The sequence below is a fragment of the Mucilaginibacter achroorhodeus genome (genome assembly GCF_007846095.1).
Taxonomy (GTDB): Bacteria; Bacteroidota; Bacteroidia; order Sphingobacteriales; family Sphingobacteriaceae; genus Mucilaginibacter; species Mucilaginibacter achroorhodeus.
Window position 1 is genome coordinate 1 of record NZ_VOEI01000007.1, and the last position, 57,067, is coordinate 57,067.

A 57,067-nucleotide genomic window follows, 5' to 3' on the forward strand; every position below is an offset into this window, starting at 1 on the left:
CATGTATTAGGCCTGCCGCTAGCGTTCATCCTGAGCCAGGATCAAACTCTCCATTGTAAAATGTGTTGTTTGTATCCAGACCCTATTAACTCAATCAATAGAAATCTGTAAAAATATTATTCTATTACATTATCCCTATCTACTTTCATCTCAGCTTCCGAAACCTTGGGTTCGTTCTTCCGCTGTTACGCTGCATTCTTTATCTTTTCTATTACCTTTAAGAACTTCTCGCTTCACCTCACGGATCCGCTTTCTATATCTTCAGCCGTTGCGGCCTCAACATCTCAATCTTTTATTCTTAGAAAACCCTTGTGGCTTTCTCCTTTCTTAGTTTTCCTTCGTTTCCGAAGCGGCTGCAAAGGTACAACCTTTTTTCTCTTTCGCAAATATTATTTAAAAATAATTTTTGCTCCGTTTTTCAACCCTACTCAAGGTTCTTTTCCCTCTTTCGCGGGCTGCAAAGATGCGAACTTTTTACCATTCGTGTCAAGTACTATTTTCAACTTTTTTTAAAGCTTATCTTGTACCCTCTTTACATCCATTACCTTCAAAAAACAACCGCCTTCCCTCTCGTTATTGCGGGCTGCAAAGGTAGCAAATTAAGTTTATATGTCAAGTGAAATAATCACTTTATTTAAAATCTTTTTATTTGCCTTAGTCTTCAAAAAACAACCGTCCTTCGTTTTGGACGGGATACAAATGTACGCCGAAATAGTTCTTGCCTCCAAAGAAAATTTCAAATAATTTCGATTGCAACATAACTCGTTAAAATACAATAAGTAACAAGCCTGCTTAACAGTACCTTTATACCATATTTACAATAAAAGTACATTCACCATTGATCAAAAATCCACTCAAAAATGCGTGAAAGCGGCTTTTTTATTCCTCGGCATGAGATAAACAGACCATAAAGCCCTTTGAATTTTCTGTACTTTTGGTCATATATATGGCAAATCACACTTTTCCGGATAGGTTTTTAGATAGTCTGACATCAGAACCGGGCTTCAATAAAGAGAATTTCATCAATGCACACGCATCAGAAAGCTCACCAACATCCATCCGGCTTAATCCTTTCAAAGCATCGAACATAAAAACAGATACACAAGTGCCATGGTGTGCTGAGGGTTTTTATCTGAATGAGCGACCTTCTTTCACGTTCGACCCATTGTTTCATGCAGGTGCGTACTATGTTCAGGAAGCATCATCAATGTTCATCAGCCATATATTATATAGTATAAGGGATAGCGATACCGACCCGCTGCGTGTTTTAGACCTTTGCGCAGCGCCGGGTGGCAAAAGCACCTTGCTTAATTCGGCCCTGCAAAATACCGATCTGCTGGTTGCGAACGAGATCATCAAAACGCGTGTCCCTATATTGATGGATAACCTTAACCGCTGGGGAACATCAAACACCATTGTCACCAATAACGATCCACGCGACTTTGCCCCACTGAAGGATTTTTTTGATGTTGTGCTGGTTGATGCGCCATGTTCGGGATCGGGCATGTTTCGTAAAGACCCTGATGCCATGAACGAGTGGAGCGAAGCCAACGTTAAACTTTGCCACCATCGCCAGGAGCGGATACTGGCTGATATTTACCCGGCACTTGCCGAAGATGGTTACCTTATATATAGTACCTGCTCTTACTCGCACCAGGAAAACGAGGATATTTTGGATTGGCTGTGCAGTGCTTTTGATATGGAAAGCATAAGGATACCTTTACAAGATGATTGGGGTGTGGTTGAAAGTCAGTCGGCCGGGGCTAAGGCCTGGGGTTACCGTTTTTACCCCGGTAAGGTAAAAGGCGAAGGTTTGTTTGCGGCCTGCCTGCGCAAGCGCGAGAACAGCGGACAAAGCAACTACAAAAGCAACGCGCAACAGAAACTGCCGGCTAAAGAGCTGGACATTGTGAAAACGTATATTTGCAACGCTGATGATTTTTACCTTTTTAAGGTGAATGATGACTGGCTGGCCATTAACCGCGAGCATAAGGAAAGCCTGAACGCATTGCACAGGCACCTGTATATCAAAAAATCGGGCGTGCGTATTGGCAAACTTGCCGGCAATGATCTGATACCCGACCATGAACTGGCGCTAAGTAATGTTATTAATAAAGATGCGGTTTTGGTTACCGACTTAACCAAAGACCAGGCCATACAATACCTGCGCCGCGACAACATAGATATTACCCCAAACGGCAAAGGCTGGAGCCTGATGAGTTATGAAGGTCTCGCGCTGGGATGGGCCAAATTACTACCTAATCGTGTAAATAATTATTATCCGAAGGAGATAAGAATATTTTCGCAAAAACCGGAGTAAGGATTAAAGAAAAAAGACACTCTTTACTATTTATTCTTCTTGTAGAAATCCTCCAACGCATCCTTGTACTCCTCACGCGAAAAAATATCGCAAATACGCAGGAACGATTTATAGTTAGTTGTATAAGGAAAAGCAAACTTTGCAGCCTCAATCTTTGAATCGTCCGTATTGAACTGGTTAAGCAGTGTAAGCAATTGATCGATGGTGATACCTTTATCCTTAACACCGGCTTAAAGTACATTCATTTTATCCGCATCTGTACTTTGCTGCTGCATCTCGCGCAGTATAGCTTTAGCTTCTGATGCCTCCATGGCTTTTTCAGGATGTTTTGTTTTCTGGATGAAAGAAGTCGGGGCGGGTTTAACAGCAGATGCGTTTAAGGTTGCAGTGGCTAAAGCTAAAAGGATAAGGGTGAAAAGTTTTTTCATGCGGGGTGATTAAATGGTTGAAGATAGCAAGAAATTCGAAACGGTGAATCAATCAATCGACCTTCTTTCTACCTGCCTCTCTTCCCCTTAAAAAAATCTTTGATCAGTTGCGAGCATTCATTCTCGTGGATGCCGGAGGTGATGAGGGTTTTGGGGTGGGTAATGCTTTGGTTTAGTCGGCCGAAGCCCATGCGGGTGTCGTAGGCACCAAATACAATGCGCCCGATCTGGAACCAATAACTGGCTCCAGCGCACATTACGCAAGGCTCGAGAGTTACATAAAGTGTACACTCGGGCAGGTATTTGCCGCCCATGTAGTTGGCGGCAGCGGTTAGGGCCTGCATTTCGGCATGGGCAGATACGTCGTTCAATCGCTCTGTGAGGTTATGGCCCCTGCCAATGATCTTGCCTTTGCATACCACCACTGCGCCGATAGGTATCTCATCCTCGGCCAATGCCTGGCGGGCCTCTTTAAGGGCCTCGTTCATAAAAAACTCATCGGGAGATATGGCAGGCTGTTCGTCGTCGCCGAAATTAAAGTATCGCATTACGCTTTTGTATCTGTTGTTTTTTCTAAATGTCGTTCGGTAGAGGTTAATAATATCACAACCGAGCCCATGGCACCGGCTACTATTAAACCTGTTTTGATGAGCATCTGCGCATCTAAACCCATCGGAATTAATGAGATCAGTGGTGTTAATATCAATCCCACAACGAGCAGGAAAAATCCCAGCTTTAACATTAGCTTGGCTGAGTACCTGTTACCTTCGTCCCAGTTTTGTTGGTTCTTCATGGATAGCGGTGTGCGGTAGCCATACAAGCTATTGATTTTTTTTGGAGGAAATTGCTTTTGAATTAAAGCCGCTAAAATAAAAATAGCACCTACCAATTGCGGACCTATCAACCAGTTGGCTAATGCTGTATCAGATAAGTTTGCTGCCATTGGGTACAGGTTTATCTACCGCAGCCAGCACAATATCGCCATTTTCATCAGCAAGGCCGGTCACCAAAAACTCCGACATAAAGTTGGCGATCTGTTTTTTAGGAAAGTTGACCACGCCAAGTATCTGCCGACCTACCAACTCATCCTTAGTATAGTGTTTGGTTATCTGTGCGCTGCTTTGCTTAGTGCCCAACTCGCCGAAATCAACTTTTACTTTGTAAGCGGGCTTGCGTGCTTCGGGGAAGTCTGCAACTTCCACTATTGTCCCTACGCGTAGCTCTACCTTTTCAAAATCGTTCCAGTTGATTATGTCCATGTAAGCAAAGGTAAAACCTTGCGCTTAATTTCAAACCTTTAAACGTTACTCCAGATCGGCAGCGGCAAAAGTATTTCCTTGTTTAGGGTCGCCGGTTTCAAAGCCTTTTTTAAACCAATACATCCGCTGGGCACTGGTACCATGGGTAAAGCTATCCGGATGCACCTCGCCCTGAAATTCCTTTTGTAATCGGTCGTCGCCGATCTGGTGTGCGGCATTAAGGGCTTCTTCAATGTCGCCTGGGTCAAGCACGTTCTTTACGTTCTTCTCATAATATGCCCATACACCTGCGTAAAAATCGGCCTGTAGCTCAAGCTTTACAGAAAGTTTGTTGTATTCTTCTTTACTTAAGCGCTGCCTTGCCTCATCCATTTTTTGCGATACACCTAACAGATACTGCACATGATGACCAACCTCATGCGCTATTACGTAAGCCTGGGCAAAATCACCCGCAGCACCAAACTTATCTGACAGTTCTTTGAAAAACGAAAGATCGAGGTAAATCTTCTGGTCGCCCGGGCAATAGAACGGACCGACTTCGGCACCGGCAGTACCACATGCGGTGCTCACCGCTTCCTGGTAAAAATGCAATACGGGCTCCTGGTAGATACGGCCATTCTGCTGAAAAAGTTTGTTCCAAACGTCTTCTGTATCTGCAAATACCACCTTGGCAAATTTTTTCTCTTTAGTATCGGCAACAACTTCTTTGTTGTTACCCTGCTGGCCACCTTGCTGATTTACGCCGTTAAGCACAGCCGATGGATCAATACCTGTAAAGTAATATATTGCTGCGGCAATAATGCCTATTACACCACCGCCAAGGGCAAAGCCCCTGCCGCCGCTTGCGCTGCCATCTTCGGTGTTACTGCTTTCGCGCCTGCCAAACCATTGCATAGTTTATCGTTTTTATTTGCTGATAAACGCCGAAGCCCAAACGTTTGTTTGGGCTTCGGTAACAGTATGTTTGCTGATGATCAATTTTCAAGTTTAGGGATACGCGTTGGTGTATCTTTACCCGATACGATACTGCGCGAGCTTAACGCAATTGCACGTATAGTTGCCGTGATGTTAGTCACATCAAGTGAACCAAATTCATCTTTCACAGTATGATACAACTTATCCGTTGGGATCTGATCTGTTGAGATGGTATGCGCAGGCACACCTACTGCTGCAAGTGAAGCATTATCGCTGCGATAGAACAGGTTTTGTTCAGGATATGGATCGGGATAGAATTTAAATGCCGTACCCTCAAGGTTACGCTGCAGGATAGGGCCAAAATCAGACCTCTCAAAACCGGTAATAAAAGCAGAATTCTCACCAAATTTAGATGCTTTGCCTATCATTTCGATATTGAACAAAGCAATCACCTGATCCGGATTAACCTTGGTGGCAAAATACCTTGATCCAAAACCACCGATCTCCTCTGCTGTAAATGTCACAAAGATGAGCGTACGTTGATTGTTATTAAGCTTCTTATAGTACTTCGCCAGTTCAATTACCGCTGTTGTGCCAGATGCATCATCATCGGCGCCATTGGCAATGCTATCCCCTTGCATAGGTTTGATTATACCCAGGTGATCATAATGTCCGCCAAAGACCACATATTCGTTAGGTTTGGTTTTGCCCGGTATTACACCCACGATATTGCTCAGAGATAAGTTTTCTTTACTTACCTCACAGCTTGCGTCAAAAGATTTGGGCTCGCTCGCGCCTAAAACGTAAACTATCTGCTGTGATGACGTACCATCACTTATCATGCCTTTAACAGCCCTGTCTCGCACCCTTTTAAAAACATCTGCCAGTGATGCGTCAAATATGATCAAAAGCTTTTTGCCGCTACGCATTGCAGTACCCAGCTGCTTCCTAAAGTTAGCTTCATCAGTAAGTTTAGTAACCTTTACAGTGGTATCACTTTTCCAGTTAAATGCCATGTTGGTGTTCACCGCTACCTTTTCATCAGGGATAGCTACACCATCAAATATCACTTTTGGATTTACCGGCTTAATGCGTGTTTGATAAAAAGTTTGCCTATAGCCCTGGTTACCTTCCATAGGCTTTAAACCTGCAGCTTTAAATTCACCCTCAACAAAATTGGCAGCCTTTTCAATACCCGGCGTAAATGTACCGCGGCCCTGCATGTCATCGGCGCTAAGCGTTTTTATAACACGCTCAACATCGGTTTGTACGATCATCTTATTAACGTCCTGGCAAAAGCCGGCAACGGGGGCTACAAGCAAAGCTGCCGCAGCTATAAATAGTTTACTCTTCATTTATTTCACTTTTGATGATAGCCATGCCGCACGAAAATCTTTCTGCTGCTGGCTAAGTTCTTTACCTGCTTTTTCAAATGTTATTACTTGGTAGGCAGGGCTTTCTTCTAAAACAACGTTAGCTTCATGGTCGCCAAGGCGGTTATGGTAATTGATCACTACTTTATCTCCCGGCTTTTTATCCTTAACCGCATCTGCCAGTGCCGATGTTTCTTTAGCCTCTTTGCCATCTATCTTCATGATAACATCGTCGCCATCTAACCCGGCTTTGTATAACGGAGAGTTAGATGCCGTTGAGCCAATAATTAACAAACCACCATTTGCCGGCCTTGCAGATACGCGGCCCATCCAGCCTTTGTCCGGCATAGCCTTTTGCATTATAAAGCCCGCTTTAGCTAACAGTTCTGTGTAATCATTCTTTTTAACGCCGTATATGTAATCGTCAAAAAATGATTTGGCAAACTTGGCATTAGTTAGTTTGGCTAAGGTATTCTGCAGATCAGGAATAGTGTACGGCTTGCCGGTTTTGCCGTAAGCTAACCAAACCTGGCGCATGTAATCATCAAGTGTGAGCTTAAACTCGCTGCGCAAACGCAGATCGAGTGCAAGGGCAGTTGCACCGCCATACACGTAATAGCTGGTGAACATATTAGTGTAATTGGTAGCATCAACAGCCACGCCCGCATCAACAAACACCGCATCGCGGCTCATTTGCGTTGGCGGATATTTAGCAGGAGCCGGATTAGCCAATACTGAATTGATGAGCCCAGCCATGGTAAAAGTATAGTCGTCTACAGAGTTGAAACCCGCCCTTACCAATAACATTTCGCCGTAGTATTGCGTAAAGCCTTCGGCAAACCAAAGCTCGCTGCTCATGTTGGCATGCTCAAAATTAAATGGCTCTAATGATTTTGGGCGAATACGCTCAACATTCCAGCTATGGAAAAACTCGTGTGAGAAAGTGCCTAACAGATCACCTTCGTTACCGGCAATTTTTGGAGCCCTGTCAACAATGCATGTTGAGTTACGGTGCTCCATACCATCGCCAAAGTTATTTGGATGCACATCATCCAAAAAGGTATAGCTGCCGTAATCATAATCGGGCTGCTCGCCAAAAACGGCCTTTTCTTCGAGTACCACCTTTTGTACCATCTTGGTAAAATTATCAACGGTTGCCTGGTCATCATCAGAGTGAACCGCAACAGCCATTTTCTGCTTTTTGCCGTTGGTGTTAACCACGTCCCATGTACTCACTTTTACGTTGGCCAGTTCTGTAGGGCTATCCATCATGTATTGCAGATCAGGGGCGCTATATACATTGTCACCTTCGTGTTTTAACTGCGTAGCAACCTTCCAGCCATATTTATCCAGGTCGTTAAATTCAAATTTAACAGGGCGCTTGTCCATCCCCAATACCCACATAAATGCGGCAGGCATATTAAGGTGAGCATGACTGGCATCAATACCCACATACGTTCCATCAGCGTGGTTACCAAATAAGGTATAGCTTACCTTCACTGCATCTGGGTGTTCTGCAATCTCATAAACATCACCCTCTATCTGTGTAATGATTAACGGCTTGCCGCTAACATCAGTAGCTTTAACGTTATAGATATTCTTACCAAATTCATGCGTTGCGTAACGGCCCGGTGATGAGCGGCTCATTCTTACTTTGAGCTTGCCAGCAGGTGCATCAGGAATGGTCATGGTAACTTCTGCCTCGTGGTGGATGGCATTGGGGAACGACATGCTGTAAAAGATAGGCTTGGTATTGCCTGATTGTGCAAACGCGCCAAAACTGCACAACGCCGCCGCCGTTAGGGTAATTATTTTCTTCATGTGAGGTCGGTAATAAGGCGATGAAGTTAGCATATTATCAGCTAACTTTTCATATCATTATTATTACGAAAGGCTATTTAAAACATCATTTATTTTCTGCTTAAGCTCGGGCAGGTCTTGTATGATCACTTGCCATATTAAATGAAAATCAACCCCGAAATACTCATGTACAAGAATGTGGCGCATACCAGTTATCTGTCGCCACTCTATATCTGAAAAAAGAGCCTTTGTTTCAGCTGAAATATAGTTTGCGGCCTCACCAATTATCTCTATCTGTTTTATACAAGCGAAACGCATCATTGAATTTTGAAGGAATAATTGCAGATCGATATTTGCGGTATAACTATCTATTTCGGTGATAGCATCAATAATATGCAATAATCTTTGACGATCTCCAATTTTACCTCTCATAGATGAGTTGCTTTTCTTTATCGATAAAAGGCATGATATGGGATGATACGCCATTAGATGATACGAGATCGATATTTTTCTTAAGAATAGACTTCAAATCTTCCTGCATTTGAAAGAAGCCCAATCCTATGTGATGCGAATAATCCAGATCGACTAATATATCTATGTCGCTATTTTCATCCGCCTCATTACGGGAATACGACCCGAACAGATAAGCCTTTACAACAGGTTTATCAGCAAAATACTTTTTAACGGTATTTATATCGCCAGGCGTTAACTGCATAATCAAATATAACAATTATTAATCTATCAATCGTAGCTATGCCTGCTTAGGTCAAATTCCGATTGGTTGCTAATGATCTGCTTTCGCCGGCCAATATCTACGTCCAGGTTGTGGTCGTAAGTTTTATCAGTAACATTAATATCACGTTCCTTATCACGTTCAGCGGCGTGGATATTTGCTTCAGCGATCTTAGCTATAGCCGTATCATAAGGCCCTTTGGGCGACATCAACTTTACAAACACGGGCAAACACTCGAACAAGATGAAAAGGTAGCCGATGAAAGACATCGCCATATAAGTATCCAGATCGCGAGAGCCGTCAACATTATAAGACAATTGTCCCAACGCCCAGTTACGGTCTGCAAAGCCGGCCACGTTTGCCAGGCTATCCAACTGTTTATCGGTAAACAATCGCGTTGACGTAACACCCTCAAAATCCTTGCGCCTACTCAGGTAATCCTCGTTTTGGCCCAGGTTGTCAGTAACAGATTTCAAGCGGTCCTGCTTTTCTTTAAGTACCTCTTCCTTTCGCTTGGCATAAGTGCCATACCCCATTATGCCTGAGGTTTGATTGGTTTTGTCACCAAACACCTCCTGGTTAAGTTCGTAACGTGAGCGGTTGATGTCGCGCTCCAGAGAATCTTTCTCCTTTTTAAGATCTTTCTCTTTACCAAGCTCCTGGGCATATTTTTGGTTGTAAGTACGTTGCAGGCTATCAATTTTTGTATGTTGTCCTTTCAAATAGGCTGTTTTCAGCTTTTCGCGGATTTCTTTGTCAAATATCTTTAGCTCTAAGGGGCGAGAGATCACCAAACCTATCATGATCGCTAAAAGTATACGCGGGGTAGCCTGTAAAATTTGTTGATTGGTACTACCCTCTTTATTGATGCTTGATACGATGTATCGGTCCATATTAAAGATGGCAGTGCCCCAAAGCACCCCGAACAATATGGCAAAGCCTACGGCGAAGGCACTTCCACTAAAAACAAAGTACATAGCGTACCCGCCGGATAGCGCAGCAAAAACTGCCGTGAAGAATATGGTAGCACCAATGCCAACATACTTATTATGTTCTATAGGGTATTTCCTCAGCGTGTCCACGTGTGCACCTGAACAGAACCAAAAAAACCTGGTTATTTTTTTCATTAAACTATAAGGGTAAAATAATGCGTTTACATTAAAACGCGCTTAGGTAGTGATTGTTACAAAACGCTTATAATTATTTGGTACAGAAAATCCTACCTTTGAAGCCATAATTCTATTTAAAATGAAAGAGATAACCGCACAAGAACTAAAGGAGAAATTAGATAAGGGTGAAGATTTTCAACTGATTGACGTACGCGAAGATTTTGAGTACGAAACCTCAAATATTGGTGGCCAACTGATACCCCTTGGCGGCATTTTAATTGAGACCGACAAAATATCGCATGATAAACCGGTTGTGGTAATGTGCCGTAGCGGTAAACGCAGCGCTGCAGCTATCATGCAATTAGAGCAACAGGGTTACACCAACCTTTACAACCTGCAAGGCGGCATTTTAGCCTGGAAAGCAGAGATAGACCCAGAACTTAACGTGTACTAATATGCGCTCCAAGTTATTCTTAAACATCTTTTACAACATTGTGATATTTGTTTGCGCGGCGGGTGCCTACACTTCGCTTCAAAACAGCAGGTGGATCTGGTTGACAAGCTTCCTGATGTTAGGCGCGTTGTTCATCATAGCCAAAATAAAGTTGATAAAAGAAGTAAGAGCATTACAAAACAATCAGAAGAAATAAAAAAGGAAGGGCCTCAAATTGAGGCCCTTCCTTTTTTATTTGGCCGGCACTTTTAAGCCCAGCGCTTGTATGTAACCTTTCTGGGGGATGCAGTTAGTAAACTTGCTGCTTTCTAAGAATGCCCAAAGCACTTTCCTGATCTTTTCCCTGTCTGCAGGTGCAGCTTTGCGGATCTCCTCAAAACTGCCGCGTGGCTTCTCAGTATATTCTATTATCTCGTCGTAACCCTCGGGTGCCTTAAAGCTCATAAAGCCTTTCTCATTATCGGCCTTTTTGTATGGCCAGTAATGCCAGCCAATGTTGTTCTTTTCGCAAAGTAACCTGAAATCATGAACCCATTGATCAGTGTTTTCGCCGGTTTCGCCAACGTAAATAGGCACATTATACTTATCCCTATAGTCGATATATTCTTGAATAACGTCCTGTTTCACATCCGTCCAGTATTTGTGGAAGGTGTAAACGCTTTTGCTATCGAATGGACGCCCGAACACTTTAAAATTGCTGTCCCATTGTGCACCACCAATAAAAACAATGTGGTTCTTATCTACAGAACGTACTGCTGCTGTTATCTGCTTATAAGTTGGCTCCAGATGCGGGTTTATCTTCGCCACATCAAAGTAGTGTGCGATAGGCTCATTTAGCAAGTCGTAACCCATAATGGTGGTTTCGTTCTTGTAATGATTCGCTATTTTTCGCCATATATCCGCAGTCAACTTTCTGCTTGCGGGGCTGGTAAACAAGAAGGGATAACCGTTTCCATCGTCGATATTGTCGCCTGTTTGGCCGCCAGGTGCACAGTGCATATCCAGTATCACATAAAGGTTAGCGTTTTTGCACCAGCCTACAACGCGGTCTAACAGCTCAAAACCCCGGTTTGGGTTGTTCTGGCCCATATAATCTTCGTAGGTAAACAGCTTATAGTTGAAGGGGATGCGTATTGAGTTGATGCCGGAAGCTTTCAGAAACTGGATATCGGCTTCGGTGATGTAATTATCCTGGAAGGCCTTCCAAAAAAGTTTCATTTCTTCGGGACCAACCAATTCCGTCAAAGCTTCATTGATCAGTCTTTGAGAATTTACCTTTTTAAACTTAAACATGTAACCCTCCGGCACCAGCCAGTTACCCAGGTTGGTTCCGCGGATCAAAAATGGCTTGCCATCAGGCCCAATGATATTTTTTCCTTTTGTACTGATAAATTTTTGCGCACCGGCGCTAATGCAAACCGCGACAAATAACAGCGTGATCAGTAACTTTTTCATAAGTGGTAAGGATAAGTCGAAGGTAAGCGGCTATTAATTGGTAAACCCAATAATACAAAATTTAACCTGATATTTTCGTTGCAACGGATATCTCTGCAAGCCATTTCTCCGCATCTTCGGTGCGCTCAAATGTTCGTATATTGATGTCAATATCTTGCAAGTTTGCCATAGTAGAATCCGTTGAGAGGCGACTGAAAGTACTTATGGAGTACACCCAGGCAACATGCGTTACGCCACTATCCCGCAGCATCGGGAAAAAGGTAGTTGACACCCACTCTACCGCATCGTTCCAGGTGCCGGCAACGCCAGAGCTATCATTAAGTATCAATTTTGACTTATTCTCAGTTAATTTTGAAAGTATCCGCAAGCAACCTGTCTTAGCAGTATGCGTGGTGTGGAAACCCTGCCAGTTAGCTACCACTATTTGCCCATCGTGCAGATCACTTATCTCTAAGCCCGGCGCTTCGTAATATGTAAAATCTGTAGTGCCTGCTTGTTTAAAAACAGCGATGTTTGACATTGGTAAGCGCATGTTGAAAGTAGACCCAACACCCGGCTGGCTTTCAACCCACACATCGCCGTTATGCTTATGGGCAACGTTTAAAACTTTAGATAGCCCGCTTCCCAATTCGCCGGCCACCTTTTTATCGTTAAAGCTGATGAAGATGCGGTTGAGAAACTGCTTATCCATGCCAATGCCAAAATCTCTTACAGATAAAATGGCATTATGCTGTACAACATCCAGGTAAACTTCAACTACGTTTACATCAGGAGAAAATTTTACAGCATTGTCAATAAGCCTGTGCAGTGCTGTATTTATACTGTTTTTGTTGCCGTAAAGCAGTACCTCGGTGTTATTTTTAAGTAGTACCTGGTGGCTTGGATGAAATGTAGATGCCTCAATAACTATTTCCTCTAAAAGCTTATCCAACGAGAAATTTTGTATCTCATCGCGGATACTTGTAGATATCTCATCGTTAACCTTATTATTAATGCGCTTGATAACGGCATCCAGTTCCTGGCTGCATTCTAATATTTGGGCAGCAACTGTTTTATACTCTTTACCTTTCACCAGGTTTTGATTGATAAGGCTGCTTAGACCAAGCAAGCTGGCAACCGGCTTGCGTATGTAGTGCGAATTAAGGTAAGATATCTCCTTTAGCTGTTCTATCTTATCGAGCAACTGCTCCTCATATATTTTGGTCTCGGTAATATCTCTAAAATGGATTACCAGTTCATCCTCCATTAAATAAATGATGATAGCAAACCATTTTTGGAGTGGCCAAAAATACGATTCAAACTCCGTATTCTCTCTGTTTGCAACAGCCTCCTGGTATTTAATATAAAAGTTGGTGTCAATTGCCTCAGGAAATACCTCCCACAAATTTTTTCCAAGCAGATACTTACGGTCGTACCCTATCATTTGCTCCGCAGCATTGTTCCAATAAGTAATTACAGACTGTTTATCTACCTGAAAAAAACCAATGCTGGTGGTCTCAAGCATGCGGTTAAGTTTGCTTTGAGTAATTTCCAGTCGGCCTGCTATCTCCTTTTTATCCTGTATGTTTTGAGTGACCACCAACCGCGCCTCTCTGCCTTCAAAATCTATTGGGTATGACATCACCTCCACGTGAAAAACATGGCCCGCCTTATTTTTGTGCCTAAATTCCCGCAGGTAAGTTTTGCAAGTCCGAATTTCAGCAACCAGAAGCTTAACCTTTTCAACATCCTCTGCCGGGCGAAGGTCTGATATGGTTTTCGACAGAAACTCCTGCTTGCTGTAACCGTAAGCTGCTACCGCCGCATAATTCACCTCCAGTATCTCCAGGGTTATGATATCAAAAACCCACATAGGGTTATGCGACTGATAAAAGAGAATGTCAAAATTTTGCATCTGATGTGATCGGGGAAATAATTATGGCTTACTTCGATTTACAGGGAACGGGGATCGGGATAAAATTTTTAGGTACCGGAAACGCTAAAATATAAATATAAGATTAACCATCTACAATTATCTGCCAATAATTTACTGGTCTGCATGGCTAAAAGGCGCTACGCTTACTCGTTACTTTTAGGTGGGATTTATTTAGCTTTACCCGCCATGAAAAGATTTAAGCAGATTGTAGCAGACCTCAAGGCTAATATAGACGATCCGGAACTCGAAGATCTGACTCCGTTGCTTTGGCAATTTATATGCTACCCGCCCAAGATACCGCTAAGATTACATCAGCAGCAACTTCTTGATAAGGCTCAAAAATTTGTTGTAACTGTTGATGACCCTTACTTTACCAACATAACGCTAAATATTAAAGGGTTTAAATGGGGCAGCGGTAAAAACAAAATACTACTAAGCCATGGCTGGGGATCAAAAGCAGCCGACTTTACTGAACTCATAAATGCATTGCTTGAATTGCCAAACACGGAAATAATAGCTTTTGACGCGCCGGCAAATGGTAGCTCTGACGGCGACTTATCTAATTTGCTGCTTTTTGTTGGAGCGGTTAAGTCTGTTATCTTAGAGACTGGCACCCCGGATGTGGTAATCGGTCATTCGTTTGGTGCTATGGCTAATGTTGTTGGGTTGCACGAACTTGCCATACAACCAAAATTATTGGTAAGCATTGCGCCATTTATTTTGTTACAGGAGAACTTTATCAAAAACATGACTGCGGTTGGCGTACCTACAGCTGACCAACAAGCTTTTCTTGATGATTTTAAAAAACAGTACGGCATTTATCCTTCGTACTATAACATGCCCGATCTTTACCGGTTCGATGCATCGCTAAACCATTGGCTGGCTTATGACGATGCTGACATGATGTTGCCGAACACCTATCTGCAAAATTTTCTAAGTGCCCATCCGTCTATCCGCACCAAAAATTTTAGCGGAGCAGGCCATGAGCGGATAATAAAGCTGCCAGCTGTGATCGAAGACGTTATAGTGGAGATCAAAGCCGCCCTCGATATCTCTTAAAATCTGAATATGATTAATAAACTGGTTTACGAAGACGAGATATTTGAAAAGCTTAACCTTGCAGGTAATAGTTATAACCGCATTGAGTTTCAAAGTTGCACGTTTAAAAATTGCGACCTGAGTGAGGCAAATTTGATGCGTTGTCGTTTTCTGGATTGCCGGTTTGAAGATTGCAATCTATCAATGGTCAAGCTGGAAGGTGCAACTCTAAATGATGTATCATTTAAAGGGTGTAAGCTAATGGGGGTTAATTTCAGCAAATGCGATGACTTTTTATTTAGCGTTGGCTTTGAGAATTGCACGCTGGATTATGCCTCATTTGCCGGAAAGAAGATGATTAAAACCTCGTTCAAAAAGTCATCTGTTAAAGAAGTAAGTTTCACCGACGCTATATTAACAGGTTCTGTTTTCAGCGGTTGCGATCTGGAGAATGCCGTTTTCAGCAAAACTGATCTGTCGTCTGTAAACTTTTCAACTGCTTACAATTTTATTATCGACCCGGAGCTGAACACCCTGAAAAAAGCGGTTTTTGCCATTACAGGATTAGAGAACCTGCTAACAAGGCACGGGATAAGGGTAATTTAAGCGCTGCTTATTTATCTACCATCAAACCCTGCACCTCAAAAGTTAACCTTTCTTTAGGATTTACCTTTACCTCGTGTTGCTTTTTACCTACTGCGGTATCGCCGGCAAGATGCTGCGAGTCGTCTGCTATTAGCTGGCGTTGGGCTACACCTTCAATAATAACTGTGCGGCCAGCAATTGCTTTAGGCAGCGTAACGTCATAATTTGCAAAGTGCGCCTCAATGATGCGGCCGTTGCCCGCGTCCATGTTAAACCAGCCGCCCTTCTCTTTGGTCACTTTAATTATCTTGCCTTCAATGGCTGTTGTTTGTCTTATTTTACCACCCATCAGGGTCTCCAACTTGTTGGCCGGCACAGGCGCTATATCTTTTGGTTTTGTACCAAACACCATCCCATGTGGCAGCGCATTACGCTTTTGCGCAAATACCTGTACGCTGCAAATCATCAATAACAACAAGGCAAGCTTTTTCATCGTTTAATTAACACCGGCGCAGCCTATTGGTTTAAACTCTTTTATTTTTTAACCCATACTTGCAGGCCAGCTAATGGTTTTTGATATTTGTATAATACATGAAAAAGGTACAGCAGACGAAGGTGAAGATTGTGCAGGAGCGCAGAACGTTATTAGCCAGATACCAGTACGAATTGTTAGAGGCCGGCTGTGACGAAGCCGGCAGGGGTTGCCTTGCAGGGCCGGTGTTTGCGGCGGCTGTTATCCTGCCTCACAACTTTGACCACCACCTGCTTAACGACTCCAAACAACTTACAGAGGAAGTACGCTATCAGCTTCGTTTAGAGATTGAAGAAAAAGCTATTGCCCATGCCGTTGCCTGGTGCGATAACCACGAGATAGACCAGATCAATATCCTTAATGCATCATTCCTGGCTATGCACCGCGCCGTTGACAAACTACATCTCAAACCTGAGTTTCTGATCATCGATGGCAACCGGTTCAACAAATATGCCGACCTTCCCCACCAATGTATTGTAGAAGGCGATGCTAAATATTTCAGCATAGCCGCAGCTTCTATTTTAGCCAAAACCTACCGAGATGATTACATGAAGCAGATTGCGGCAGAACATCCCGAGTATAATTGGCACTCCAACAAAGGCTACCCAACCATCAGTCACCGCAAAATGGTTTTAGAAATGGGGCACACGCCATATCATCGGAAAAGTTTTAAGGTAACCAATCCGCAATTGCTCATTTTTGAATAGTAATATTGGCATTAGGCTTAAGGTTTAATAACTTTACAGCATACCAGCTGACCTTTTATATTTTGAGGATACTTATTTTAACCCATCGCGCACCGTTTCCGCAAAACGGTGGATACCCTATTGTAGTAGGCAATACCATAAAAGGGCTGGTGGGCCTTGGCCACAAGGTTACTTTGTTATCACTCAACGTAAAAAAACATTCAACCCAATACGAGCGCGACATACTCCTGGATCAGATCACTTACACCGAGTATGATATTGATACCCGCGTAACTATGGTTGAGGCGGTGAGCAACCTGTTCACCAAAAACTCATATAATATTGAAAAGTATTACAACGCAGGTTTTGAACGGCTGCTGATCAAAAACCTGGTAGATCACCAGTACGACATTATTCAATTAGAAGGAATTTTTGTTGCCCCCTATCTAAGCGCTATCCGCAAAAATTCCAAGGCAAAGGTCATATTCCGGGCGCATAATATCGAGCACCAGGTTTGGGAGAAATTGGCCCAGCAAAAGAGTGACCCGTTTAAAAAATGGTATCTGCACCTGCTGGCTAAAAGAATAAAAAACTACGAACTGAGCCTGCTTAACTCTTTTGATGGCATAGTTGCCTTTACCGGGCAGGACAAACAATCTTTAATCTCATTTGGTGCACGTACGCCAATTACTGTATTGCCCATTGGTGTTGATCTGTCGCTTTACCAGCCCGACTTTAACAAAACAGATTTTTCGAGTGTTTTCTTCCTGGGTTCGTTAGACTGGCTGCCCAACCGCGAAGGTGTTGAGTGGTTTATGGACAATTTTCACAAGGAGATAACAGATGGTGACCTGAAGTGCAAACTCTACGTAGCCGGCCATAACATCCCGGAGGATTATGATGACTACGAAGTGTTAGGCAAAGTATTTATACACGGCGAGGTAGATGACGCGCTTGAGTTTGTAAACAGCAAGGCTATTATGATAGTCCCGCTACTATCCGGTGGTGGTATGCGAGTTAAAATTATTGAGGGTATGGCCATGCAGAAATGCATCATCTCCACATCATTGGGTGCCGAGGGAATAAACATCGAACATGGAACTAATATTATTATCGCTAATAACACTGATGAATTTCATGAAGCGCTAAAGAAATGCCTGTTAGATGAGCACAACTGCCGCCGTATTGGCGAAAACGCGCGTAAACTGATGGAAGAACAACACAATGTAAATTTGATAACACCTAAACTTATTGAATTTTACGAATCTGTTTTGAAATAGCCCGCCGCTGCTGCTATTTTTCCTATTTTTGGCGCAGTTAATTTTTGTTAATGAAAAATACAGCGCTAACACCCGTACACACACAATTGGGTGCCAAAATGGTACCGTTTGCAGGTTATTATATGCCCGTGCAATATGCAGGCGTAAATGTTGAACATGATACCGTACGCAAAGGCGTAGGCGTTTTTGATGTGAGCCACATGGGCGAATTTATCCTGAAGGGTGAGAACGCGCTTGACCTGATACAACGCGTAACCAGTAATGATGCTGCCAAGCTTTACGACGGTAAGGTGCAGTACTCTTGCCTGCCTAATGAAAACGGTGGTATTGTTGATGACCTTTTGGTGTACCGCATTGATGAGAAAACCTACATGCTGGTAGTTAACGCGTCAAATATTGAGAAAGACTGGAACTGGATATCTAAATACAATACCAAAGGTGTTGATATGAAAGATATATCAGACCGTACTTCGCTGCTTGCAGTGCAGGGTCCGAAAGCAGCAGATGCCCTGCAAAGCCTAACCGATATCGATCTGGGTTCGATGGAGTACTATACGTTTACCAAAGGCAAGTTTGCCGGCATTGATAATGTTGTAGTTTCTGCAACAGGTTATACCGGCGCAGGTGGCTTTGAGTTGTATTTTGACAACGAACATGCCAACCATATCTGGAAAGAAGTTTTTAAGGCAGGCGAACCTTTTAGGATTAAACCTATAGGACTGGCCGCGCGCGACACGCTGCGTTTAGAAATGGGTTTCTGCCTTTACGGTAACGATATTGATGATACTACTTCTCCGTTGGAAGCAGGCTTAGGCTGGGTAACCAAATTCAATAAAGAATTTACTAACTCAGAAAAATTGCAACAACAAAAACAAGCAGGTGTGAGCCGTAAACTGGTAGGCTTTGAAATGATTGATCGTGGTATTCCCCGCCATGACTACGCTATTGTTGATGCCGATGGCAATAACATTGGCAAAGTAACGTCTGGCACTCAATCGCCATCATTACAGAAAGCTATTGGCCTGGGTTATGTAGATGCATCCTTTGCTAAAGAAGGCACCGAGATATTCATCAGCATACGCGATAATAAAGTGAAAGCCAAGGTGGTAAAACCGCCGTTTTATAAATAGGCGGGTAGCGCCGTCATTATATCGTTGGGTCATTGAGTCATTATTTTGACTGGGTGACCCAATGCTTTTTCAATGACCTAATGACTCAAAGACCCAATGAGTAAATCCCTCGACGTTTGCCTTACTCCCGCGCTTATTCCTTTATATAATGTGCCGGATTACATAGTTGTAGTGATAGATATTTTCCGTGCTACCTCATCTATTTCTTATGGGATAGAGAACGGTGCCGAAGCCATCATTCCGGTTGCGGAGGTTGAAGAATGTGCCGCCTACCGCGAAAAAGGAGTTGATTACCTTTTAGCTGCAGAACGGAACGGCGAGGTGGTTGATGGTTTTGATTTTGGCAACTCACCTTTTTCTTACACTAAGGATAAAGTTGCCGGTAAAACCATTGTACTAACTACTACAAACGGCACGCATGCCCTGCATTTATCGCGCAGCGCAAAAAAAGTTGTTATAGGATCATTCTTTAACCTAAGAGCACTTTGCAATTGGCTTAAAACTCAGCAGCAGAACATATTACTGGTATGCTCCGGATGGAAAAATAATTTTAACCTGGAAGATTCGCTTTTTGCAGGTGCAGTGGTTGAACAATTAAAATCAGAAGGATTTAAACTTGATGACCCGGCTATTGCTGCAAATGATCTTTACCAATTAGGCAAAAATGATATAGGCCAATACCTCAGCAAAACTTCACACGGCGAGCGCCTAAAAAAACTGGGCATTGAAAAAGATATTGAATTTTGCCTGCAGATTGATCTAACTACTGCCATACCTGTATTGGAAGGCGAGCGACTGGTAAAGCTGGTGAAGTAAGCAGATCAAAACAGCATCAGCACCTGTCCTTTTTCAACTTTATCACCAGGCTGCATTTTTATCGTTTGAATAGTAACATCTGCCGGAGATTTGATGATGTTCTCCATCTTCATTGCCTCAAGGATAAACAAGCTTTCACCTTTTTTTACTTCGGCACCTTCTTCAACCAATACTTTTAAAACCAGGCCGGGCATCGGGGCTTTTATGTCGCTTACTTTGGCAGCCATCAGGTTGCTCAGGCCCATTTGGTCGAGCAGTTGATCAAACTCGTCTTTGGCACCAACGGTGTAAAGGTTGTTGTTAACCTTTATTTCTGCAGTTTTGGTTTGAGAGTCGAAACTCACCACCTCGGCGTTATAAGAGCCTCTGTTTTTAATGATATGGTAAAGATTATTGTTAAGTTGCCTTACATCGGCTGCAATATCATGTCCGTTCAACTGCAGTTGGTCGGCGTTACGTTGCAATTTAAAATCGTGCTGATTTACCTTTATTTTATACATCCCGATGCTCTTTGATAACGAATATAGCAAATACTATTTTGTAAAGATGTACTGGACAAGATTAGCGCCCATTTTAAGTGCCTTTAGGCGGCTCTCCTGCGTATCACCGGCGTAGGTGCCGTAATCTTCCCAACCATTTCCCAAGTCGCACTCGTAGGTGTAAAAACAAACCAACCGCCCCTTGTAGATCAATCCAAAGCCCTGCGCCCGCTTACCATCATGCTCATGTATTTTAGGTAGCCCAGCGGGGAAGTCATATTTTTGGTGATAGATCGCATAGTTCACCGGTAGCTCCACAAAATCAAGTTCGGGGAATACCTTCTTCATCTGTGGGCGGATGAACTGATCCAAGCCGTAATTATCGTCAATATGCAGAAAGCCACCGCCGGTAAGATATTTGCGCAGGTTACTCGCTTCCTGATCGCTGAAGATAACGTTGCCGTGGCCGGTCATGAAAACAAAGGGATAATTGAAAAGCTGTTCGCTGCCAACTTCAACTACATCCTCTTCGGGCTCAAAACTTGTCTTTAAATTTTGGTTACAGAATTTAATGAGGTTGATTAGTGCAGTGCGATCGCCGTACCAATCGCCGCCACCGTTGTATTTAAGCCGCGCCATTTTGTAAGATGGCGGCGCAAAGCTGCTTATGCCGATCACCACAATTAAAATCGCCGTTACATACGCAAGCTTCCTCATATCAGCGGTTTAAAAAATTCACTTCAAAACAGGCCTCCAAAGCCGCCGTTTCTGTACGCAGGCGGCTCTCGCCAAGCGTAAGCGCACGGTAGCCGTTTTTAGTCGCCATTTCTACCTCCGCAGGTGTAAAATCACCTTCCGGGCCTATCATGATCATATAACGCCCATGCTTTTTAAAAGATTGTGCCAGGTCGGATTTCTCGCCATGGGCACAATGGGCGATATATTTGTCACCTTCAAAACCTTGCTGAACAAACTGGTTGAAAGCAACCGGTGCGTTTAGTTTAGGGTGGTAGGCTTTTATAGATTGTTTGATAGCCGATGTTATGATCTTATCCAAACGCTCAACTTTGGCCTCTTTACGTTCAGACCGTTGGCATATCACCAGCGATATCTCGTCTATTCCAATTTCGGTAGCCTTCTCCAGGAACCACTCTATCCTATCCAGATTTTTGGTTGGGGCAATGGCTATATGCAAAAAATGATTGCGTTTTTGGTATTCCGTGGTAACGGAATTTATTTGCAGAATAGTGCGCTTAGGATGTGCATCATTAATTTCAGCTTTGTATAAGCCGCCCTTACCGTCAATAAGGGTAACTTCATCGCCAACATTCAAGCGCAGTACACGTACGGCATGTTTGCTTTCTTCCTCGCTCAAAAAGTATTGAGACAGTTTGGGGTCTATATCGGGCGTATAAAAAAGCTGCATTTGTAAAGTATCAAGTAGCTGGTATCATGTATCCATCAGTAGAACATAGCTTAATACTAACTACTTGATACTTGATACTAAGCGGCTAATGTAAATCTACCGCGTCTTCTTCGTTGATGAGGAGCTCCAGTTTCACCGATTCGATGTTCTGGTCAGATTTCTTTAGCACGGTGATGTTGTATCCGTTACTTTCTTTTTGTTCGCCCACATCAGGTATTTTACCGAAGATGTGGCCTAACCAACCAGATACGGTATCAAAGTCACCATCTTCCGGCAGGTCGTGCGGCAGGTGTTCATTAACATCGTAAATAGGCGCAAGAGCGTTCACCACAAACTCACGTTCATTCAGTTTCTCAACTATCGGTTTTTCCTCGTCGTACTCATCCTGTATCTCCCCAACCAGTTCCTCTACAATATCCTCCAGGGTAACCATACCGGCAGTACCACCAAACTCATCAGAAACAATGGCTATCTGGATGCGTTTTTGCTGCAACTCTGCCATCAGATCATTGATCTTTTTAGTCTCAGGCACAAAGTAAGGTTTGCGGATAATGTCTTTCAAAACTACTTCTTGTCCACGGGCCAGTAATGGAAGGATGTCTTTTGCATGTACAATACCGATGATCTTATCTATCACCTCATCATACACTGGCATACGGGAGTAACCCTCTTCTATCAGGGTATCTAACAGCTCTTCTTTGGTGGCATCAATTTCTATACCCTGTATTTTGGTACGCGGCACCATGATGTTTTTCACCACACGCTCGTTAAAATCAAACACGTTCTGTATCAGCTCGTGCTCGTTAGAATCGATAGCGCCGGTTTCTTTACCTTGCTCAAGCAAGTACTGTAACTCCTCTGATGAATGGTGGGTTTCGCCGCCTTCTATACTGGTAATGCCTATTGCTTTTAGGATAAAATTGGCAAAGCCATTTAATACCCAGATGAACGGTTTGAATACGATAAAGAAAAATCTTAGCGGCCAAGATACCGCCAGTACCGTACGTACAGATTTTTGAATAGCAAGGGATTTTGGAGCTAATTCACCAAAAACAATATGTAATACTGTAATAACAACAAACGACAAGATGTGAGCAGTAGTAATAAGGCCGGGAGCAATGGTAATGCCTACTGCCAAAAATCCTCTCACAACTACGTTGGTAACCACTTCTTCGCCCACAACACCAAGTGCCAGCGAAGCAATGGTGATACCCAGCTGTGTTGCAGCCAGGTAACCATCTAAATTGTGTAAAATACCGCGTGCTATTTTAGCAACCCCGCTGCCTGATTTGGCTTTAATCTCGATCTGAGAGCCTCTTACCCTTACCATGGCAAACTCTGCGGCTACAAAGAAACCGTTGAGCAAAACCAGGAAAATGGTTGCAAATATGTAAAAAGCGCTTATTTCGTATTGATGCCCGGGGTCCATTTATAGTTTATTGGTGATTGGGAAAGGTGGTTTTATAAAGCTCAAGGCTTTCTTCGATCACCTTGTGTGCGTAACGTACGCCTAACAGATGTTCAATGGTAACGTTTTTACCTTCAAGTATTTTGTAATCACTAAAGAAACGTACTATCTCTTTCATAAAATGCGGAGGTAGTTCGTTAAGGTCATTGATGTAGTTTACAGACATGTCGTTCTTGGCAACAGCGATGATCTTGTCATCTTGTTCGCCGTTATCAACCATGTGCATTACGCCTACAACCTTTGCCTCGATGATAGACATCGGGTAAACATCAGTAGAACAAAGTACCAGGATATCCAGAGGGTCTTTATCATCACAATAGGTTTGCGGTATAAAGCCGTAGTTGGCAGGGTACATAACTGAAGAAAATAAAACGCGGTCGAGCTTTAATAAGCCCGATTCTTTATCGATCTCGTATTTTCCTTTTGATCCTTTAGGGATCTCGATGATAGCATTTACTATAGCGGGTGTGTTATCGCCCGGTGAAACCTGGTGCCAGGGATGCTGTGTGCTCATTTATTCTAATATAATTTATTTTAACTTTCCTGTTGATCGTTTAAGCGCCTTCTCACATAAGCAACAATCAGCGGAATTGTTGTAATAATTATTAATCCGAGTACTACGTACTGCAAATAATCCTTTAATTGCGGAAAACGCCTTCCTAAAAAATAGCCTGCCAGGGTTAACGTTGTTACCCAGGCAATGCCGCCTACAAAGTTGTAAAGGCTAAACTTCTTTAAATCAACCTTTACAATGCCTGCAAATATAGGGGCAAATGTCCTAACTATCGGGAAAAATCTCCCTAAAATAAGCGCTGTGCCACCGTACTTGGCGTAAAACTCCTCGGCAACGGTAACATAGCGTTTCTTAAAAAACCATGAATCTTTTCGTTTAAACAGCATTGGGCCCGTTCGGTAACCAAACCAGTAACCGGTAAAGTTGCCCAGCACGGCTGCTAAAATTAAAGAGGGGACAAGTATGTAAATAGGCACATGTATGATACCTGCTGCCGTTAAAATGCCTGCTAAAAATAACAGATAATCGCCGGGCAAAAAGAAACCGAAGAATAACCCGGTTTCTGCATAAACTACCAGCAACAATAGCGCAAAGCCACCATTACTCAGTATTGATTTTGCATCCGTCAGATTTTGCAGGTATTCCCAAAAATTTTCCATCAACGATATCCGTAAAACTACAAATATAAAATCAATTTGTAGTGAGCGCCTCTATTTAATAAGGCCGGATATAACTGTAGGATAAACCCCTACCAAAATAGTTGCCAACGCCGAAAAACCTAATACAAATTTGTAGTAAGCCGGAACTTCTACCTGCTCGCGGTCGGCATTGCGGAAATACATTGCTACAATAACGCGGAAGTAGTAGAAAATGCTGATGATAGCATTAACAACAGCTACAATAACCAGCCATATGCGATATTGTGACAACGCACCCGAGAACATGTAAAACTTACCGATAAAGCCTGCAGTTAGCGGTATACCTGCCAATGATAACATGGCAACGGTAAGCACCAGTGCAAGGAATGGATTTTTATTTGCCAGCCCGTTAAAGCCCTCAAAGCCATCGGTACCGGTTTGCTGACGAACAAGTATTAACCCGCCAAATGCAATGATTGATGCTATTGAGTATGCCGTAGCGTACATAAATATCGCGTTTGCCGACGCAGCACCAATTGCTACAATAGCAAACATCAGATAACCTGCATGTGATATACTTGAAAAGGCCATCATCCTTTTAAAGCTTTGTTGGTAAAGCGCGGTAATGTTTCCCACAAACAGCGTAATGATGGTGATAACCAATAGCACCGGTGTCCAGAACTGTGCAATAGGCAGGAAACATGCTGAGAACAAACGCAGGAATGCTGCAAAGCCTGCCACTTTAACCACAGTTGACATAAACAGGGTTATCAATGAAGGCGCACCTTCGTAGACGTCTGGTGTCCAGAAATGGAACGGCGCGGCACCAACTTTAAAACAAAGGCCTACGATAATAAGCATAACACCAGTGTAGAACAACGGATCTATCTTACGGGGACTGTTCAACAACCAGTCACGAATGCCATCAATATCAAATGTACCGGTAGCGCCATAGATGAGGGCTATACCAAACAACAGGAAACCTGTTGAGAAAGCGCCCATCAGGAAGTACTTTAAAGCAGCCTCATTTGAAGCAAAATCATTTTTGCGGATACCTGCCAGAATATATAAACTTACTGACATGATCTCGATACCAATAAACATCATGGTAAGGTTATGGTACGAAACCATTACGATAATACCTGCGAGTGAGAACAATATGATAGCGTAGTACTCCGCAATGTGATTGCTTATCTTTTCAAAATATCCCTTTGATAACAGCAGGATGAGAATTGTTGATATAATGCTGATAACCGAGAAAGCCACAGAGAAGTTGTTGTACAACAACATGCCATTGTAAATTGGCTGTGCCTCGTCAAGAATTGTCCACTGCAGTACAGATGTTACCAATGCAGCTAACAAGCCAAGTACAGCAACAGGCAATAATGCTTTTTGTGCCTTATATAAACCCAGGTACAAAAGTACGATGGGTAAAATAGATATGATAATTATGGAGGTCATGTATCTATATTAAAACTTGGTGGCTGTAAATTTAGCCGAAACAGTTTGAATCAAATTAGTAACAGATGCTTCTGATAAATGCAGCAACGGCTGCGGATAAACACCGATGATGATGATGAGTGCGCAAATGATACCTAACACCAATCGTTCTGAACCTTTAATATCTGTAAAGGTTGCTGTAAGTTCGTTCAGTTCCCCTTGCATTACATTTTTATACATCCTTAGCATATAAACCGCGCCGAAAATGATGGTTAAACCTGCCACTGCCGCAAACACGATAGTGTAATTATAAACACCCTTCAAAAGCAGGAACTCTCCAACGAAACCGTTTGTAAGTGGTAATGCAACGGTTCCTAAAACGATGATCAAAAATGCAATTGAGAATTTAGGTGCCACCTTGGCAATACCACCCATCAGGCTGATATCGCGTGTACCTAAACGGCGACTTATGATATCCCAGATAAAGAACATACCAACCACGTTAATACCGTGACTGATCATCTGAATCATGGCTCCCTGTACACCTTGTACGCTCCAGGCAAATATGCCGGCAGCTATAAGGCCTACGTGTGCTATTGATGAATAAGCAACCAGGCGCTTGCCGTCTTTCTGTCTGAAAGCGATCACCGATCCGTAAACTATACCAATCACTGAAAGTATTAATGCGTAATAACCCCAATAAGCAAATGCATTAGGCGCGTTAGGTATTAACCAGCGGATAACACCATAAATACCCATTTTAAGCATGATACCTGATAACATCATGGTACCCGCTGTTGGTGCCTCGGTGTAAGTATCTGGTTGCCAGGTATGGAACGGGAATATTGGCATTTTTATAGCAAAGGCTATAAAGAAACCCCAGAAGATCCAGTTCTGCTGTTTAAGGCTCAGGCTTAATTCGTAAAACGAATGTATATCGTAAAGTTTACTTGGCGTTTGCAGATACAGGTAGATGATAGCTACCAACATAAACAATGATCCGGCAAAGGTGTAAATGAAGAACTTGATATTTACACGAATGCGGTTCTCACCTCCCCACAATGCACAAATGAAATAAATTGGTATCAGGGCTGCTTCCCAACCCACGTAGAATAAGAAACCATCCAATGCAGTGAACACAGTTAATAAACCGGCCTGCATAAACAAGATCAGCGCATACAATGCCTTGCCATTCTTGTATTGATGTTCGTAGGTGCTTAGAATAATAAGTGGTACCAAAACAGTAGTCAATAACACCATTACCATGCTAATACCATCAATACCGGCACTAAAGTATATACCAAATTGCGGGATCCATGGCAAATCAACTAAATACTGTATTGATGCATTTGGTACAAATCCCGTAACGAATGATATGGCAAGGCCAAGCTCAACAAGGGCAAAGAACAATGCAGCATGTTTGGCCACCTCATTCTTAAAAAATAGCGTTAAAACTGCTGCTACTACCGGTAAAAAAAGTAAAATGCTAACCGTCATTTTATATCGTAAACGCTAAGCGCTTAAATTTTAACTAAACTGTAAATCAAAATGCCGATGATACCAACTACCATCATAAAAATATAGAAACCAACGTTACCGGTTTGCAGTAACCTAAGGCCTTTACTTGTATCCATTGTGCCCTGGCCCAAGCCGTTAACAAAGCCATCAATACCCATTTTCTCAACCACGCGGTATAAGAAGGTTGATAGCGCATCAAGTGGTTTACGGATGATCTTATCATACAATTCATCTATGTAGAACTTGTTGTATGACAAGTTGACCAACGCAGGGCGTTCTTCTTCGTCTGAAACCGGAACACTTGAACCCGATACATACTTGCTGTAAGCATAACCCATCGCTGCCAAAGCTATTAATACCGATGTACCCATCAATATCCACTCTGTGCTGTGGCTTAGCTCATGCTCGCCTAATAATTTGGTAGAGCCCTCAAATACCGGGGCAAGGAAAGCACCTAATTCGTGATGGCCACCCAGTACTGCGGGCACGCCGATAGCTCCGGCGATAGCCGAAAGTACAGCCAATATGATCAAAGGGATGGTCATGTTGGCTGGCGACTCGTGCAAGTGGTGTTCCTGCTCATGCGTACCGCGGAATTTACCCCAGAAGGTTAAATACATCATCCTGAACATATAGAATGAAGTTAAACCTGCAGTAATAACCCCTACAACATAGAATATAGTACTGTGCGCAAATGCCGCAGCTAAAATTTCGTCTTTAGAGAAGAAGCCGGAAAATGGCGGGATACCTGCGATGGCAATTGTGCCAACCAGCATGGTGATAAAAGTAGTTTTGATCTTTCCTTTTAAGCCACCCATTTTGCGCATATCCTGCTCACCGCTCATGGCGTGGATAACAGAACCTGCACCAAGGAATAATAAGGCTTTAAAGAAAGCATGCGTTAACACGTGAAAGAAAGCACCGGTGTAAGCGCCAACGCCCAAACCAAGGAACATATAACCCAACTGAGATACGGTTGAGTAAGCCAGCACCTTTTTTATATCTGTTTGTGTTAGTGCTATTAAAGCTGCAAATGCCGCCGTAGCCAAACCTACAATGGCAATTACTTCCATGGTGGTTGGGGCTAAAGTAAACAAGATGTTTGAACGAGCGATCATGTAGATACCTGCTGTAACCATGGTTGCAGCGTGTATCAAAGCAGATACCGGTGTTGGGCCGGCCATCGCATCGGGCAGCCATGTAAACAATGGTAACTGTGCCGATTTACCAACTGCACCAACAAATAACAACATAGTTATTAGTACAATAGGAGCACCGTGAGATACTGCGCCTACAGCTTTAGGGAAGATATCGGCATAAGCAACACTGCCAAATTGATCCATTAATAAGAATATACCTAAAAGGAAACCTAAGTCGCCTATACGGTTCATGATAAAAGCTTTCTTGGCGGCATCGGCATAACTTGGGTTGGTATACCAGAAACCGATAAGCAGGTATGAACATAAACCAACGCCTTCCCAACCAATAAACATTACCACGTAGTTACTGCCCATTACCAGCAGCAGCATAAAGAACACGAACAGATTCAAATAAGCAAAAAACTTACCGAAACCGGCATCGTCATGCATATATCCTACCGAGTACAGGTGAATTAAGAAACCAACACCGGTGATGATCAGCAGCATAATGGAACTTAACTGATCTACCAGGAAAGCCATCTGAATATGGAAATCGCCAACGCTTATCCAATCAAATAGATTAACGTTTACAGGTACCCCTGTCGATTTAACCTGGAAAAATGTAGCAACGCTTATACCAAATGACGCCAAAACAAGCAAACTGCCGATCGCGCCAATAATACCTTTGGATAAGGTATTTCGCCCGAGGCCGTTAATAATAAAACCGGCTAAGGGTAGTACAGGAATAAGCCAGATAAGTTTGTCCATTTTATACTTTAGTTCTTACTTGTCATGCTGAACGTAGTGAAGCATCTGATCGGAGATAGATTCTTCGCGCTCGCTCAGAATGACATTTTATTAGTTTACCACTTCAACCTGTTCAATACGTTGATGTCTATTGAATTGGTGTTACGGTATATCATTACTATAATAGCCAGGCCTACTGCAACTTCTGCTGCGGCAAGTGCCATAATAAAAAATACAAAAACCTGCCCTGCTGCATCGCCACGGTAAACCGAAAATGCTGTAAGCAACAGGTTAACCGAGTTAAGCATCAGCTCAACCGACATAAATATCACGATGGCATTACGACGCAGTAGTACGCCCATAACACCTATCGAAAAAATGATAGCGCTTAAAAATATGTAGTGATTAAGCGGAACCGCTTGAATGGTACTGGTTAAACTTTCCATCAGATGGTTGCTTTTGTTTCTTTTTCTTTAGTTGCCAGCAATACTGCGCCTACCATTGCAGATAACAGCAGTACCGACGATATTTCAAAAGGCAATAAAAATTCGTTGAATAATACCTTACCAAGGTTTTTAACCAGGCCGAGATTGGGGTTCTTTAAAACCACAGGGTCTGATACGCCTAATGACTTTAACGATGATATCAGCGCCACCGCCAATATACCGCCGCCAAACACAGCAGATATCTTCACCATGAAAGGCTTAACCGGTTCAGCTTCTTTGTTGAGGTTAATGAGCATTAGCGTGTACAGGAACAGTACCAGTATTGCGCCCATGTAAACAATAAAGTTCACTACTGCTAAAAACTGCGCATTAAGCAAAATGTAGTGAACAGTAAAGGTAAAAAAGGTAATTACAAGGTACAGGATACTATGCACCGGGTTTTTTGCAGAAATAACCAGTATTGAGAAGAATATGGATAAAAACGCAATGAAGTAAAATGTACTCATGGTTGATATTTACAAATACCCGCGCCCGTTTAAAGCTGGGCAAAGGTATAAAACTTTGGTTATTGATTTAAAGGTGCCTCTACTAATTTGTCTTTACCGTATATAAAATCCTTACGCAGGTAATCAGATGGAACGATATCGCCGTCCAGATAGATCGCCTCTTTAGGGCAAGCTTCTTCGCATAATCCGCAGAAAATGCAACGCAGCATATTTATCTCGTACACTGCAGCGTATTTTTCTTCCCGATATAGGTTCTCTTCACCTTTCTGGCGCTCAGCAGCTTGCATAGTAATTGCTTCCGCCGGGCAAGATAATGCGCATAGCCCGCAAGCTGTGCAACGTTCGCGGCCCTGCTCATCACGTTTAAGTGAGTGCATACCGCGGAAGTTTTCAGAGAACTCACGTTTTTCTTCGGGATACTTAATGGTCACCGGCTTTTTAAAAAAGTGGCTCATAGTGATAGAAAGTCCCTTAGCTATAGCAGGTAGATAAGCACGCTCCCAAAAATTGAGCGGCTTTACTTCTAATTGCTTCTTTTTATTACTTAATGATTCCATTAAAGTCTTTCTCTATTTAAAAATAGTCATAAATATACCGGTTAACACAATGTTGGCAATTGCCAGCGGGATAAGTGTTTTCCAGCCAAGGTCCATCAACTGGTCGTAACGGAAACGCGGGATGGTCCAGCGTACCCACATAAAGAAGAAGATGAACAGGAATATTTTAGCAAACAAGGCCACTACACCTAATATGGCAACCAGGTTCGGTGAGTGGATGAGATCCATAAAAGGGAAGTTATAACCGCCAAAGTATAGGGTAGCCATAACTGCCGATGAGATGAACATGTTGATATACTCTGCAAACAGGTAAAAACCCAGTTTCATTGATGAGTACTCTGTATGATAACCACCTACCAGTTCGGTCTCACACTCAGGCAAGTCGAACGGTGAACGGTTGGTTTCCGCAAAGGCACAAACAATGAATAACAGGAAGCCCAAAGGCTGTTTAAATACGTTCCAGCTAAAATAGCCATCAGCCCAGAAACCGTGCTGTTGTTTAGCAATTTCGCCAAGGCTTAAAGTGCCTGTTACCATCAATAAAGCGATGATAGAAAGGCCCATTGAAATTTCGTAGCTGATGTTTTGAGATGCAGCGCGGATGGCACCTAAAAGCGAGTATTTATTGTTTGATGCCCAACCACCTATCATGATACCGTATACACCTAATGATACTACACCAAAGATATACAGGATGCCCACGTTAATGTCGGTAACCTGCAACGGAATAACACGGCCGCCAATTTCCAGGTTTTGTCCCCATGGAATAACTGCCGAACCGATACATGCCGTTAATATAGCCAGCGACGGGCCTACTATGAACAGGAAACCTGTTGCATTGGTTGGGATGATCTCTTCCTTCAAAAACATTTTACCACCATCCGCAAGGGGCTGTAAAATACCCCATGGGCCTGCGCGGTTAGGGCCTACCCTATCCTGGAAAAATGCCGCGATCTTACGCTCAGCATAGGTAGAGTACATGGCTACCACCAGGCTTATCGCGAATATTACAACGATGAGTGCGATCTTAATTAGCAGGTCTATCAGTTCCATTACAGGCGTGTCTCCCTTTCAAATTGTTCTTTATTAGCTTCCTGCAACAGCGGGTTGGTTTTAACAACCGGAAGCGGTTTAAGCGTTTCGTAGTGGTTAGAGCTGATAACCGATTTGTTTGAAACCTTGCGCGGGCCTTCAATAACCCAATCGGCAGTTTTCTTTTTGTCAAAGCGGCAGGTGTTGCAGATAAATTCTTCTACTTCACCGTACTCATCTTTACGACCGGTTACGCGGATCACATCTTCACCTTTATACCAAAGGGTAACTTTACCGCAGCAACCTTCTGTTTCGCAATCGCGGTGTGCTTCAACCGGTTTGGTGAACCAAACGCGATTTTTAAAGCGGAAGGTTTTATCAGTTAACGCGCCTACCGGGCAAACGTCAATTACGTTGCCGCTAAAGTCGTTGTCAACGGCTTTTTGTATGTAAGTTGAAATCTCTGAATGGTCACCACGGTTCAAGATACCATGTATCCGGTGATCTGTTATCTGATCGGCAGTGAAAACACAACGGTAGCACAAGATACAACGAGTCATATGCAATTGTATCTTATCGCCAATGTCTATCTTCTCAAATGTACGGCGGTCAAACTCGTAACGGGTTTTGGCAGCACCATGCTCGTAACCCAAATCTTGCAGGTGGCATTCGCCGGCCTGGTCGCACACAGGGCAGTCAAGCGGGTGGTTGATCAAAAGCATCTCCACTACGCCTTTACGCGCCTCAATTACTTCGGGAGAGGTGATGTTTTGCACCACCATGCCATCCATAACGGTAGTACGGCAGCTTGCAACCAGTTTAGGCATAGGGCGAGGGTCTTTCTCAGAACCCTGACTAACCTTTACCAAACAAGTACGGCATTTACCGCCACTACCCTGTAGTTTAGAGTAATAGCACATAGCAGGCGGAACGATGTCACCACCTATCATCCTTGCGGCATTAAGGATGGTGGTCCCGGCTTCTACTTCTATTGATATGTTATCAATTGTAACCTTCATTGACTTGCGTCCTCTATTTTCTTTTCGTCTTTCGACGATTTAATTCTTTTGTCGTTGCGATCCGCCAATTGGCGGAGGCAATTTTAGCATATCCGATTGTCCTATGAGATTGCTTCGTTTCTCGCAATGACATAGTTTATCAGGATTATTATGCTTCAGCAGCTTCCAGCTTCGGAAGCGGATCTGCATAGTTGGCTAAACCATAATTGCTTGTTAAAGCAATCGATGGGTTAGTTACATGCCACTCAAACTCATCCCTGAAATGACGGATGGCACTGGCTACCGGCCAAGCCGCCGCATCACCCAGCGGACAAATCGTATTACCTTCTATTTTCTTGCTTACATCAACCAGCAGGTCCATGTCGCTCATTTTACCGTGACCGTACTCAAGGCGGTGAAGCACTTTCTCCATCCATCCTGTACCTTCACGGCATGGCGAACACTGTCCACAGCTTTCGTGGTGATAGAAGCGGGCAAAGTTCCAGGTGTTGCGAACAATACACTGGTCTTCGTCATAAGCGATGAAACCTCCCGAACCTAACATGGTACCGGTTGCAAAGCCACCATCAGCTAATGATTCATAGCTCATTAAACGGTTCTCATTGTTGATGGTCTTCAGGATCAGGTTAGCAGGCAGAATAGGTACTGATGAACCACCTGCAACTACCGCCTTTAGGCGCTTGCCATTGGCTATACCCTGGCAATAATCATCGCCATAAATAAAGTCTTCAACACTAACCCCCAATTCTATCTCGTAAACACCAGGGCGTTTTAAGTTACCACCTGCTGATATCAGCTTGGTACCTGTACTGCGGCCAATGCCTATTTTAGCATATTCTTCGCCACCTTCGTTAATGATCGGTACTACTGCAGCTATCGATTCGACATTATTAACTACAGTTGGGCAACCATACAAACCCGCAATAGCCGGGAATGGTGGTTTAATACGCGGGTTACCACGTTTACCTTCCAATGACTCTAACAAGGCGGTCTCTTCACCACAGATGTAAGCACCACCACCAGGCTGTACATACAGCTCAAGATCGTAACCGGTACCTAATATATTTTTACCCAAAAAGCCTGCATTCTTCGCTTCAGAGATAGCCTTTTCCAGGATGCGGATCTGTGGCATCATCTCACCACGCAGGTAGATGTATGACGTTTTTGCACCTAAAGCGTAGCTGGCTACTATCATACCCTCAATAAGTAAGTGAGGGATGTGGGTCATTAAATAACGGTCTTTGAAAGTACCAGGTTCAGATTCGTCACCGTTACAAACCAGGTAACGCGGTACGCCTTCTGGCTTAGCCAAAAAGCTCCACTTCATCCCGGTAGGGAAACCTGCACCACCACGGCCACGCAAGCCAGATTTTTTAACCTCTTCCACCACATCATCGGGCGAAAGGGTTTTCAGGGCTTTCTCTACCGAGGCATAGCCGCCTTTAGAGCGGTACACATCAAAGGTATTGATGCCGGGTACGTTTATATGTTCAAGTAAAAGTTTGCGTCCCATTTTAATTGTTCGCCTTTCCTTTTAAATCACTAATGAGCTTATCAACCGACTCATTGGTCAGGTTTTCATAGAAAGTATATTCAGGGCCAATTTGCAATACCGGGCCGTAACCGCAAGCAGCAAGGCATTCAACACCTCTCCAGCTAAATAAGCCATCAGGGGTAACATCACCTTCTTTTACACCAAGTGTTTTCTCAATGTGCTCCATTATTGGTGTGGCGCCAACAATTTCGCAAGGGCCTGTGCGGCAAACCTCTAACATGTATTTGCCTTGCGGTTTTAAAAAATACATGGTGTAAAACGTTGCCACCTCGTAAACCTCGATCGGCTCAATTTTTAAATACTCGGCAACCTTATCCATTGCCGGTGCGCTAACCCAGCCCAATTCGGCTTGCACCAAGTGCAAGATCGGCAACAGCGCCGACTTTTGCTTTCCTTCCGGATAGCGGCTAACTACATCCGCAAATTTGCCAAGCAGTTCCGGCGAAAAAGTTACCGGTGCGTCGGTATTTTGTACACTAAGCATCTAATTCTCCTGCTATAATGTTTAAACTACTCATGTTAATAATCGCATCAGACAGCAGCATGCCGCGGCTCATTGGCGCATACATCTGGTAATTGATGAAGCTCGGTCTACGGAAATGCAAACGGTACGGTGAGCGGCCGCCATCATTCACTAAATAAAATCCAAGCTCACCATTTGCACCTTCTACAGCGTGGTAAACTTCGGCAGTTGGTGTTTCCACCTCGCCCATCACTATTTTAAAGTGATAAATCAACGCTTCCATGTTGTTATACACTTCCTCTTTAGGAGGCAGGTAAAACGCCGGTACATCGGCATGGAAAATATCTGATGGTTCTTTCTCTATCTTGGTCAAAGCTTGCTCAATTAAGCGAAGGCTCTGCCACATTTCTTCGTTACGTACCAGGAAACGGTTATAAACATCGCCATTTTCACCTACCGGTACTTCAAAGTCAAACTCATCATAAGATGAATACGGCTCCATCGCGCGCACATCATAATCAATACCGGCAGCGCGTAAAAGCGGGCCGCTCCAGCTGTAGCTTAAAGCATCCTCTGCAGATACAGGCGCCACGCCGCGGGTACGATCAACAAATATGCGGTTACGGTTAAATAACGCTTCAAACTCTTTTAATACAGGCGGGAATTTCTTGATGAATTTCCTGATCTTATCAAAAGCTATCTGGTTAAAGTTACGCTCAAAACCACCTATACGGCCAATGTTGGTTGTTAAACGCGAACCGCAGATCTCCTCATAGATTTCGTAGATCTCTTCGCGGTGCTCCATCATGTACAGGAAGCCTGTGAAAGCACCTGTATCTACACCTAATACGCCATTACAAATAATATGGTCGGCAATGCGTGCCAGCTCCATGATAATGATGCGCATGTAATCAACACGCTTAGGGGTAGTAATATTTAAAAGCTTCTCAACCGTCATGTGCCAGCCCATGTTGTTAATGGGTGATGAGCAGTAGTTCAGACGGTCTGTAAGTGGTGTTATCTGGTAAAATGGGCGGTGCTCTGCAATTTTTTCAAATGCACGATGTATGTAACCAATAGTAGATACGCCGCTAACAATACGCTCGCCATCCAGTTGCAAAACATTCTGGAACACACCGTGAGTTGCAGGGTGGGTTGGGCCCAGGTTTAGCGTAGAGTATTCACTCTGCGGATCGGTATCAATATATACGGGATGGTTCTGCATATGTTATCTTCCGAAAAAATAATCTTTTTTATCAACGCGGTTAGGGTCTTCTAAAGGATACTCGCGGCGCATCGGGAACACGGTCATGTCATCAACATTCAGTATCCGGCGCAGATCCGGGTGTCCGTCAAAGATCACCCCAAAGAAATCGTATGTTTCACGCTCCATCCAGTTTGCACCGTCCCATATGGTTGATGCCGTAGGGATGTGCAGGTTATCTAATGATAAGAAAACCTTGAGCCTGATGCGTGTATTTGTAGTAAGGCTGTGCAGGTGATAGATAACACCTATCTGCTTCTCCTGTTCAGGATAGTGAATGGCGGTGATATCCGTAAGAAAAATAAACTTTAGCGCTGAATCAGTTTTCAGAAATGTTAATACCTCTGTGATAACATCAGCATCAACTTCTACGGTAAGCAGCCCAAAATCAGCACCGGTTTCTTTTACTTTACCGGCGAAGTTTTCATCAAGTCTTCTTAAAAGCTCTTCGTTAGCTATCTTACCCATTATTATTGTATTCCGTATTTAGCAAGTAATTCCTGGTATTTAGGTTCGTTACGGCGGCGCAGCGTTTCTGTTTTAACCAGGTGCTGTATACCCATAAAGCCATCGATAATAGCTTCGGGGCGCGGTGGGCAGCCGGGTACGTAAACATCTACCGGTATCACCTCATCAATACCTTGTAAAACAGAGTAAGTGTCAAATATACCACCGCTTGATGCACAGGCACCCACTGCCATTACCCAACGCGGTTCGGCCATTTGCAGGTAAACCTGGCGGAGCACAGGACCCATCTTTTTAGAAATAGTTCCCATTACCATCAGCAGATCGGCCTGGCGTGGTGAAAAGCTTAACCGCTCGGCACCAAAACGCGACAGATCATAGTGAGAGCCCATGGTAGCCATAAACTCAATACCGCAGCAAGATGTAGCAAATGGAAGAGGCCATAAAGAGTTGGCACGCGCCAAGCCTATCGCCTTATCAAGTGAAGTAGCGAAAAACCCCGATCCTTCAACTCCCGCAGGGGCTTCAACTATTTGTATATCGCTCATTATTTTTTGTAATGAAATTATTATCAGCTAACACTGACAGGCAAATTTACAACAAAGTGCTGTAAGAAATACACAATGAGCGTTGACGTGATATATTTAGAATCAGTCTAAACTAATCCCAGTCTAATGCTTTCTTCTTGATCACGTAAATGAAACCGGCAAGCAGGGTAGCCATAAAGATGAACATCTCTATCATACCGGTTTTACCCATATCGCGGAAATTTACCGCCCACGGGTACATAAAGATAACCTCAACATCAAACAGCACAAACAGGATAGCTACCAGGAAGTATTTGATAGATGCAGGAGTACGCGCATTACCTACCACCTCAATACCAGATTCAAAGGGTGTTAGTTTATCCTTCGTTTGGCGTTTAGGGCCAATTTTGTGTGTAACAAACATAGTTGTAACCACAAACCCCATAGCAACCAGCATCTGGAAAATGATAGGCAAATAATTAACCGGTAAACTTTGTGCTTCCATGCTGCAAATATACAAATGTGTTAACAATAAAAAAGTCCCTGCTGTTTGGCAGGGACTTTTTAAATATTTGGATTAAAGGTTACTTGCCTTTTGCGGCTCCGCCCTTCTTAGAGAAGAAATTGACAACCTGTTTATTGGTTGGGTCCATATCCCTTGCCTTGGTAAAGTAATCGGTTGCCTTGGCATTATCTTTTTCTTTAAACTCAGCAAAAGTGCCTAAGTAAGCGTAAGCCTCTGCAAGGTCTTTCTTGGCCTTATCTGCAGGTGCGCCTTTAGCTAATGATACCTCTATAAATTTCTCATAAAAAGGTTTAGCCAAACCAGTAATGTTGTTGCGATCTTTTTCTTTCAAGTCGTTCACACGTGCACGGTAAAGATATGAATCAGCCGTAGTTGGACTTTTTTGCGCCACATAACTAAATGCAGAGTCAGCCTTTACCAATAATGAGTCAGACCCGGGCTTTTTGTCATCGTAACCATAATAGTAGCTTAATCCTTCGTAGAAGTGATCTAACAATTTGGCATTGCGGCTTTTCTTAGTGTAAGTAGCATACGCTTGTGCTGCCTCAAGATATTTCTTCTGGCCAAACAGCGTTTTTCCTATTTCTGAATAGACATCTGCTTGAGCAGTATCCAAAGTAGCTGCTTTACGTAATGAAGCAATACCTAATGAATCTTGTTTAGATGCAATTTGCAAGCGGCCTAAATAAATATAGTCGCGAGGGATGATACGTTTTGGATCTGCTTTAGTGATCCAGGTATTCATTGCCTGTAAACCTGCAGGGTAATCTTTGTTCTCGTATGCAGCATAAGCTAAATAACGGTAAACTTTAAGATTGTTAGCCGCATCCTTTGATAAAGCTTGTGCTTCTGTCTGCAAGGTTTTGTAATCACCTGATAACAAAAGGAAATCTGCATAACGCAAGCGAGAATCCAGTGAAAGGTCTGTTAACGACAGATACTTTTTGTATTGCTCAGTAGCTTCTTTAATTTTTGCTGATGCCATTCTCGGGTCGCTAAATGCCCAACGTACGTCGGTCTCAGCCCACTCACGGTAAGCAGGGCCATAGTTTGGATCTAAAGCCAAAGCTGCTTTGTATTCAGCCTCAGAGGATTCAAAGTTGTTAGCGTATTTCCAGATAACACCGGTTGCTACTTTAGCATGGGCCAATTTTGGATCAAGATCCAAAGCTGCCTGGTAGCTGCTTAATGCTTCTGTGTTTTTCAATTGTGTGCGGTAAGCGTCACCCAGTGCCACTAAAATTTCAGCGTCTTTAGGGTTAACTGCTTTGCCTTTGTTTAATGCTGCGATAGCGGCATTTGCGTCAGCAGCAGGCACTTTACCGTCAACATCGTTCAAAAGATAAGCCCTGCCAACATATAGATATGGCTTGCTGTCTTTACCCGCTAAACTTAATGCCTGGTTAAAGTTTGTAGTTGCACCATTTTTGTCTTTGTCCAAAACTGCAACTGCACCTAAACCTGCGTAGTTAAGCGCTGATTTTGGGTTAACAGCAAGGCCTTTTTGAAAAATAGCCTTTGCAGAATCCGGATACTCTTGTAGTACGTAAACCCAGCCATAGTAAAAGAAATTTTCATCTTTATTAGCCTGAGTTACGGTCAAGTTTTTTAGCATCGTTTTAGCCTTTTGATACTGCTCAGCGTCTATCGCCTTTTTAGCATCAGCTAAACTTTGTGCGAAAGCTGACGAGCCAACAATACTCAGTGCCAGTACGATCTTACTTATTTTACTGATCATTTTCATTCTTAGTTTATTGTATATAAAAATATAGTTAGTGTACAATGTTAATCTCCCTCGGCGGAAGTGAATCAGGCAACAAGCCCGATTTTAATATGATCCGCTGGCCACGCTCGCTTGCTAAAAATGAAGCAAAACCGGCTCCCAGTCCCTTGCGGCCTGTGCAGTCTATGATATACAAAGATCTGCTTAACGGATATGATTGTTCGACAAGCGTGGTCTGCGATGGTTTAAAATACTCCTTGGGTGCTGTTTTACTACTTTGATCCTTTACACCCATAATTTTAACCTTCTCTACAGCTGCCGCATAGTCCTGATCCGGATCATTAAGCCAGCTAAAGCCAGTGATGCCAATGGCATCAGTATGTGTACTTACATACTTAATAACTTCTTTATTTGAGCTTAAAGCATAGATATTCTTCTGTTTAAACTCAGTTGTGCCAGCCAAAGCCTTCAAATATCTTACCAAGCTCGAGTTAGGATTATCAAACACGATACTCTTGTTTGTTTTTGCCTCTCCCCTCAACATCTGCTTGATCTCGTTAACTGAGATAGTGGTGTCATTTGACGCCTGGTTGACAATTAATGCAACAGCATCAATCGCGAATTTGTTTACATCAGGTACAAGTTCTCTGCGTTTTAAAACGCCGGTCTCCATTGTATCCAATGTACGTGATAATATAGCTACCCTTGTTTTATCGTTAAGCAGATCGCTTATTACACCTGTTTCAGGTTTATAAGCAATCACCGGGTTAGCATCCCTAAAGATTCCCTTAAACACGAACAGCTCTTCATTTACAATGGGCGAAAAAGAATCATCGGCCGAGAAATTAGCGGTTCCAGTTACAAAACCATCTAACTGCTTTTTATCTTGTTTTTTATCCCCGCCAGCACCACAACCTTGCAATAGCAAGCTCACAGCAATGGCACAAATAAACAGGCCGGAGTTAATTTTCATTAGGGTTCTTCTTTAAATAACGTGAAAAACGCAGTATAGCGTATAATAAAATTACAGATCCGAAAATTGTTCTCCTTGATTGGGGCATATCAAGCGGAAACTTATCCCAAAAGATAATAAGCAAACCCAATGCAATAAAACAAATGAATGCGGTAAAGCCTAAAATAAGCAAAAACCGCCTTTTGGGCGATTTTTGCTGGTTTTTGTTATTTTCTAACATTAAACTTTTATTCTTCTGCCAATGCGAAGTTTACAGGGATACTGTACTGTACACGCACCGGACGACCGTTTTGGATACCTGGTTTCCACTTAGGAGAAGATTTAAGTACACGAACCGCTTCTTCGTCACAACCGCTACCGATACCTCTAACAACTTTGATGTCAGTTAAAGATCCGTCGCGCTCAACCACGAAGGTTAAGATAACACGGCCTTGTACGTTATTCTCCCTTGCAACTGCAGGGTAACGGATATTCTTACCTAAATATTTACCAAATGCTGCATCACCACCCGGGAACGCCGGAGCTTGCTCTACCGCGGTAAAGATCTGGTTAGGGTTCTCTTCTACCACTTGCTTAACGTCTGAGTTACCAACCGGCTCCTCAATACGTATATCAGCGTTAGGGTCACCTTTTTGATCCTTGGGACCCGGGTCTGCAACCTCAAGATCTTTAACGGTTGGTGGTTCTTTCTCACGCACCTCGTTATCCGGTTTCACTACCGGAGGTGGGAAACGCACCTGGTCAACCTTTGGTTTAGGTGGTTCCGGCGGTGGCGGAGGTGGTTTTTGTTGTTCATTCACCGGTGGTGGCGGCAAAACAACTTCGGTCACCTTCACTTTCTCAGGTGCCTTAGGGATGATACCCTCAATGGCATTCAGGATTGTTTTTAGGGAGATAAGGAAAACAAATAGCACTACACCTATTAAAAGGGCCCTGTTGGTATGGCGAGGGTTATCCTTTCTAAGTTCATAAGCACCGTAAGCTTTGTTACGTCCTGTAAAAACAACGTCGATCCACTGCTGGTTTAATATGTCTAATTTTGATCCGAACATTGTTATAACGTTAAATAGTTAATTGTCAATTAGTAGTTGCCATCACGTTTAAGCAATTCAACCTCCAACGGTAAAATATCTACAATTGCGTATGATTGTACCTTAGTGATATTCATCTCGTCCAAAACGTCAACCAAATTTTTATAGTTTGATTTTACGCTTGGTTTGATCAGCACTGTCATGTACTTACCTGTTGATTGTTGTATTTTCTCACTGTTGTCAATAAGAACCTTACGTAAACCGTCTTTACCATAAGAGGTAGTTTCTGGTGGGGTTTTACCCGGCTCACCTACAAACCACTCTATCTTATTGTTGGCACCTAACAGGATGGTCATAGAGCGTGAAGCAGCTACATCTAACTGATCTTTCACTTTCTCATCCTTATCTGGCATGGTAACGTCCATAGCCTTAGGCTTAGCCAACGTTGTAGTCAACATAAAGAAAGTGATCAGCAAGAACGCAAGGTCAACCATCGCGGTTAAGTCAACACGCGTAGAAGCCTTTTTACTTCTAACCTTACCGCCTTTTTTCCCCCCGCCGGAGGAGGTGTCTAATTCTGCCATTTCTTAATTATTTTTTAGGCGCAGCACGCAGCGTCGTTACTAAGTTAAATTTGTTAATTTTCTGTTTCTGCAAAACAGTGATCACATCTTTGATAACAGGATATTCCTCTTTGTTATCGCCTTTGATAGAGATACGCAACGCTTTGTTGTGTAAAGAAACATCAGCACGGCGAGCTTCACGGATCCAGTCTGACAACTCGTTGTTGTTTGTTGTATCGCGCGGTATACCCGGCTGTTTAAATTCCTTTTTCTGATCTGCATCAAGCGCAAGGAAGCTTTTCAACTGTGCGATCGGCACACCGAATATCGGCAAACCAGCAAATTTAGTTTGCTCATCAGGGGTGAAATTGATCTTATATTTTTCACCCATCTGGATAAGCGTTTGCTTGCGGATATCATTACCATCAACACTAAAGAACACCTTGTTCTGACCAACGGTTAGCATTAACACGTTATCATCAGGAATAGGCTGCTCAATTGAAGAGGCAGGAATATCAACCGGCACCGGATCCTCTGTTCTCGGTTTTGCAGTTAATATAAAGAAAGTAAGCAGCAGGAAAGCTACGTCGCACATGGCGGTCATATCTATCGAAGTGCTCTTTCTTGCAACTTTTACTCTTGGCATTTTTCCTTTGTTTATTTAATAATATAAAATTAAAGACTTTAAATTTAATAACCAAATTTTATTTTGTTAAAATTGATTATGCAAGAACTTAATTTTAATTATTTGTTTTTGTGTGATGCTGCAAATGTTTGAACGATGCTGAAACCAGTTTCGTCGATAGCGTAAGTCAACTTGTCAATTTTAGATGTAAATACATTGTACATTACAATTGATACAGCTGAAGTACCGATACCCAATGCAGTGTTGATAAGTGCCTCAGAGATGTGAGAAGATAGTTCTGCCTGGTTTGGAGCACCTGATGCTGCCAATGTAGCGAACGCACCGATCATACCGATTACCGTACCTAATAGACCGGTTAATGTACCGATAGATACCAACGTAGCAATGATGGTTAAGTTTTGCTCTAACATAGGCATCTCTAAAGCAGTTGCTTCTTCAATGTCTTTTTGGATAGCCAAAGTTTTTTGGTCAACGTCAAGGTTTGGCTCAATTTCCATTTCCCGGTATTTTTTCAAACCTGATTTGATAACGTTAGCTACAGAACCTTTTTGTTTGTCGCACTCAGCGTCAGCTGCTGCGATGTTACCAGCGTTTAATGAAGATTGCACTTTTCTTACGAAAGCGTCAACGTTACCTGTACCAGAAGCTTTGCCGATTACTACGAACCTCTCAAGAGAGAATACAATTACCATTAACAGGTAAGACATGATCAGAGGTACGATAACACCACCTTTGTGTACAGTACCGTAGATATCAACAGGCTCGTTTGCTGGATCGCCGCCTTTATAGTGACTTGGGTGACCTAAGATAAACATGTAAATCAAAACAGCCACTACAATACAAAGTGGAATAGTCAAAGTCGCAAATGCGCCCGATGCACTTGAGCTTTCTTTTTTTACAGGAGTAGTTGGTTTTGTTGGTGCGTTTGCCATTACTTTTTAATTTTTAGTTTTCGTTTTGTTTATAATATAAGTTAAATAAAATGTGTGCGCATTTAGCGAAAAACAAAATTAGAATTTCTATGAAATAAAAAAACTATTTCTGTCATTCTTTATAATAATTTAATATTCAGCAAAAAGCGTTTTGCAAATTGGTTTTTACATAACGCTATTAAACACAAAAATTGTCTGTTATCGAGACAATTTTTTACAATAAAACCGATAATTTTTAATAATCGCAAGTTATAACACATAAAAAGTATGTAACTAAACTGATATAGTGCAGTCTAAAATACTGCCGAAACTATGTTTGGGCCTGCTTTTATTAGGTTTATCGGGCTTGTTGCCGTATATTTTTCAAAATTATTAACAAAGGCTAAAGCAAGGTTGTTTGCCTGGCGCTCATAGCTTTCTTTATCGGCCCAGGTATTGGCAGGCTGCAGTATCTCTGCAGGTATGTTAGGGCAAGCTGCAGGTATTTTCAAATTAAAAATTGGATCAGTATTGTAGCTCACATCATCCAGTTCACCATTAAGTACCGCATTAATCATGGCACGGGTATAGGTTAAGCTTATCCTGCTGCCGGTGCCGTAAGGGCCGCCTGTCCAGCCGGTATTTATTAACCAAACGTTTACCTGTTGCTGTTCTATCTTATTACCCAACAGTTCAGCATACTTCACCGGGTTAAGCGGCAGAAACGCTTCGCCAAAGCAAGCCGAAAACGTTGTTACCGGTTCATTTATGCCAGCCTCTGTACCCGCAACCTTTGCGGTATAGCCTGAAATAAAATAATACATCGCTTGTTCTGCGGTTAATTTTGCTATCGGGGGTAGTACACCAAATGCATCAGCTGTTAAGAAAAAGATATTTTTAGGGGCTTTACCAATAGAAGGTATCAAAGCATTACTGATATAATTTACCGGATATGCCACGCGGGTATTCTCAGTTTTGGCGATGTTATCGAAATCAACCTTATCCGTACCCTCAAAAAAGTTAATGTTCTCAAGCAACGCACCTTGTTTAATAGCATTAAATATCTGAGGTTCTTTTTCAGCAGTTAAACCCACGCATTTTGCATAGCAGCCACCTTCAAAGTTAAAGATACTGTCGTTGCTCCAACCGTGCTCGTCGTCACCAATCAGCATGCGGTTAGGGTCCGCAGATAAGGTAGTTTTACCGGTGCCAGACAGACCAAAGAAAATAGCGGTATCACCATCAGCGCCAACATTGGCAGAGCAATGCATTGGTAATACATTATAATAATGTGGTAAAACAAAGTTGAGGACAGAGAAGATCCCCTTTTTTATTTCGCCAGTATAACCTGTTCCACCTATTAATATAGTACGCTTACTAAAGCTGATTACGGTAAAGTTCTTTTGGCGTGTGCCATCAGTCTCAGGGTTGGCTTCAAAACCTGGAGCTGCTATAACTGTCCATTCCGGCTCATCATTAATGCCATTAGCCTCCGGGCACATAAAAAGGTGGCAGGCAAATAAATTTTGGTAAGCGGTTTCGGTTATAACCCTAACATTCATACGGTATTTTTCATCCGCACAAACAGCGCTGTCGCGCACAAACAGATCGCGGCCATTTAGATAGGCAATCATCTTTTTGTGAAGGCCCTTAAAATGCGCACCGTCCATTTTATAGTTTACTTTGCTCCACCAAACATTATCATGAGTGATATGGTCGTCTACAATAAAACGGTCCTTTGGAGAACGGCCGGTAAATGTACCGGTATCAATGGCAAGTGCTCCGGTATCGCTCAAAACGCCTTCTTTGCGTTGCAGTGCGGAAGCTATTAACTCGTCGGGCGAAAGCTGGTAAAATATATTTGACTGTTGAAGGCCCAAATCGGCCAACGGGGATGTAAGGGTAGATACGCTTTTCATTTGTGGGTAAATGTTAAATGTTTACCCCAAACTTAGTATTCGGCCAAGCGAGCACCCAAGCGATTAAAACCAATTAATTTACAAGATGTACTTTTTACACCATATTTAATAAATTGACAAACAGCGATTTATAATATAATAAAAATTATTTCTGATACACTATCCGCCAGCTTTCTTAACCCTATAGCCATCAGTTTGCAGCATGGCAAGCACTTTATCCCGAAAATCTCCTTGTAAAAGGATCTCTCCGTCCTTTACGGATCCGCCTACACCGCACTTCCTTTTCAGCTTTTTGCCTATGGCATCAAGGTCGTTATCGGAACCAACAAAGCCGTTTATGCGCGTTACAAGTTTATTGCCCTTGATCCTATCAAGAAAGATCTTTAAATTTTGTTGGTGAGGCGGTAAGGTTTCCTGGTGGCCGCTCCCTTCTTCCTGGTATTGAAAGTCAGGGTCGGTAGAATACATGATGCCGGTAAAGTTTTTTTTTGCCATAACTGCTTAGTTATTATGATAAGAATCTCCAACTAAAACCTTTAGTGCAGATGGCACAACGTCAATATTAATATCAATATCTGCCGATTGCGGTTCGCCATCCAGGTGTATTGGCCCCGGCTGCACACGTGTAATATGCACATGCTTACCTTTTATGATCTCTACATACTTAGATTTATCAGCCGTTTTAAAAAACATCCTTAAGCCCATCTCCGGAAAGCGCCAAAGCGGGAAGGGTTTTATCACACATACATCAAGCAGGCCATCCTGTACAGATGCCGTTGGTGATACGTGTGCATTATTACCGTATTGGGAGGAATTGGCAATGCTAAGCATAAAAGCTTCGCGATCCAGTTCCTTTCCATCAACTTCTATATGATATTCCTGCGAGCGGTATTGCGAGATCTCCTGTACAGAAGATTTAAAATAATTAACAAATCCCCGCTTATCCCCGCCCTGCGCAAAAACATGACTGATATGGGCGTCAAAACCCATCCCCGCCATATTAAAAAACCACTGATCGTTCATTTTGCCTGCATCTATCACAATGCTTCGGCCGGTATTCATGTTTTTGATAGCACCAACGGTATCCATCGGTATACCCAGAAACCGCGCCAGGCCATTGCCGGATCCAAATGGGATAACTGCCAGTTCGGTGTCAGTCTCGACTATGCCTGATGCTATTTCATTAACAGTACCGTCGCCACCAACGGCTACGATGGTATCGTACTCACCCACGGCGGCAACAGCGAGGTCATGCGCGTGAAAAATACCAGTGGTAAATTCAAAGTCATATTCAAATACAGATGGGTCAAGGTGTTCCTTTACCATCCCCGGCACGTTATCCTTTTTCTTTCCGCCTGATACAGGGTTGATGATAAATAAAGCTTTCCTTTTCAACTATCTATGTTTGAGCGGGCAAAAGTAAATGTTTTTCGGCTTTGTGGAAAATTGTTTTATTTTTGCCACCCGAAAGTGGACTGATTTAATGCTTTTGCAGCTTTGCAAATGCTGGATTGCAACCACGTAAAAAAGTGCTAACCCTGCTCTCCTTTTACAGCGTTTCAAATAAATCTCTTACCTTTCGGCTTTAACGTTTTATACATTATTATATGTCATATTTATTTACATCGGAGTCTGTTTCAGAAGGACATCCGGATAAAGTTGCCGACCAGATATCTGACGCGTTAATTGATAATTTCCTGGCCTTTGATCCAGAATCAAAAGTGGCTTGCGAAACTTTGGTGACTACCGGCCAGGTGATACTTGCCGGCGAGGTAAAATCAAAAACCTACTTAGACGTTCAAAAAATAGCCCGTGATGTGATCAACCGCATTGGTTACACCAAAGGCGAATATATGTTTGATGGTAACTCTTGTGGTGTACTATCGGCCATCCACGAGCAATCGCCTGATATTAACCAAGGTGTTGACCGCACAAGCAAAGAAGAGCAAGGCGCCGGCGACCAGGGTATGATGTTTGGCTACGCTACCAGCGAAACCGATAACTACATGCCGCTTGCATTGGATATTGCACACGCTTTATTGCGCGAGCTTGCTGCTATCCGCCGCGAAAATACCGACATTAAATACCTTCGCCCTGATGCAAAATCTCAGGTGACTTTGGAGTATAACAACGACAACCAGCCGCAGCGCATTGATGCCATTGTAATATCAACCCAGCATGATGATTTTGCTGAAGAGAAAGAAATGTTAGAGAAGATCAAAAACGATATCATCAGCATTTTGATCCCTCGTGTTAAAGCTAAATACCCAAAATACGCACACTTCTTTAACAACGATATTAAATACCACATTAACCCAACCGGTAAATTTGTTATTGGTGGGCCGCACGGTGATACCGGTTTAACAGGCCGCAAGATCATTGTAGACACTTACGGTGGTAAAGGCGCACATGGTGGTGGCGCATTCTCTGGTAAAGACCCGTCAAAGGTTGACCGCTCTGCAGCTTATGCAACCCGCCACATCGCTAAAAATCTGGTTGCTGCCGGCGTTTGCGGCGAAGTATTGGTACAGGTGTCGTACGCTATAGGTGTTGCACAGCCAATGGGTATTTACGTAAATACTTACGGAACTGCTAAAGTTGGTTTAACCGATGGCGAGATCGCTAAAAAGGTTGAAGCTATCTTTAACATGACCCCATACGCTATCGAAACCCGCTTTAAACTGCGTAACCCTATCTACAGCGAAACTGCAGCTTACGGTCACTTCGGTCGCCCTAACGAAACGGTTACCAAATCATTTAACGCACACGATGGCAGCGTAGTTACCCGGGAAGTAGAACTATTTACATGGGAAAAGCTCGATTACGTAGATAAAGTAAAAAGCGCCTTTGGTTTGTAGTAACCAAAACTAATAAACATTATTAAAGGCGTACCCAATCAGCGGTGCGCCTTTTTTGTTACAATAGAAATCTCATGACTAATAAAACCCCATCACCATTACTGGTAGCATTTGCTTTCTTCGCAATTTATGTGGTGTGGGGTGCCACATATCTGGCGGTTATTTACGGATTAAAAACCATACCACCGTTTATATTGGTGGGCTTGCGTTATACTGCCGCCGGGCTGATATTGTTGGCATGGTGCAAGCTCAAAAAAGAGAAACTCCCCGAGTGGAAATACCTTTGGCGGCATGCCCTCAGCGGCACTATGATGCTGGTGGGCGGCACGGGCATGATAGCCTGGGCTGAACAATACATCAACTCAGGGCAGGCAGCTATACTGGTGGCTACCGAGCCGCTGATCTTCTTACTGGTTGATAAAAAACGCTGGCCCGAATATTTTTCCAACAAATACATTTTGAGCGGACTGACCATAGGCTTTACCGGCATATTTCTTTTTCTGAAACTCGGTGTCACCGAAACCAGCACCTCATCAATGACTGTTATTGCAAGCATAGTAGTTATTATCAGTGCGCTTATCTGGGTGCTGGGTTCACTGATCACTAAAGATGCTGAAGGGAATAGCTCAACCACCATGAACGCCTCGGTGCAATTGATTGCCGGGGGAATAGCCTGTGCTATAGTTGTATTAATAAAAAGCGAATATGTTGGCTTCTCGTTTGATCAAGTAAGTGCTGAAAGCTGGGGCGGGCTGCTTTTTCTTATCGTTATGGGATCGTTGGTTGCTTACCTGTCGTTTATCTGGCTTATAACCATTAAGCCGCCAGCTATTGTAAGTACGCATACCTATGTTAATCCGGTTGTGGCAGTGCTGCTCGGCTGGTTATTCATAAACGAGCCCGTAAACATGCAGCAGCTCTTGTGCCTTATTATTATCCTTGTGGGGATATTAATGGTTAACCTGCCTGCTTACATGAAAAAGAAAGCCGAAACGCCTGCCTGATCTATCTCATTAGCAAATTATTTCTTGCATCTTTAAGCTATGAACGATCTTAACATCATCGGTATAGACCTTGGAGCAACAAATGTTCGCGGAGCCATTGTGACCAACGGAAAACTATCCACTATCTCTTCATCGCCTATCCAAAGCCAGGGCAGCGAAGATGATGTATTAGGTGACATTTGCAAAATTATTAACCAACTATTAATGCAACAACCTGCTGAAGCCATAGGCGTTGGTGTACCCAGCATGGTTGATGTTAAAGAAGGCATTGTTTATGATGTACAAAACATACCATCTTGGAAAGAGGTGCATTTAAAGAAATACCTGGAAGACAAATACCAAATACCGGTTTATGTAAACAACGATGCCAATTGCTTTGCCATTGGCGAATATTATTATGGCAAAGGCAAAGGCCAGGAGAATATCTTGGGACTTACCCTGGGTACGGGCCTGGGTGCAGGAGTTATTGTTAACAGGCATCTTTACAGCGGCCGCAATTGCGGAGCGGGCGAATTTGGTTTACTGCCTTACAAAGACAGCGTTTTAGATTTTTATGCCGGAGGTTCTTTCTTTACCATTACAAACGGAATAGACGGCAAAAAAGTCTACAAAAAGGCTTTTGAAAATGATGAGAAAGCCCTTTCCCTGTATGCCGAATACGGTACAAACTTAGGCTATGCGATAAAGGCAGTGATGTATACCTACGACCCCGAGCTGATTGTTTTAGGCGGATCGGTAAGCAAGGCCTTCCCTTTTTTTGAAAGAACCATGTGGGATGAGATCAAAACCCTGGCCTACCCCCGAGCAGTTGAAAATCTACGCGTCGAAGTATCTGAGCTGGACAATAGCGGCATATTGGGAGCAGCAGCGCTTTATTTAGATTCTGCAGGTATATAAAAACGAAATCCCCCTACGCTCGCCGTCGGGGGATTTCAACCTAAACCTTATCACAATTACCCGGCAAGGATGCCGGTATAATGAACTGCAAAGTAATAACTAAAATTTGTCTTTACAGCTTTTTAATGAAAATCTAATTTCATAAAGTAAAATAATATCAGATTACTCTAAATCCCCCTAAAAAATGCATTTGTTTTGTTATGGATAAGTTTAAATAATATGCAAAACATATCCATAATAATAATATTAATTATTTATAAGCTTACACCTGTTAACAGGTCCTCTTTACCCTTTTCAAAACTATTAGCGTGGTGAATGGTAAGCTGGTTATTATTAAAGTTGCAAATAAATGTTTCCGTATGCGGGCTCTCGATATATCGCAGTGTAAGTTGCAACGTGTGGTCGTCTTTCCAAGTATAGCTGCCTGCCACCTTAGCCGGTGATAGCATCGTTCTTATTTCCCTGAGTGCACCAGTCAATGACGAACCAGGCTTATTTGTTTGATCCAGGTGCCATGCGCCGTTTCCAAATGCCAAAGCATAATTTGCTGTGTCGCCTTTAATTGCTACGAGGCATTCGCCATTTGATTCAGTAATGTTAATGCTGCTAAATTTTAACCTGTTAGCCTTGAGTGAATAGCTTTTACCGTTGATGGTTTTAAAGAAACTATTATCACTTTTAGGTGCCGGTTTAAGTGCCAAGGCGTCAATTGCTTTCCTAAGTTCTATATCAACCGGTTCGTTCTGCGCAAGTTTACCAGGCTTCATGGCAGGCAACAGGTGTTTCCAAACCAGGTTTATCTCCTCTTGCATATCGGTTGTTTCTGCGGTAATGGCAAGTACGGCATCCTGGTCAGGCATCACAATCATGTACTGACCAAAAGCGCCATCGCCCCGGTAAGCGTTGTTTCGGCAGCGCCACATCTGGTAGCAATAACCTTGCTCCCAATCGCTTGAATCTCTTTTTGCTTTCGGCATATCAGGATGCTGAATGATCTTAACGCTGCTTGCCTCTTCCACCCATCCCTTCGGTAAAAGTTGTTTGCCGTTCCACTTGCCTTTTTGCAGAAACAATTGGGCAAACTTGGCCATATCTTCGGTCTTTACACGTAATCCCCAGCCACCGGTATTTATCCCTTTAGGATCGGTTTCCCAATCTATTCCTGTAATGCCAAGTGGTTCAAACAAACGTGGCTTTAAATATTGCAGCACGGTTTGCCCGGTAACCTTTTGTACAATAGCAGAAAGCATGTAAGTACCTACTGAGTTATACAGGAAAACGGTACCCGGTTTATGCACAATGGGGGCGGCTAAAAATCCTCTTACCCAATTGGTATCTATCCCAACCCAAATAGGTTCCGGGTCTTGCCCATCTGCCATCATTAGTACATCCTTAACGGTTAGTGCAGCTAAATTGTCGCTTACCTTGGCTGGTAATTGATCAGGGAAGAATGAGATAACTTTATCTGTGAGCTTCAATTTGTTCTCCCCAATGGCAAAACCTACGGCAGTAGCTGTAAAACTTTTACTGCACGAGTATAGCGTATGCCTCAGATCGGGGCGGTACGGGTTCCACCACGCCTCAGCAATCACTTTGCCATGCCTAAGCAGCATAAAGCTGTGGAATTCTGTTTTACTGGTTTTAGTAGCATTTACAAAGTTGAGTATTCCCTGCGGATCTACGCCTTCAGCCTCAGGAGAACTATGAGGTAAATGCTGTGCGCTTAGCGAAAATATGGTAGCAACCTGCAGCGTTGCAAGGCAAAGGGTAGCACGTAAAAATGATAGCATAACGGTTGATGTTGATTTTCTAAATTACACAATCAACAGTATACCTCAAAGCCACAACTTACACAGGCAAGCTAAATGCAAACGTGCTGCCCTCGCCAATGGCGCTCTTAAGCCATATTTTGCCATTCTGCGCTTCTATAAAATCTTTAGAGATAGCCAGGCCCAATCCGGAGCCTGATTTATTTTGCCCGTCAGTAGGCACCTGGAAATATCTGTCGAACAAGCGTTTTTGATACTTTTCATCTATTCCCTTACCGGTATCAGTTACCGAGAATTCAACCTCTGTTCCTTTATTTTTAACAGCAATTACCACCTTTGACCGCTCTGAACTATACCTTAGCGCGTTTGATAAAAAGTTGACCAACACCCATGCGGTCTTTTCTACATCGGCATTTACATCAGGGAGGTTGTCATCTTTTACCACTTCCAGCTTAACACCTTTTTGCTCTGCCTGGAAGTTTACTGATTCAATGGCGTAATCAACTATTTTAGTAGGATCAACAGGTATAAAATTCAATTGAATGTTACCGGTCTCTACCTGCGACAGCTCCAGCAACTCACTGGTTATTTTTAGCAGGCGGTCGCTGTCATCATTAATGTGCTCCAGTAACTGCTGCTGCTCGGCGTTCATCTGGCCAACACGCTCATCCTTCATCAGCTTTAAGCTCATCTTAATTGATGAGATTGGCGTTTTTAATTCGTGCGAGATGGTAGCGATAAAGTTTGTTTTTGCCTCATCACGTTCCTTAAATTCGGTGATGTTGCGTAGGATGTAAACCTTACCGGCAGATGTTTTGGCGATATTAAGCGGCCTTGATATATTGCTTTCCATATTAGGTACATGGATCTCGCGTGTTTCTAACTGGAAATAAGAATCCTTTCCGTCAACTACTATCTTAAACGGCTTTCCGGCTTTGCTGTCATTGATGATGGATTTGAACAGGTCGTTATCTCTTGAGATGGAAGCAACGGTACCCGAGACAATTTTATCGCTATTAATGCTGAGTATTTTCTTAGCCGCGGTATTAATGAACAGTATCTCCTGCTTTTCGTTTATACCGATGATGGCATCGTGCATCTGCTCGATGATGGTTTCGATACGCAGCTTTTCAGACATGATCCTGGAAAGGTTACTGTTCTCCCACTCATTTAAGCGCTCGGCCATTTCGTTGAAGGCGTTACCCACTTCGGCAAACTCATCATCTTTATTAAAGTGTATGCGTTCTTTGTAGTTACGCGGACCAATAGCTCGTATACCAGTTAGCAACCTGTTTAACGGATTGATGATAAAGCCCGGGAAATTTACCGCAAATGTGAAAAGGATAACGAACGCCAGCAAACTGGCAAAACCTAATACGGTAAGCGATTCGTCTACAGATGTCCGCGCCATATCGTTCTTACGCACAATTGCGTTCATGTTAATTACTTCAACTACGCGCAGATATTTTCTTACGTGCTTTACCGCAGTATCTATCTTCGAATCAGAACCGCCAGATGCCTGCAAAACATTGTAAGTCGCGCTTAAGCTATCGGCGGCTTGTCGTTCGCCTTTTTCGGTGATATTGTGCTGCTCTTTTAAAAGCGCCGCCTTAAACTTTGTATCTAACGCGGGTGCAAGCGGCAGGGAATTATCGTCAAGCAAACTTCGCATTTCGCGGCAGTAGCTTAAACTTTCATAGTTATCCTTAAGAATGCCTTTGGCGCTGTTGGATATCTGGTTGATGTAGAACAGTGATGAAGCACCAAAAAACATCACCACCAAAAACAGAAAGCCGAAGCCTAACCGTAGTTTATTTTTTACTCTCATGATAGTATTACTAAATCAGTTTCTCTGGCTGCTATATTTTTCAGCAGCTCGTTAAATACCGTTGTTTTCAGGATAACCTGCCACAAGTTTAGGTGTGGTTTACCAATGCAAATGGTGGTGATGTCCCGCTCTTCTGCAACCTGTATAATGGTTTGGGTAATACGGTCACTTTTTAGTTTTATTACCTCTGCTCCCAACTCTATTGCCAGCTTAAAATTATTAATTAAATGGCGCTGCTTATCTAGTTTTATGCGTTCCATACTTTCACTGCTCTGCTGTACATATAGCACTATCCACGGCGAACGATAATATGAGGCCAGCCTGGCTGTTTTACGTATAACGATCTTGGCGGTTTCGGCATTGGTTGATATGCAGGCCAGGAAACGCTCGGGCCTCAGTTTTATCTGCCGCGGAACTTCGATATCTATCTTACGCTCCAGGTAGTGTGCAACTTCCTTTAAGGCTATCTCGCGCAGTTGTAAGATCTTATCATTTTGGAAAAAATTCTCTAAAGCCCGCTTTATTTTGCTGCTATCGTAGATCTTACCATCCTTTAATCGATCTATCAACTCATCGGCGGTAAGATCGATATTTACAATTTCGTCAGCCGTTTCCAGTATTTTATCCGGTATACGTTCTGTAATAGGGATGCCGGTTATTTCTTCAATCTCTTCATTTAGGCTCTCTAAATGCTGAATGTTTACCGCCGTGATAACACTTATCCCGGCCTCTAAAATATCAAATACATCCTGCCAGCGCTTGCTATTCTTGCTGCCCTCGATGTTGCTGTGAGCCAGCTCGTCGACAACCACAACCTCGGGGTGACTGTTCAGAATAGCTTGCAGGTCCATTTCCTCAAGCTCTTTGCCCTTGTAAAATATCTTACGCCTTTCAATAACACTGAGACCCGCCAGCAATGCGTGGGTCTCAGTGCGGTTATGTGTTTCAACAAAACCAATTTGTACGCCTATGCCATTGCGTTTTAACGCATGGGCCTCCTGCAGCATTCGGTAGGTTTTACCCACACCGGCGCTCATGCCAATATAAACCTTGAGCTTGCCCCGGCGCGATTTCTTAACCAGATCTATAAAATCCTTTACCGAATTACCATTGCTTGGGTCTTGTGGCATTTTCTGTTTGTTAACTGTTAAAAAGATACAGCAAAACTTGCGGTTATTAACGGACTATGGGTGGTTAAACCTGTTTGTTTTACAAATATCTGGTCTTTACTATCGTAAATTTTTCCTTCTAAACGGATCAGCGCATTTTTGATTGGCGCATAATCTACGTTAAGCGAATAACCTTTGGTATCAAAGCCGTTTGTTGTCCCGGTGGCTATAAAAATTCCATTTTTATCCTTGTAGTACTCAAATCTGCCGGCAACTGCCCATTTATCTGCAAGCTGATAACGCGCAATGGCAACCGGCGAAATGATGTGATTATAATCGTCACTGCCTTTGGCTTTTTGCTGCATACCATAATCAAACCCGGCAGTGATGCCAAATTTGTTGGTTAGCTGAAATATACCATAAAAGTTATGATAGATACGGCGTACGCCTACTGAGTCGGCACCTTCAATACCTACATAATTACTGTAATTAAGCGTGATGTTATCCGCAGCTTTATAAGTCACCTGCAAACCACCTGCTGGCTTGCTGTTGCCATCCTGCCGGTTTATGCGCTGCCATCCGTTTAAGTAAAGGCCGGTTAATGTAAGCTTACCATCATTGGTGGTGTAAGTCAATTTAGCCCCTGTTTCGTAGTAAGGCGTGTTTTCTGACGCGATGTTACGTGTAAGCACCCAACAGTCTTTGGATATAGCACTTTCAAAGCCAATGTGCGATGCAAAAATACCTGCATCTAACCATAAGTTAGCAGATTTAGACAACTTGATACCCGCGTTGGCTTCAAACACATTCTTAAATACCCCCTGCTCTGCAGCCAGGTTTGCGTTAGCATAAGTACCGGCCATGAGCGCTACGTTAGCGCGAATACTGCCGTTATCGTAATTGGCTTTGATAAAGCCCAAGTTGAGATTTACCTCGTTGTGGCGATTATGCGAATACACAAAGCTCGGGCGTGTATTGTTAGCCGGCTTATTAAAATCGTAGCCATAGTACAGTTCGGCGTAACCACTGATAGTAAGGTTACCACCTGTTTTTACAGAATCCTGTGCAAATAATGATGTCATACACAAGGCGAGAATACACGTAGATATAAGTTTTTTCATCGAATTAGTTCTTGATACGCATTGCGCTAAGTATTACTCAGCACAACGCGCAGGCAGACGCATATCTGCCAATGTCATTAATAAGCGTGCTCTCCGAAACAAAGCCCGGACAACGCCACTGTAATTTTGATAAGGTTATTGATTATTTCAGTTCATCTAAAGCTACATTAAGCTTTAGCACGTTCACTTTGGCAGGGCCAAACATTGGCTTTTCAGTATGTTCTTTTACCAATGCAGCTACCTTCTGTTCGTCTAACTTGCGGACAGCAGCAATGCGATTAATTTGTATGATTGCCCCTGCTGGAGAAATATCCGGATCCAAACCACTGCCCGATGCAGTAACCATATCGGCAGGGATATCGCTGCGTTTGATGCCAGGGTTGTATTTAAGCAGGGTGTCGATACGGTTGCTTACTTCTTTTAAGTAATCAGGATTTGACGGGCCTTTGTTTGAACCCGCGGAACCGGCTGCGTTATAACCTACTGCTGATGGGCGACTCCAGAAATACTGTGGCTTATCAAACTTTTGGCCTAACAGCGCATAGCCAACAACTTTACCGTTCACGGTGATTGTTTCACCGTTGCCTTTGCCTTTTGCCATTTTACTGGCGAAAGAAATAAACACAGGATATATAACACATAACAACGCAGTTAACACCAAGGTTAATCTGATAGATTGTACGAGCGTTTTCATTTTATTTGAGATTTATTGATTTCCACCTGAGCAAGCCTCGCTTTACGGTACTTGCTCAGGTGAGTAAAATTTATTTTATAAACAGCGCTATCACCAGGTCAATTAATTTGATACCGATGAACGGAACAATTACACCACCTAAACCATATATCATCAAGTTACGGCGTAACAATGCGCTTGCTCCAATAGGTTTGTAAGCAACACCTTTTAATGCCAATGGGATAAGCAATGGAATAATGATGGCATTGAAGATCACTGCCGATAGTATTGCACTCTCAGGACTGTGCAGATGCATGATATTGATGGCCTGTAAAGCAGGTATAGAAGCAATAAACAAAGCCGGTACGATAGCGAAATACTTGGCCACATCATTAGCGATGGAGAAAGTGGTTAGCGTACCGCGGGTGATGAGTAACTGCTTACCTATCTCTACGATCTCGATAAGCTTGGTTGGGTCATTATCC

General features: G+C 43.0%; 61 protein-coding genes (1 of these 61 cut by a window edge). 12 read left to right on the top strand and 49 right to left on the bottom strand.

Annotated features, from left to right (window positions below; all coding sequences use genetic code 11):
• Positions 1 to 946: 946 nt before the first annotated feature.
• Positions 947 to 2,320, top strand: a complete 1,374-nt coding sequence (locus tag FPZ42_RS16480) for a methyltransferase RsmF C-terminal domain-like protein (RefSeq protein WP_146272962.1) — start codon at positions 947 to 949, stop codon at positions 2,318 to 2,320.
• Between the two features lie 26 nt (positions 2,321 to 2,346).
• Here FPZ42_RS16480 and FPZ42_RS16485 read toward each other — a convergent pair whose 3' ends face one another.
• From FPZ42_RS16485 to FPZ42_RS16535, 11 genes are all read right to left on the bottom strand, one after another.
• The gene (locus tag FPZ42_RS16485; protein WP_146272963.1) at positions 2,347 to 2,529 is read right to left on the bottom strand and encodes a DUF4476 domain-containing protein; all 183 of its coding nucleotides are present in this window, start codon (positions 2,527 to 2,529) and stop codon (positions 2,347 to 2,349) included.
• A gap of 21 nt (positions 2,530 to 2,550) precedes the next feature.
• A complete protein-coding gene (locus FPZ42_RS16490; RefSeq protein WP_146272964.1) occupies positions 2,551 to 2,748 on the bottom strand; it encodes a hypothetical protein in 198 nt (65 codons plus the stop codon).
• A gap of 68 nt (positions 2,749 to 2,816) precedes the next feature.
• The gene (locus tag FPZ42_RS16495) at positions 2,817 to 3,296 is read right to left on the bottom strand and encodes a nucleoside deaminase (protein WP_146272965.1); all 480 of its coding nucleotides are present in this window, start codon (positions 3,294 to 3,296) and stop codon (positions 2,817 to 2,819) included.
• Positions 3,296 to 3,691, bottom strand: a complete 396-nt coding sequence (locus FPZ42_RS16500) for an SdpI family protein (protein ID WP_146272966.1) — start codon at positions 3,689 to 3,691, stop codon at positions 3,296 to 3,298. Before FPZ42_RS16500 ends, FPZ42_RS16495 begins: the two co-directional genes overlap by 1 nt.
• Positions 3,672 to 4,007 carry a tRNA-binding protein gene (locus FPZ42_RS16505; RefSeq protein WP_146272967.1) on the bottom strand — a complete coding sequence of 112 codons (336 nt, stop codon included), beginning with the start codon at positions 4,005 to 4,007 and terminating at the stop codon, positions 3,672 to 3,674. Before FPZ42_RS16505 ends, FPZ42_RS16500 begins: the two co-directional genes overlap by 20 nt.
• Positions 4,008 to 4,052: 45 nt before the next feature.
• The gene (ypfJ, locus tag FPZ42_RS16510) at positions 4,053 to 4,901 is read right to left on the bottom strand and encodes a KPN_02809 family neutral zinc metallopeptidase (RefSeq protein ID WP_146272968.1); all 849 of its coding nucleotides are present in this window, start codon (positions 4,899 to 4,901) and stop codon (positions 4,053 to 4,055) included.
• Between the two features lie 80 nt (positions 4,902 to 4,981).
• Positions 4,982 to 6,277, bottom strand: coding sequence for a M28 family metallopeptidase (locus FPZ42_RS16515; RefSeq protein WP_146272969.1), 1,296 nt, complete (start codon positions 6,275 to 6,277; stop codon positions 4,982 to 4,984).
• Positions 6,278 to 8,116: a M61 family metallopeptidase gene (locus tag FPZ42_RS16520; RefSeq protein WP_146272970.1), complete on the bottom strand. Its 1,839-nt coding sequence runs from the start codon at positions 8,114 to 8,116 to the stop codon at positions 6,278 to 6,280.
• 63 nt (positions 8,117 to 8,179) lie between these two features.
• On the bottom strand, positions 8,180 to 8,527 hold the full coding sequence (locus tag FPZ42_RS16525; RefSeq protein ID WP_146272971.1) for a HepT-like ribonuclease domain-containing protein: 348 nt from the start codon (positions 8,525 to 8,527) through the stop codon (positions 8,180 to 8,182).
• Complete coding sequence (locus FPZ42_RS16530) at positions 8,517 to 8,810, bottom strand: nucleotidyltransferase family protein (RefSeq protein WP_146272972.1); 294 nt, start codon at positions 8,808 to 8,810, stop codon at positions 8,517 to 8,519. Before FPZ42_RS16530 ends, FPZ42_RS16525 begins: the two co-directional genes overlap by 11 nt.
• A 26-nt stretch (positions 8,811 to 8,836) precedes the next feature.
• Positions 8,837 to 9,955, bottom strand: coding sequence for a DUF4407 domain-containing protein (locus FPZ42_RS16535; RefSeq protein WP_146272973.1), 1,119 nt, complete (start codon positions 9,953 to 9,955; stop codon positions 8,837 to 8,839).
• Between the two features lie 121 nt (positions 9,956 to 10,076).
• Between FPZ42_RS16535 and FPZ42_RS16540 the strand changes: the two genes are divergently transcribed.
• A complete protein-coding gene (locus tag FPZ42_RS16540; protein WP_146272974.1) occupies positions 10,077 to 10,391 on the top strand; it encodes a rhodanese-like domain-containing protein in 315 nt (104 codons plus the stop codon).
• A gap of 1 nt (position 10,392) precedes the next feature.
• Positions 10,393 to 10,587 (top strand): DUF6358 family protein, encoded by a 195-nt coding sequence (locus FPZ42_RS16545; RefSeq protein WP_146272975.1) that lies wholly within the window; start codon positions 10,393 to 10,395, stop codon positions 10,585 to 10,587.
• 35 nt (positions 10,588 to 10,622) lie between these two features.
• Here the strand turns inward: FPZ42_RS16545 and FPZ42_RS16550 are convergent, their stop codons facing one another.
• Positions 10,623 to 11,846 carry a glycoside hydrolase family 5 protein gene (locus tag FPZ42_RS16550; protein WP_146272976.1) on the bottom strand — a complete coding sequence of 408 codons (1,224 nt, stop codon included), beginning with the start codon at positions 11,844 to 11,846 and terminating at the stop codon, positions 10,623 to 10,625.
• A 61-nt stretch (positions 11,847 to 11,907) separates the two neighbouring features.
• Positions 11,908 to 13,740: a PAS domain-containing sensor histidine kinase gene (locus FPZ42_RS16555; RefSeq protein WP_146272977.1), complete on the bottom strand. Its 1,833-nt coding sequence runs from the start codon at positions 13,738 to 13,740 to the stop codon at positions 11,908 to 11,910.
• Positions 13,741 to 13,947: 207 nt separating this feature from the next.
• Between FPZ42_RS16555 and FPZ42_RS16560 the strand changes: the two genes are divergently transcribed.
• The gene (locus FPZ42_RS16560; RefSeq protein ID WP_186458803.1) at positions 13,948 to 14,820 is read left to right on the top strand and encodes an alpha/beta fold hydrolase; all 873 of its coding nucleotides are present in this window, start codon (positions 13,948 to 13,950) and stop codon (positions 14,818 to 14,820) included.
• Between the two features lie 9 nt (positions 14,821 to 14,829).
• On the top strand, positions 14,830 to 15,405 hold the full coding sequence (locus FPZ42_RS16565; RefSeq protein WP_146272979.1) for a pentapeptide repeat-containing protein: 576 nt from the start codon (positions 14,830 to 14,832) through the stop codon (positions 15,403 to 15,405).
• A gap of 7 nt (positions 15,406 to 15,412) precedes the next feature.
• Here the strand turns inward: FPZ42_RS16565 and FPZ42_RS16570 are convergent, their stop codons facing one another.
• A complete protein-coding gene (locus FPZ42_RS16570; RefSeq protein WP_146272980.1) occupies positions 15,413 to 15,877 on the bottom strand; it encodes a DUF4920 domain-containing protein in 465 nt (154 codons plus the stop codon).
• Positions 15,878 to 15,975: 98 nt separating this feature from the next.
• On the opposite strand from FPZ42_RS16570, the gene FPZ42_RS16575 reads away from it, so the two are divergent.
• From FPZ42_RS16575 to FPZ42_RS16590, 4 genes are all read left to right on the top strand, one after another.
• Complete coding sequence (locus FPZ42_RS16575) at positions 15,976 to 16,623, top strand: ribonuclease HII (RefSeq protein WP_146272981.1); 648 nt, start codon at positions 15,976 to 15,978, stop codon at positions 16,621 to 16,623.
• A gap of 62 nt (positions 16,624 to 16,685) precedes the next feature.
• Positions 16,686 to 17,882 carry a glycosyltransferase family 4 protein gene (locus FPZ42_RS16580; RefSeq protein ID WP_146272982.1) on the top strand — a complete coding sequence of 399 codons (1,197 nt, stop codon included), beginning with the start codon at positions 16,686 to 16,688 and terminating at the stop codon, positions 17,880 to 17,882.
• A 50-nt stretch (positions 17,883 to 17,932) separates the two neighbouring features.
• Entirely contained in the window at positions 17,933 to 19,012 is a 1,080-nt protein-coding gene (gcvT, locus tag FPZ42_RS16585) for a glycine cleavage system aminomethyltransferase GcvT (protein ID WP_146272983.1), read from the top strand.
• Between the two features lie 96 nt (positions 19,013 to 19,108).
• Entirely contained in the window at positions 19,109 to 19,828 is a 720-nt protein-coding gene (locus tag FPZ42_RS16590) for a 2-phosphosulfolactate phosphatase (RefSeq protein WP_146272984.1), read from the top strand.
• Positions 19,829 to 19,833: 5 nt separating this feature from the next.
• On the opposite strand, the gene FPZ42_RS16595 is transcribed toward FPZ42_RS16590, so the two are convergent.
• From FPZ42_RS16595 to FPZ42_RS16740, 29 genes are all read right to left on the bottom strand, one after another.
• Positions 19,834 to 20,328 (bottom strand): acetyl-CoA carboxylase biotin carboxyl carrier protein subunit, encoded by a 495-nt coding sequence (locus tag FPZ42_RS16595; RefSeq protein ID WP_146272985.1) that lies wholly within the window; start codon positions 20,326 to 20,328, stop codon positions 19,834 to 19,836.
• 33 nt (positions 20,329 to 20,361) lie between these two features.
• Positions 20,362 to 21,024 carry a DUF4159 domain-containing protein gene (locus FPZ42_RS16600; RefSeq protein ID WP_146272986.1) on the bottom strand — a complete coding sequence of 221 codons (663 nt, stop codon included), beginning with the start codon at positions 21,022 to 21,024 and terminating at the stop codon, positions 20,362 to 20,364.
• A gap of 1 nt (position 21,025) precedes the next feature.
• Positions 21,026 to 21,733, bottom strand: coding sequence for a 16S rRNA (uracil(1498)-N(3))-methyltransferase (locus FPZ42_RS16605; RefSeq protein ID WP_146272987.1), 708 nt, complete (start codon positions 21,731 to 21,733; stop codon positions 21,026 to 21,028).
• A gap of 85 nt (positions 21,734 to 21,818) precedes the next feature.
• The gene (locus FPZ42_RS16610) at positions 21,819 to 23,162 is read right to left on the bottom strand and encodes a hemolysin family protein (RefSeq protein WP_146272988.1); all 1,344 of its coding nucleotides are present in this window, start codon (positions 23,160 to 23,162) and stop codon (positions 21,819 to 21,821) included.
• A gap of 7 nt (positions 23,163 to 23,169) precedes the next feature.
• Positions 23,170 to 23,715 (bottom strand): inorganic diphosphatase, encoded by a 546-nt coding sequence (locus FPZ42_RS16615; RefSeq protein ID WP_146272989.1) that lies wholly within the window; start codon positions 23,713 to 23,715, stop codon positions 23,170 to 23,172.
• 20 nt (positions 23,716 to 23,735) lie between these two features.
• Complete coding sequence (locus tag FPZ42_RS16620) at positions 23,736 to 24,374, bottom strand: DedA family protein (protein ID WP_146272990.1); 639 nt, start codon at positions 24,372 to 24,374, stop codon at positions 23,736 to 23,738.
• Between the two features lie 51 nt (positions 24,375 to 24,425).
• On the bottom strand, positions 24,426 to 25,814 hold the full coding sequence (locus FPZ42_RS16625; protein ID WP_146272991.1) for an NADH-quinone oxidoreductase subunit N: 1,389 nt from the start codon (positions 25,812 to 25,814) through the stop codon (positions 24,426 to 24,428).
• A gap of 9 nt (positions 25,815 to 25,823) precedes the next feature.
• A complete protein-coding gene (locus FPZ42_RS16630) occupies positions 25,824 to 27,290 on the bottom strand; it encodes a complex I subunit 4 family protein (protein ID WP_146272992.1) in 1,467 nt (488 codons plus the stop codon).
• A 23-nt stretch (positions 27,291 to 27,313) separates the two neighbouring features.
• The gene (nuoL, locus tag FPZ42_RS16635) at positions 27,314 to 29,218 is read right to left on the bottom strand and encodes an NADH-quinone oxidoreductase subunit L (protein ID WP_146272993.1); all 1,905 of its coding nucleotides are present in this window, start codon (positions 29,216 to 29,218) and stop codon (positions 27,314 to 27,316) included.
• A 95-nt stretch (positions 29,219 to 29,313) separates the two neighbouring features.
• Positions 29,314 to 29,643 carry an NADH-quinone oxidoreductase subunit NuoK gene (gene nuoK, locus FPZ42_RS16640; RefSeq protein WP_146272994.1) on the bottom strand — a complete coding sequence of 110 codons (330 nt, stop codon included), beginning with the start codon at positions 29,641 to 29,643 and terminating at the stop codon, positions 29,314 to 29,316.
• Positions 29,643 to 30,149 (bottom strand): NADH-quinone oxidoreductase subunit J family protein, encoded by a 507-nt coding sequence (locus FPZ42_RS16645; protein ID WP_146272995.1) that lies wholly within the window; start codon positions 30,147 to 30,149, stop codon positions 29,643 to 29,645. Before FPZ42_RS16645 ends, nuoK begins: the two co-directional genes overlap by 1 nt.
• A 59-nt stretch (positions 30,150 to 30,208) precedes the next feature.
• A complete protein-coding gene (locus tag FPZ42_RS16650) occupies positions 30,209 to 30,706 on the bottom strand; it encodes a NuoI/complex I 23 kDa subunit family protein (RefSeq protein WP_146272996.1) in 498 nt (165 codons plus the stop codon).
• Positions 30,707 to 30,718: 12 nt separating this feature from the next.
• The gene (gene nuoH, locus FPZ42_RS16655) at positions 30,719 to 31,759 is read right to left on the bottom strand and encodes an NADH-quinone oxidoreductase subunit NuoH (RefSeq protein WP_146272997.1); all 1,041 of its coding nucleotides are present in this window, start codon (positions 31,757 to 31,759) and stop codon (positions 30,719 to 30,721) included.
• On the bottom strand, positions 31,759 to 32,757 hold the full coding sequence (locus tag FPZ42_RS16660) for a 2Fe-2S iron-sulfur cluster-binding protein (RefSeq protein ID WP_146272998.1): 999 nt from the start codon (positions 32,755 to 32,757) through the stop codon (positions 31,759 to 31,761). The genes nuoH and FPZ42_RS16660 overlap by 1 nt, the downstream gene beginning before the upstream one ends.
• Positions 32,758 to 32,905: 148 nt before the next feature.
• On the bottom strand, positions 32,906 to 34,270 hold the full coding sequence (gene nuoF, locus FPZ42_RS16665) for an NADH-quinone oxidoreductase subunit NuoF (protein WP_146272999.1): 1,365 nt from the start codon (positions 34,268 to 34,270) through the stop codon (positions 32,906 to 32,908).
• A 1-nt stretch (position 34,271) separates the two neighbouring features.
• On the bottom strand, positions 34,272 to 34,796 hold the full coding sequence (locus tag FPZ42_RS16670; RefSeq protein WP_146273000.1) for an NADH-quinone oxidoreductase subunit NuoE family protein: 525 nt from the start codon (positions 34,794 to 34,796) through the stop codon (positions 34,272 to 34,274).
• Positions 34,789 to 36,000: an NADH-quinone oxidoreductase subunit D gene (locus FPZ42_RS16675; protein WP_146273001.1), complete on the bottom strand. Its 1,212-nt coding sequence runs from the start codon at positions 35,998 to 36,000 to the stop codon at positions 34,789 to 34,791. The genes FPZ42_RS16670 and FPZ42_RS16675 overlap by 8 nt, the downstream gene beginning before the upstream one ends.
• Positions 36,001 to 36,003: 3 nt before the next feature.
• A complete protein-coding gene (locus FPZ42_RS16680; RefSeq protein WP_146273002.1) occupies positions 36,004 to 36,507 on the bottom strand; it encodes an NADH-quinone oxidoreductase subunit C in 504 nt (167 codons plus the stop codon).
• A gap of 2 nt (positions 36,508 to 36,509) precedes the next feature.
• Entirely contained in the window at positions 36,510 to 37,052 is a 543-nt protein-coding gene (locus FPZ42_RS16685; protein WP_146273003.1) for an NADH-quinone oxidoreductase subunit B, read from the bottom strand.
• 112 nt (positions 37,053 to 37,164) lie between these two features.
• Positions 37,165 to 37,536 (bottom strand): NADH-quinone oxidoreductase subunit A, encoded by a 372-nt coding sequence (locus tag FPZ42_RS16690; protein ID WP_146273004.1) that lies wholly within the window; start codon positions 37,534 to 37,536, stop codon positions 37,165 to 37,167.
• Between the two features lie 79 nt (positions 37,537 to 37,615).
• A complete protein-coding gene (locus FPZ42_RS16695; protein WP_261382331.1) occupies positions 37,616 to 39,295 on the bottom strand; it encodes a tetratricopeptide repeat protein in 1,680 nt (559 codons plus the stop codon).
• Between the two features lie 34 nt (positions 39,296 to 39,329).
• Positions 39,330 to 40,253: a PstS family phosphate ABC transporter substrate-binding protein gene (locus FPZ42_RS16700; RefSeq protein ID WP_146273006.1), complete on the bottom strand. Its 924-nt coding sequence runs from the start codon at positions 40,251 to 40,253 to the stop codon at positions 39,330 to 39,332.
• A gap of 227 nt (positions 40,254 to 40,480) precedes the next feature.
• Entirely contained in the window at positions 40,481 to 41,305 is an 825-nt protein-coding gene (locus FPZ42_RS16710; protein WP_146273008.1) for an energy transducer TonB, read from the bottom strand.
• A 29-nt stretch (positions 41,306 to 41,334) separates the two neighbouring features.
• On the bottom strand, positions 41,335 to 41,868 hold the full coding sequence (locus FPZ42_RS16715) for an ExbD/TolR family protein (RefSeq protein ID WP_146273009.1): 534 nt from the start codon (positions 41,866 to 41,868) through the stop codon (positions 41,335 to 41,337).
• Between the two features lie 7 nt (positions 41,869 to 41,875).
• Positions 41,876 to 42,493, bottom strand: a complete 618-nt coding sequence (locus FPZ42_RS16720; RefSeq protein ID WP_146273010.1) for an ExbD/TolR family protein — start codon at positions 42,491 to 42,493, stop codon at positions 41,876 to 41,878.
• Between the two features lie 98 nt (positions 42,494 to 42,591).
• Entirely contained in the window at positions 42,592 to 43,425 is an 834-nt protein-coding gene (locus FPZ42_RS16725; protein ID WP_146273011.1) for a MotA/TolQ/ExbB proton channel family protein, read from the bottom strand.
• A 293-nt stretch (positions 43,426 to 43,718) separates the two neighbouring features.
• Positions 43,719 to 45,323 (bottom strand): phosphoenolpyruvate carboxykinase (ATP), encoded by a 1,605-nt coding sequence (gene pckA / locus FPZ42_RS16730; RefSeq protein ID WP_146273012.1) that lies wholly within the window; start codon positions 45,321 to 45,323, stop codon positions 43,719 to 43,721.
• A gap of 159 nt (positions 45,324 to 45,482) precedes the next feature.
• On the bottom strand, positions 45,483 to 45,818 hold the full coding sequence (locus FPZ42_RS16735; RefSeq protein ID WP_146273013.1) for a translation initiation factor: 336 nt from the start codon (positions 45,816 to 45,818) through the stop codon (positions 45,483 to 45,485).
• Positions 45,819 to 45,824: 6 nt separating this feature from the next.
• Positions 45,825 to 46,718, bottom strand: a complete 894-nt coding sequence (locus FPZ42_RS16740; protein WP_146273014.1) for a diacylglycerol/lipid kinase family protein — start codon at positions 46,716 to 46,718, stop codon at positions 45,825 to 45,827.
• Positions 46,719 to 46,930: 212 nt separating this feature from the next.
• Here FPZ42_RS16740 and metK point away from each other — a divergent pair, with 212 nt between their 5' ends.
• The 3 genes from metK to FPZ42_RS16755 all read left to right on the top strand — a co-directional run bounded on the left by metK (position 46,931) and on the right by FPZ42_RS16755 (position 50,082).
• Positions 46,931 to 48,181 carry a methionine adenosyltransferase gene (metK, locus tag FPZ42_RS16745; protein ID WP_146273015.1) on the top strand — a complete coding sequence of 417 codons (1,251 nt, stop codon included), beginning with the start codon at positions 46,931 to 46,933 and terminating at the stop codon, positions 48,179 to 48,181.
• Between the two features lie 74 nt (positions 48,182 to 48,255).
• Entirely contained in the window at positions 48,256 to 49,185 is a 930-nt protein-coding gene (locus FPZ42_RS16750) for an EamA family transporter (protein ID WP_146273016.1), read from the top strand.
• A gap of 39 nt (positions 49,186 to 49,224) precedes the next feature.
• The gene (locus FPZ42_RS16755; RefSeq protein WP_146273017.1) at positions 49,225 to 50,082 is read left to right on the top strand and encodes an ROK family protein; all 858 of its coding nucleotides are present in this window, start codon (positions 49,225 to 49,227) and stop codon (positions 50,080 to 50,082) included.
• Positions 50,083 to 50,336: 254 nt separating this feature from the next.
• Here FPZ42_RS16755 and FPZ42_RS16760 read toward each other — a convergent pair whose 3' ends face one another.
• From FPZ42_RS16760 to kdpB, 6 genes are all read right to left on the bottom strand, one after another.
• Positions 50,337 to 51,872, bottom strand: coding sequence for a serine hydrolase domain-containing protein (locus tag FPZ42_RS16760; protein ID WP_146273018.1), 1,536 nt, complete (start codon positions 51,870 to 51,872; stop codon positions 50,337 to 50,339).
• 58 nt (positions 51,873 to 51,930) lie between these two features.
• Complete coding sequence (locus FPZ42_RS16765; protein ID WP_146273019.1) at positions 51,931 to 53,679, bottom strand: sensor histidine kinase; 1,749 nt, start codon at positions 53,677 to 53,679, stop codon at positions 51,931 to 51,933.
• Positions 53,676 to 54,809 (bottom strand): sensor protein KdpD, encoded by a 1,134-nt coding sequence (locus tag FPZ42_RS16770; protein ID WP_146273020.1) that lies wholly within the window; start codon positions 54,807 to 54,809, stop codon positions 53,676 to 53,678. Before FPZ42_RS16770 ends, FPZ42_RS16765 begins: the two co-directional genes overlap by 4 nt.
• 17 nt (positions 54,810 to 54,826) lie before the next feature.
• Positions 54,827 to 55,870: a porin gene (locus FPZ42_RS16775; protein ID WP_315898400.1), complete on the bottom strand. Its 1,044-nt coding sequence runs from the start codon at positions 55,868 to 55,870 to the stop codon at positions 54,827 to 54,829.
• Positions 55,871 to 56,051: 181 nt separating this feature from the next.
• Entirely contained in the window at positions 56,052 to 56,603 is a 552-nt protein-coding gene (locus FPZ42_RS16780) for a K(+)-transporting ATPase subunit C (protein ID WP_146273022.1), read from the bottom strand.
• A 70-nt stretch (positions 56,604 to 56,673) separates the two neighbouring features.
• Positions 56,674 to 57,067 carry the end of a potassium-transporting ATPase subunit KdpB gene (gene kdpB, locus FPZ42_RS16785; RefSeq protein WP_146273023.1) on the bottom strand. The gene runs 1,643 nt beyond the window's last position, so only the last 394 of its 2,037 coding nucleotides appear in the window; the start codon falls outside the window, past its right edge; its stop codon occupies positions 56,674 to 56,676.

Excerpts from the sequence above, each read along its gene's own strand:
- FPZ42_RS16480 (WP_146272962.1), top strand. The coding sequence starts at position 947 with ATGGCAAATCACACTTTTCCGGATAGGTTTTTAGATAGTCTGACATCA.
- FPZ42_RS16490 (WP_146272964.1), bottom strand. The coding sequence starts at position 2,748 with ATGAAAAAACTTTTCACCCTTATCCTTTTAGCTTTAGCCACTGCAACC.
- FPZ42_RS16495 (WP_146272965.1), bottom strand. The coding sequence starts at position 3,296 with ATGCGATACTTTAATTTCGGCGACGACGAACAGCCTGCCATATCTCCC.
- FPZ42_RS16500 (WP_146272966.1), bottom strand. The coding sequence starts at position 3,691 with ATGGCAGCAAACTTATCTGATACAGCATTAGCCAACTGGTTGATAGGT.
- FPZ42_RS16505 (WP_146272967.1), bottom strand. The coding sequence starts at position 4,007 with ATGGACATAATCAACTGGAACGATTTTGAAAAGGTAGAGCTACGCGTA.
- ypfJ (WP_146272968.1), bottom strand. The coding sequence starts at position 4,901 with ATGCAATGGTTTGGCAGGCGCGAAAGCAGTAACACCGAAGATGGCAGC.
- FPZ42_RS16515 (WP_146272969.1), bottom strand. The coding sequence starts at position 6,277 with ATGAAGAGTAAACTATTTATAGCTGCGGCAGCTTTGCTTGTAGCCCCC.
- FPZ42_RS16520 (WP_146272970.1), bottom strand. The coding sequence starts at position 8,116 with ATGAAGAAAATAATTACCCTAACGGCGGCGGCGTTGTGCAGTTTTGGC.
- FPZ42_RS16525 (WP_146272971.1), bottom strand. The coding sequence starts at position 8,527 with ATGAGAGGTAAAATTGGAGATCGTCAAAGATTATTGCATATTATTGAT.
- FPZ42_RS16530 (WP_146272972.1), bottom strand. The coding sequence starts at position 8,810 with ATGCAGTTAACGCCTGGCGATATAAATACCGTTAAAAAGTATTTTGCT.
- FPZ42_RS16535 (WP_146272973.1), bottom strand. The coding sequence starts at position 9,955 with ATGAAAAAAATAACCAGGTTTTTTTGGTTCTGTTCAGGTGCACACGTG.
- FPZ42_RS16540 (WP_146272974.1), top strand. The coding sequence starts at position 10,077 with ATGAAAGAGATAACCGCACAAGAACTAAAGGAGAAATTAGATAAGGGT.
- FPZ42_RS16545 (WP_146272975.1), top strand. The coding sequence starts at position 10,393 with ATGCGCTCCAAGTTATTCTTAAACATCTTTTACAACATTGTGATATTT.
- FPZ42_RS16550 (WP_146272976.1), bottom strand. The coding sequence starts at position 11,846 with ATGAAAAAGTTACTGATCACGCTGTTATTTGTCGCGGTTTGCATTAGC.
- FPZ42_RS16555 (WP_146272977.1), bottom strand. The coding sequence starts at position 13,740 with ATGCAAAATTTTGACATTCTCTTTTATCAGTCGCATAACCCTATGTGG.
- FPZ42_RS16560 (WP_186458803.1), top strand. The coding sequence starts at position 13,948 with ATGAAAAGATTTAAGCAGATTGTAGCAGACCTCAAGGCTAATATAGAC.
- FPZ42_RS16565 (WP_146272979.1), top strand. The coding sequence starts at position 14,830 with ATGATTAATAAACTGGTTTACGAAGACGAGATATTTGAAAAGCTTAAC.
- FPZ42_RS16570 (WP_146272980.1), bottom strand. The coding sequence starts at position 15,877 with ATGAAAAAGCTTGCCTTGTTGTTATTGATGATTTGCAGCGTACAGGTA.
- FPZ42_RS16575 (WP_146272981.1), top strand. The coding sequence starts at position 15,976 with ATGAAAAAGGTACAGCAGACGAAGGTGAAGATTGTGCAGGAGCGCAGA.
- gcvT (WP_146272983.1), top strand. The coding sequence starts at position 17,933 with ATGAAAAATACAGCGCTAACACCCGTACACACACAATTGGGTGCCAAA.
- FPZ42_RS16590 (WP_146272984.1), top strand. The coding sequence starts at position 19,109 with ATGAGTAAATCCCTCGACGTTTGCCTTACTCCCGCGCTTATTCCTTTA.
- FPZ42_RS16595 (WP_146272985.1), bottom strand. The coding sequence starts at position 20,328 with ATGTATAAAATAAAGGTAAATCAGCACGATTTTAAATTGCAACGTAAC.
- FPZ42_RS16600 (WP_146272986.1), bottom strand. The coding sequence starts at position 21,024 with ATGAGGAAGCTTGCGTATGTAACGGCGATTTTAATTGTGGTGATCGGC.
- FPZ42_RS16605 (WP_146272987.1), bottom strand. The coding sequence starts at position 21,733 with ATGCAGCTTTTTTATACGCCCGATATAGACCCCAAACTGTCTCAATAC.
- FPZ42_RS16610 (WP_146272988.1), bottom strand. The coding sequence starts at position 23,162 with ATGGACCCCGGGCATCAATACGAAATAAGCGCTTTTTACATATTTGCA.
- FPZ42_RS16615 (WP_146272989.1), bottom strand. The coding sequence starts at position 23,715 with ATGAGCACACAGCATCCCTGGCACCAGGTTTCACCGGGCGATAACACA.
- FPZ42_RS16620 (WP_146272990.1), bottom strand. The coding sequence starts at position 24,374 with ATGGAAAATTTTTGGGAATACCTGCAAAATCTGACGGATGCAAAATCA.
- FPZ42_RS16625 (WP_146272991.1), bottom strand. The coding sequence starts at position 25,814 with ATGACCTCCATAATTATCATATCTATTTTACCCATCGTACTTTTGTAC.
- FPZ42_RS16630 (WP_146272992.1), bottom strand. The coding sequence starts at position 27,290 with ATGACGGTTAGCATTTTACTTTTTTTACCGGTAGTAGCAGCAGTTTTA.
- nuoL (WP_146272993.1), bottom strand. The coding sequence starts at position 29,218 with ATGGACAAACTTATCTGGCTTATTCCTGTACTACCCTTAGCCGGTTTT.
- nuoK (WP_146272994.1), bottom strand. The coding sequence starts at position 29,643 with ATGGAAAGTTTAACCAGTACCATTCAAGCGGTTCCGCTTAATCACTAC.
- FPZ42_RS16645 (WP_146272995.1), bottom strand. The coding sequence starts at position 30,149 with ATGAGTACATTTTACTTCATTGCGTTTTTATCCATATTCTTCTCAATA.
- FPZ42_RS16650 (WP_146272996.1), bottom strand. The coding sequence starts at position 30,706 with ATGGAATCATTAAGTAATAAAAAGAAGCAATTAGAAGTAAAGCCGCTC.
- nuoH (WP_146272997.1), bottom strand. The coding sequence starts at position 31,759 with ATGGAACTGATAGACCTGCTAATTAAGATCGCACTCATCGTTGTAATA.
- FPZ42_RS16660 (WP_146272998.1), bottom strand. The coding sequence starts at position 32,757 with ATGAAGGTTACAATTGATAACATATCAATAGAAGTAGAAGCCGGGACC.
- nuoF (WP_146272999.1), bottom strand. The coding sequence starts at position 34,270 with ATGGGACGCAAACTTTTACTTGAACATATAAACGTACCCGGCATCAAT.
- FPZ42_RS16670 (WP_146273000.1), bottom strand. The coding sequence starts at position 34,796 with ATGCTTAGTGTACAAAATACCGACGCACCGGTAACTTTTTCGCCGGAA.
- FPZ42_RS16675 (WP_146273001.1), bottom strand. The coding sequence starts at position 36,000 with ATGCAGAACCATCCCGTATATATTGATACCGATCCGCAGAGTGAATAC.
- FPZ42_RS16680 (WP_146273002.1), bottom strand. The coding sequence starts at position 36,507 with ATGGGTAAGATAGCTAACGAAGAGCTTTTAAGAAGACTTGATGAAAAC.
- FPZ42_RS16685 (WP_146273003.1), bottom strand. The coding sequence starts at position 37,052 with ATGAGCGATATACAAATAGTTGAAGCCCCTGCGGGAGTTGAAGGATCG.
- FPZ42_RS16690 (WP_146273004.1), bottom strand. The coding sequence starts at position 37,536 with ATGGAAGCACAAAGTTTACCGGTTAATTATTTGCCTATCATTTTCCAG.
- FPZ42_RS16695 (WP_261382331.1), bottom strand. The coding sequence starts at position 39,295 with ATGATCAGTAAAATAAGTAAGATCGTACTGGCACTGAGTATTGTTGGC.
- FPZ42_RS16700 (WP_146273006.1), bottom strand. The coding sequence starts at position 40,253 with ATGAAAATTAACTCCGGCCTGTTTATTTGTGCCATTGCTGTGAGCTTG.
- FPZ42_RS16710 (WP_146273008.1), bottom strand. The coding sequence starts at position 41,305 with ATGTTCGGATCAAAATTAGACATATTAAACCAGCAGTGGATCGACGTT.
- FPZ42_RS16715 (WP_146273009.1), bottom strand. The coding sequence starts at position 41,868 with ATGGCAGAATTAGACACCTCCTCCGGCGGGGGGAAAAAAGGCGGTAAG.
- FPZ42_RS16720 (WP_146273010.1), bottom strand. The coding sequence starts at position 42,493 with ATGCCAAGAGTAAAAGTTGCAAGAAAGAGCACTTCGATAGATATGACC.
- FPZ42_RS16725 (WP_146273011.1), bottom strand. The coding sequence starts at position 43,425 with ATGGCAAACGCACCAACAAAACCAACTACTCCTGTAAAAAAAGAAAGC.
- pckA (WP_146273012.1), bottom strand. The coding sequence starts at position 45,323 with ATGAAAAGCGTATCTACCCTTACATCCCCGTTGGCCGATTTGGGCCTT.
- FPZ42_RS16735 (WP_146273013.1), bottom strand. The coding sequence starts at position 45,818 with ATGGCAAAAAAAAACTTTACCGGCATCATGTATTCTACCGACCCTGAC.
- metK (WP_146273015.1), top strand. The coding sequence starts at position 46,931 with ATGTCATATTTATTTACATCGGAGTCTGTTTCAGAAGGACATCCGGAT.
- FPZ42_RS16750 (WP_146273016.1), top strand. The coding sequence starts at position 48,256 with ATGACTAATAAAACCCCATCACCATTACTGGTAGCATTTGCTTTCTTC.
- FPZ42_RS16755 (WP_146273017.1), top strand. The coding sequence starts at position 49,225 with ATGAACGATCTTAACATCATCGGTATAGACCTTGGAGCAACAAATGTT.
- FPZ42_RS16760 (WP_146273018.1), bottom strand. The coding sequence starts at position 51,872 with ATGCTATCATTTTTACGTGCTACCCTTTGCCTTGCAACGCTGCAGGTT.
- FPZ42_RS16765 (WP_146273019.1), bottom strand. The coding sequence starts at position 53,679 with ATGAGAGTAAAAAATAAACTACGGTTAGGCTTCGGCTTTCTGTTTTTG.
- FPZ42_RS16770 (WP_146273020.1), bottom strand. The coding sequence starts at position 54,809 with ATGCCACAAGACCCAAGCAATGGTAATTCGGTAAAGGATTTTATAGAT.
- FPZ42_RS16775 (WP_315898400.1), bottom strand. The coding sequence starts at position 55,870 with ATGACATCATTATTTGCACAGGATTCTGTAAAAACAGGTGGTAACCTT.
- FPZ42_RS16780 (WP_146273022.1), bottom strand. The coding sequence starts at position 56,603 with ATGAAAACGCTCGTACAATCTATCAGATTAACCTTGGTGTTAACTGCG.